Annotated in this window: 54 protein-coding genes (2 of these 54 cut by a window edge); 33 read left to right on the top strand and 21 right to left on the bottom strand. The window is 69.8% G+C overall.

The window, feature by feature from the left end; translation table 11 throughout:
* Positions 1-188, top strand: the 3' portion of a protein-coding gene (locus ITJ66_RS02125) for a zinc-binding alcohol dehydrogenase family protein (protein WP_194643128.1). 928 nt of this gene lie to the left of the window's left edge; the window shows 188 of its 1,116 coding nt (coding positions 929-1,116); its start codon lies beyond the left edge, outside the window; the stop codon is at positions 186-188.
* A 25-nt stretch (positions 189-213) separates the two neighbouring features.
* Here ITJ66_RS02125 and ITJ66_RS02120 read toward each other — a convergent pair whose 3' ends face one another.
* The gene (locus tag ITJ66_RS02120; protein WP_137242743.1) at positions 214-798 is read right to left on the bottom strand and encodes an NADPH-dependent FMN reductase; all 585 of its coding nucleotides are present in this window, start codon (positions 796-798) and stop codon (positions 214-216) included.
* A 174-nt stretch (positions 799-972) separates the two neighbouring features.
* Between ITJ66_RS02120 and ITJ66_RS02115 the strand changes: the two genes are divergently transcribed.
* The 3 genes from ITJ66_RS02115 (at position 973) to ITJ66_RS20080 (ending at position 2,805) form a co-directional block, all read left to right on the top strand.
* The gene (locus ITJ66_RS02115; protein WP_370582541.1) at positions 973-1,320 is read left to right on the top strand and encodes a type II toxin-antitoxin system RelE/ParE family toxin; all 348 of its coding nucleotides are present in this window, start codon (positions 973-975) and stop codon (positions 1,318-1,320) included.
* 5 nt (positions 1,321-1,325) lie between these two features.
* Positions 1,326-1,631 (top strand): helix-turn-helix domain-containing protein, encoded by a 306-nt coding sequence (locus ITJ66_RS02110; protein ID WP_071261530.1) that lies wholly within the window; start codon positions 1,326-1,328, stop codon positions 1,629-1,631.
* A gap of 85 nt (positions 1,632-1,716) precedes the next feature.
* On the top strand, positions 1,717-2,805 hold the full coding sequence (locus tag ITJ66_RS20080) for a GrpB family protein (RefSeq protein WP_370582540.1): 1,089 nt from the start codon (positions 1,717-1,719) through the stop codon (positions 2,803-2,805).
* Between the two features lie 51 nt (positions 2,806-2,856).
* Here ITJ66_RS20080 and ITJ66_RS02100 read toward each other — a convergent pair whose 3' ends face one another.
* On the bottom strand, positions 2,857-4,131 hold the full coding sequence (locus ITJ66_RS02100; protein WP_191940086.1) for a threonine/serine exporter ThrE family protein: 1,275 nt from the start codon (positions 4,129-4,131) through the stop codon (positions 2,857-2,859).
* 50 nt (positions 4,132-4,181) lie between these two features.
* Positions 4,182-4,388, bottom strand: coding sequence for a hypothetical protein (locus tag ITJ66_RS02095; RefSeq protein ID WP_191940085.1), 207 nt, complete (start codon positions 4,386-4,388; stop codon positions 4,182-4,184).
* Positions 4,389-4,531: 143 nt separating this feature from the next.
* Between ITJ66_RS02095 and ITJ66_RS02090 the strand changes: the two genes are divergently transcribed.
* Both ITJ66_RS02090 and ITJ66_RS02085 read left to right on the top strand, forming a co-directional pair.
* On the top strand, positions 4,532-4,744 hold the full coding sequence (locus ITJ66_RS02090) for a DUF2945 domain-containing protein (RefSeq protein ID WP_191940084.1): 213 nt from the start codon (positions 4,532-4,534) through the stop codon (positions 4,742-4,744).
* Between the two features lie 69 nt (positions 4,745-4,813).
* On the top strand, positions 4,814-5,722 hold the full coding sequence (locus tag ITJ66_RS02085) for a cation diffusion facilitator family transporter (protein ID WP_194643126.1): 909 nt from the start codon (positions 4,814-4,816) through the stop codon (positions 5,720-5,722).
* Positions 5,723-5,791: 69 nt separating this feature from the next.
* Here the strand turns inward: ITJ66_RS02085 and ITJ66_RS02080 are convergent, their stop codons facing one another.
* Both ITJ66_RS02080 and ITJ66_RS02075 read right to left on the bottom strand, forming a co-directional pair.
* Positions 5,792-5,995, bottom strand: a complete 204-nt coding sequence (locus ITJ66_RS02080) for a hypothetical protein (RefSeq protein WP_124768057.1) — start codon at positions 5,993-5,995, stop codon at positions 5,792-5,794.
* A 160-nt stretch (positions 5,996-6,155) separates the two neighbouring features.
* Positions 6,156-6,710: a GNAT family N-acetyltransferase gene (locus tag ITJ66_RS02075; RefSeq protein WP_194643125.1), complete on the bottom strand. Its 555-nt coding sequence runs from the start codon at positions 6,708-6,710 to the stop codon at positions 6,156-6,158.
* A 53-nt stretch (positions 6,711-6,763) separates the two neighbouring features.
* Between ITJ66_RS02075 and ITJ66_RS02070 the strand changes: the two genes are divergently transcribed.
* From ITJ66_RS02070 to ITJ66_RS02030, 9 genes are all read left to right on the top strand, one after another.
* Positions 6,764-7,051, top strand: coding sequence for a hypothetical protein (locus ITJ66_RS02070; RefSeq protein ID WP_191940082.1), 288 nt, complete (start codon positions 6,764-6,766; stop codon positions 7,049-7,051).
* A 62-nt stretch (positions 7,052-7,113) separates the two neighbouring features.
* Positions 7,114-7,842: an alpha/beta fold hydrolase gene (locus ITJ66_RS02065; protein WP_194643124.1), complete on the top strand. Its 729-nt coding sequence runs from the start codon at positions 7,114-7,116 to the stop codon at positions 7,840-7,842.
* Positions 7,843-8,278: 436 nt separating this feature from the next.
* Positions 8,279-9,631: a cytosine permease gene (locus tag ITJ66_RS02060; protein ID WP_085511293.1), complete on the top strand. Its 1,353-nt coding sequence runs from the start codon at positions 8,279-8,281 to the stop codon at positions 9,629-9,631.
* Between the two features lie 81 nt (positions 9,632-9,712).
* Positions 9,713-11,266: a hydantoinase/oxoprolinase N-terminal domain-containing protein gene (locus ITJ66_RS02055; RefSeq protein WP_086472672.1), complete on the top strand. Its 1,554-nt coding sequence runs from the start codon at positions 9,713-9,715 to the stop codon at positions 11,264-11,266.
* Complete coding sequence (locus tag ITJ66_RS02050) at positions 11,263-12,357, top strand: DUF917 domain-containing protein (RefSeq protein WP_194643123.1); 1,095 nt, start codon at positions 11,263-11,265, stop codon at positions 12,355-12,357. The genes ITJ66_RS02055 and ITJ66_RS02050 overlap by 4 nt, the downstream gene beginning before the upstream one ends.
* Positions 12,354-13,514 carry a DUF917 domain-containing protein gene (locus ITJ66_RS02045; RefSeq protein WP_194643122.1) on the top strand — a complete coding sequence of 387 codons (1,161 nt, stop codon included), beginning with the start codon at positions 12,354-12,356 and terminating at the stop codon, positions 13,512-13,514. The genes ITJ66_RS02050 and ITJ66_RS02045 overlap by 4 nt, the downstream gene beginning before the upstream one ends.
* Before the next feature lie 39 nt (positions 13,515-13,553).
* Positions 13,554-14,597, top strand: a complete 1,044-nt coding sequence (locus ITJ66_RS02040; protein ID WP_194643120.1) for a YhcG family protein — start codon at positions 13,554-13,556, stop codon at positions 14,595-14,597.
* Between the two features lie 9 nt (positions 14,598-14,606).
* Positions 14,607-15,662: a DUF917 domain-containing protein gene (locus ITJ66_RS02035; RefSeq protein WP_194643118.1), complete on the top strand. Its 1,056-nt coding sequence runs from the start codon at positions 14,607-14,609 to the stop codon at positions 15,660-15,662.
* Positions 15,659-17,167, top strand: coding sequence for a CdaR family transcriptional regulator (locus ITJ66_RS02030; protein WP_137242756.1), 1,509 nt, complete (start codon positions 15,659-15,661; stop codon positions 17,165-17,167). The genes ITJ66_RS02035 and ITJ66_RS02030 overlap by 4 nt, the downstream gene beginning before the upstream one ends.
* A gap of 477 nt (positions 17,168-17,644) precedes the next feature.
* On the opposite strand, the gene pdxY is transcribed toward ITJ66_RS02030, so the two are convergent.
* Complete coding sequence (gene pdxY / locus ITJ66_RS02025; RefSeq protein WP_079704522.1) at positions 17,645-18,493, bottom strand: pyridoxal kinase PdxY; 849 nt, start codon at positions 18,491-18,493, stop codon at positions 17,645-17,647.
* A 170-nt stretch (positions 18,494-18,663) separates the two neighbouring features.
* On the opposite strand from pdxY, the gene ITJ66_RS02020 reads away from it, so the two are divergent.
* A complete protein-coding gene (locus tag ITJ66_RS02020) occupies positions 18,664-19,689 on the top strand; it encodes a diacylglycerol kinase family protein (RefSeq protein WP_191940074.1) in 1,026 nt (341 codons plus the stop codon).
* Here ITJ66_RS02020 and ITJ66_RS02015 read toward each other — a convergent pair.
* The 3 genes from ITJ66_RS02015 to ITJ66_RS02005 form a co-directional block, all read right to left on the bottom strand.
* Positions 19,643-20,962, bottom strand: coding sequence for a TetR/AcrR family transcriptional regulator (locus tag ITJ66_RS02015; protein WP_194643116.1), 1,320 nt, complete (start codon positions 20,960-20,962; stop codon positions 19,643-19,645). The genes ITJ66_RS02020 and ITJ66_RS02015 overlap by 47 nt on opposite strands.
* Positions 20,959-22,653: a cytosine permease gene (locus ITJ66_RS02010; RefSeq protein ID WP_194643115.1), complete on the bottom strand. Its 1,695-nt coding sequence runs from the start codon at positions 22,651-22,653 to the stop codon at positions 20,959-20,961. Before ITJ66_RS02010 ends, ITJ66_RS02015 begins: the two co-directional genes overlap by 4 nt.
* 100 nt (positions 22,654-22,753) lie before the next feature.
* Positions 22,754-24,463, bottom strand: a complete 1,710-nt coding sequence (locus tag ITJ66_RS02005; protein WP_194643113.1) for a cytosine permease — start codon at positions 24,461-24,463, stop codon at positions 22,754-22,756.
* A gap of 204 nt (positions 24,464-24,667) precedes the next feature.
* Between ITJ66_RS02005 and ITJ66_RS02000 the strand changes: the two genes are divergently transcribed.
* From ITJ66_RS02000 to ITJ66_RS01970, 7 genes are read left to right on the top strand one after another with little or no spacing between them, the layout of a single operon-like run.
* Positions 24,668-24,970 carry an urease subunit gamma gene (locus tag ITJ66_RS02000; RefSeq protein WP_194643111.1) on the top strand — a complete coding sequence of 101 codons (303 nt, stop codon included), beginning with the start codon at positions 24,668-24,670 and terminating at the stop codon, positions 24,968-24,970.
* 11 nt (positions 24,971-24,981) lie between these two features.
* Positions 24,982-25,338, top strand: a complete 357-nt coding sequence (gene ureB, locus ITJ66_RS01995; RefSeq protein WP_191940069.1) for an urease subunit beta — start codon at positions 24,982-24,984, stop codon at positions 25,336-25,338.
* Complete coding sequence (locus tag ITJ66_RS01990; protein WP_194643109.1) at positions 25,319-27,022, top strand: urease subunit alpha; 1,704 nt, start codon at positions 25,319-25,321, stop codon at positions 27,020-27,022. The genes ureB and ITJ66_RS01990 overlap by 20 nt, the downstream gene beginning before the upstream one ends.
* Positions 27,023-27,031: 9 nt before the next feature.
* Positions 27,032-27,766 (top strand): urease accessory protein UreF, encoded by a 735-nt coding sequence (locus ITJ66_RS01985; protein ID WP_194643107.1) that lies wholly within the window; start codon positions 27,032-27,034, stop codon positions 27,764-27,766.
* Entirely contained in the window at positions 27,759-28,574 is an 816-nt protein-coding gene (gene ureG, locus ITJ66_RS01980) for an urease accessory protein UreG (protein ID WP_370582539.1), read from the top strand. The genes ITJ66_RS01985 and ureG overlap by 8 nt, the downstream gene beginning before the upstream one ends.
* Positions 28,575-28,623: 49 nt before the next feature.
* Positions 28,624-29,358, top strand: a complete 735-nt coding sequence (locus tag ITJ66_RS01975; RefSeq protein ID WP_191940066.1) for an urease accessory protein UreD — start codon at positions 28,624-28,626, stop codon at positions 29,356-29,358.
* An 8-nt stretch (positions 29,359-29,366) separates the two neighbouring features.
* Complete coding sequence (locus tag ITJ66_RS01970) at positions 29,367-30,422, top strand: HoxN/HupN/NixA family nickel/cobalt transporter (protein ID WP_191940065.1); 1,056 nt, start codon at positions 29,367-29,369, stop codon at positions 30,420-30,422.
* A gap of 24 nt (positions 30,423-30,446) precedes the next feature.
* Here the strand turns inward: ITJ66_RS01970 and ITJ66_RS01965 are convergent, their stop codons facing one another.
* The gene (locus tag ITJ66_RS01965; RefSeq protein WP_194643105.1) at positions 30,447-31,781 is read right to left on the bottom strand and encodes an MFS transporter; all 1,335 of its coding nucleotides are present in this window, start codon (positions 31,779-31,781) and stop codon (positions 30,447-30,449) included.
* A gap of 10 nt (positions 31,782-31,791) precedes the next feature.
* Positions 31,792-32,070, bottom strand: a complete 279-nt coding sequence (locus ITJ66_RS01960) for a hypothetical protein (RefSeq protein ID WP_138945899.1) — start codon at positions 32,068-32,070, stop codon at positions 31,792-31,794.
* Between the two features lie 134 nt (positions 32,071-32,204).
* On the opposite strand from ITJ66_RS01960, the gene ITJ66_RS01955 reads away from it, so the two are divergent.
* Positions 32,205-32,720 (top strand): GNAT family N-acetyltransferase, encoded by a 516-nt coding sequence (locus ITJ66_RS01955; RefSeq protein WP_192018979.1) that lies wholly within the window; start codon positions 32,205-32,207, stop codon positions 32,718-32,720.
* A 241-nt stretch (positions 32,721-32,961) separates the two neighbouring features.
* Here the strand turns inward: ITJ66_RS01955 and ITJ66_RS01950 are convergent, their stop codons facing one another.
* The 8 genes from ITJ66_RS01950 to ITJ66_RS01915 form a co-directional block, all read right to left on the bottom strand.
* The gene (locus tag ITJ66_RS01950) at positions 32,962-34,899 is read right to left on the bottom strand and encodes a hypothetical protein (protein ID WP_194643103.1); all 1,938 of its coding nucleotides are present in this window, start codon (positions 34,897-34,899) and stop codon (positions 32,962-32,964) included.
* 10 nt (positions 34,900-34,909) lie between these two features.
* Positions 34,910-35,662 carry an SDR family NAD(P)-dependent oxidoreductase gene (locus ITJ66_RS01945; protein WP_064295403.1) on the bottom strand — a complete coding sequence of 251 codons (753 nt, stop codon included), beginning with the start codon at positions 35,660-35,662 and terminating at the stop codon, positions 34,910-34,912.
* Positions 35,663-35,883: 221 nt separating this feature from the next.
* Positions 35,884-36,756, bottom strand: a complete 873-nt coding sequence (locus ITJ66_RS01940; protein WP_085511306.1) for a phosphogluconate dehydrogenase C-terminal domain-containing protein — start codon at positions 36,754-36,756, stop codon at positions 35,884-35,886.
* Complete coding sequence (locus ITJ66_RS01935; RefSeq protein ID WP_194643102.1) at positions 36,753-37,550, bottom strand: sugar phosphate isomerase/epimerase; 798 nt, start codon at positions 37,548-37,550, stop codon at positions 36,753-36,755. Before ITJ66_RS01935 ends, ITJ66_RS01940 begins: the two co-directional genes overlap by 4 nt.
* Positions 37,547-38,377 (bottom strand): triose-phosphate isomerase family protein, encoded by an 831-nt coding sequence (locus tag ITJ66_RS01930; RefSeq protein WP_194643100.1) that lies wholly within the window; start codon positions 38,375-38,377, stop codon positions 37,547-37,549. Before ITJ66_RS01930 ends, ITJ66_RS01935 begins: the two co-directional genes overlap by 4 nt.
* Entirely contained in the window at positions 38,377-38,847 is a 471-nt protein-coding gene (locus ITJ66_RS01925; protein WP_064295405.1) for a ribose-5-phosphate isomerase, read from the bottom strand. The genes ITJ66_RS01930 and ITJ66_RS01925 overlap by 1 nt, the downstream gene beginning before the upstream one ends.
* Positions 38,844-40,622, bottom strand: a complete 1,779-nt coding sequence (locus ITJ66_RS01920; protein WP_194643097.1) for a dihydroxyacetone kinase family protein — start codon at positions 40,620-40,622, stop codon at positions 38,844-38,846. Before ITJ66_RS01920 ends, ITJ66_RS01925 begins: the two co-directional genes overlap by 4 nt.
* Positions 40,619-41,998, bottom strand: coding sequence for an MFS transporter (locus ITJ66_RS01915; RefSeq protein WP_240043985.1), 1,380 nt, complete (start codon positions 41,996-41,998; stop codon positions 40,619-40,621). The genes ITJ66_RS01920 and ITJ66_RS01915 overlap by 4 nt, the downstream gene beginning before the upstream one ends.
* A gap of 206 nt (positions 41,999-42,204) precedes the next feature.
* Here ITJ66_RS01915 and ITJ66_RS01910 point away from each other — a divergent pair, with 206 nt between their 5' ends.
* Positions 42,205-42,942, top strand: coding sequence for a FadR/GntR family transcriptional regulator (locus tag ITJ66_RS01910; protein WP_064295407.1), 738 nt, complete (start codon positions 42,205-42,207; stop codon positions 42,940-42,942).
* 247 nt (positions 42,943-43,189) lie between these two features.
* Here ITJ66_RS01910 and ITJ66_RS01905 read toward each other — a convergent pair whose 3' ends face one another.
* Positions 43,190-43,789, bottom strand: a complete 600-nt coding sequence (locus tag ITJ66_RS01905) for an NAD(P)H-dependent oxidoreductase (protein ID WP_194643095.1) — start codon at positions 43,787-43,789, stop codon at positions 43,190-43,192.
* Between the two features lie 39 nt (positions 43,790-43,828).
* Between ITJ66_RS01905 and ITJ66_RS01900 the strand changes: the two genes are divergently transcribed.
* Complete coding sequence (locus tag ITJ66_RS01900; protein WP_191940056.1) at positions 43,829-44,242, top strand: hypothetical protein; 414 nt, start codon at positions 43,829-43,831, stop codon at positions 44,240-44,242.
* A 36-nt stretch (positions 44,243-44,278) separates the two neighbouring features.
* Positions 44,279-45,409: a VanZ family protein gene (locus ITJ66_RS01895; RefSeq protein WP_192018973.1), complete on the top strand. Its 1,131-nt coding sequence runs from the start codon at positions 44,279-44,281 to the stop codon at positions 45,407-45,409.
* Positions 45,410-45,505: 96 nt separating this feature from the next.
* Here the strand turns inward: ITJ66_RS01895 and ITJ66_RS01890 are convergent, their stop codons facing one another.
* On the bottom strand, positions 45,506-46,066 hold the full coding sequence (locus ITJ66_RS01890; RefSeq protein ID WP_228501437.1) for a TetR/AcrR family transcriptional regulator: 561 nt from the start codon (positions 46,064-46,066) through the stop codon (positions 45,506-45,508).
* A gap of 247 nt (positions 46,067-46,313) precedes the next feature.
* Here ITJ66_RS01890 and ITJ66_RS01885 point away from each other — a divergent pair, with 247 nt between their 5' ends.
* From ITJ66_RS01885 to ITJ66_RS01860, 6 genes are all read left to right on the top strand, one after another.
* A complete protein-coding gene (locus ITJ66_RS01885) occupies positions 46,314-47,834 on the top strand; it encodes an ABC transporter substrate-binding protein (protein WP_194643093.1) in 1,521 nt (506 codons plus the stop codon).
* 159 nt (positions 47,835-47,993) lie between these two features.
* Positions 47,994-48,935, top strand: coding sequence for an ABC transporter permease (locus tag ITJ66_RS01880; RefSeq protein WP_085511322.1), 942 nt, complete (start codon positions 47,994-47,996; stop codon positions 48,933-48,935).
* Positions 48,932-50,791, top strand: coding sequence for a dipeptide/oligopeptide/nickel ABC transporter permease/ATP-binding protein (locus tag ITJ66_RS01875; RefSeq protein WP_137242779.1), 1,860 nt, complete (start codon positions 48,932-48,934; stop codon positions 50,789-50,791). Before ITJ66_RS01880 ends, ITJ66_RS01875 begins: the two co-directional genes overlap by 4 nt.
* Positions 50,788-51,639, top strand: coding sequence for an ATP-binding cassette domain-containing protein (locus ITJ66_RS01870; RefSeq protein ID WP_064295413.1), 852 nt, complete (start codon positions 50,788-50,790; stop codon positions 51,637-51,639). The genes ITJ66_RS01875 and ITJ66_RS01870 overlap by 4 nt, the downstream gene beginning before the upstream one ends.
* A gap of 248 nt (positions 51,640-51,887) precedes the next feature.
* Positions 51,888-54,365 (top strand): beta-glucosidase, encoded by a 2,478-nt coding sequence (locus ITJ66_RS01865; RefSeq protein WP_194643091.1) that lies wholly within the window; start codon positions 51,888-51,890, stop codon positions 54,363-54,365.
* Positions 54,362-55,035 carry the start of a family 78 glycoside hydrolase catalytic domain gene (locus ITJ66_RS01860; protein ID WP_194643089.1) on the top strand. It continues 2,155 nt past the right edge of the window, so only the first 674 of its 2,829 coding nucleotides appear in the window; the start codon lies at positions 54,362-54,364; its stop codon lies off the right edge, out of view. The genes ITJ66_RS01865 and ITJ66_RS01860 overlap by 4 nt, the downstream gene beginning before the upstream one ends.

Here is a 55,035-nt window from a genome sequence, read left to right as displayed (position 1 = left end):
GCTCGCTCATGACCAACGAGGTCGGGCCGATGCTGTGGGAGGACTACCTGCCGGGCGCGCTCGCCGGCGGACGACACGTCTGCGCGCCAGCCCCCGAGTTGGTCGGCGAAGGCCTCGAAGCGATCCAGCCGGCCCTCGACCGACTCCACGGCGGCGTCTCAGCCCGCAAGCTCGTCGTGCGGTTGTGAGGCGCGGGACCGTGACGCTCCGCCCTCACACCTCCCAGACCGAGCGGTAGCTCCGCTCGGCGAGGAGCCCCGACAGCTCCGCGTGCACGGTCATCGTCTTGGCGAGACGTTCGGCGCGGTCTGCCCTCAGTACCTCGGGACGTTCCCAGTCCCGCTCCGACAGGTAGGCCGTGTACGGGTTGATGACGCACTTGAAGTCCAGCATGAGCGACTGCCCGAGCGTGGCGGTGGCCATGTAGCTGTGCGGCAGGCCGGCGGCGCAGACGAAGGTCACGACCTTGTCGAACCAGGCGGCGACCCTGCCGTCCTCACCGGTTGCGCCGGTCGCCTCGATGAGCGACTTCACCGTTGCGGCCGGTGCCCAGTTGTAGACCGGGAAGGCGAGGACGACGCCGTCCGCAGCAGTGATCAACGCATGCAGCCGACGGAACGCAGGGCTCTCGAAGACCCGGTCGTTGTCGAACGGCGGCAGTTCCATCTCGGCCAGATCGATGACGGAGGAGTCATGACCTTGCTCGCGCAGCAGCTCGCTGCTCGCCGAAGCGAGGGTCCGGCTCCGACTCGCCGGATCAAGGCTGCAGGAGATCACGGGCAGGTTCAAGGCGGCCATCCCTCTACGCTAACCCGCCTGCCCATGCTCCGACCGCGGCGGGTGTGCGAGGGTGGAGCAGGCTCTCGCCGCAGTCACTCAGTGAAGCCGACCGCCGTCTGGTCCGTCACGCCGCCAGGCGCGGCATGCATTGCACGCAGACCTCGCAGGGTCTAGACTCAACCCTTGTGGAGCGTGGACCTCGAACCGATCCAACATTGGTTGACGTCTCTCGACTCGGATTCCTACGAGCAGGTCATCGGCGCGATCGAGCTGCTCGAGGAGCGCGGCCCTCAACTGGGTCGTCCGATCGTAGACACGGTGAAGGCCTCCAGACACAAGAACATGAAAGAGCTGCGGCCAGGCTCGTCAGGGCGATCCGAACTGAGGATACTGTTCGCCTTCGATCCCAGTCGGCAGGCGATTCTGCTGGTGGCCGGCGACAAAGCCGGCAACTGGAAGTCCTGGTACACGAAGAACATTCCTGTCGCAGACGACTTGTTCGACGCCCACGTACAACGAATGAAGTCCCAAGGAGAGTGAGCATCATGGCTCTGACACGTGAGCAGCTTCTCGCGGAGCGCCCTGTCGACCGCGAACGCGTGGATGCCCACAAAACCCGGATGCTTGGTGAAATCCGAGCGCATCAGCTGCGGGAGCTGCGTGAAGCAATGGGTCTGACGCAGATTCAGCTTGCCGAGCGCATCGGTGTCGGACAGCGCCAGGTCTCCAAGATCGAGCATGGAGACCTCGACAACGCGAAGATCGGCACGATCCGGAAGTACCTCGAGGCCGTCGGCGGCGGCTTGGTCATCGAGTACGTCTCTGGCGACCAGCGCGTCCAGGTCGCCTAACGGAGGAGGCCCCAGCGCTTCGCCTCCCAATCGCCGTAACCGGCGACACCCCACGGTGGGCCCGGCGGGTCTGCAAGGGTGGAGCATGCTCTCGACGCAGTCCCTCAGTGAAGCCGACCGCCGTCTCGTCGCCTCGTGGGCCGCCAATTGCGCCGAACGGGTACTGCCGCTGTTCGAAGCCGAGGCCCCGGACGACGATCGTCCACGCGACGCGATCGCCCGTGCGCGGGCGTTCGCAGCCGGTGACCTCGACACCGCCGGGGAGATCCGCCGACGCTTCGTCGCCAACCGAGCGTCGCAGGTGGTGTCCTCACCCGCAGCCAAAGCCGCCGCGTGGTCGGCCGGGCAGGCAGCAGGTGTCGCGCACATGGGAGCCCACGCGCTCGGCGCCGCCGCCTACGCGGCGAAAGCCGCCGAGCTGCATCAGGCCGGAGCCGGCGCGGCCGAGATCACCTGGCAGCTCGACCACCTGAGCGACGCGGTCCGGTCGGCACTCCGCCTCCTGCCGGCACTCGGCACCGATCCGTCAGGGCCGCTCGGCAGCGGACTGCTGGCATCGGGAGCGCTCGGCGACAACATCCGCGCCATCCAGAGCGGCTTGCGCCGACGTCCCCGCCGCCCGGACGTCACGACGCTCGAGCTGGTCGGAGGCCCCGAGCCGGTCCGGATCGAGCTGCACGACGCCGACCCGGAGTGGCCCGAACGGTACCGGGAGCACCGGCAGCGGATCATCGACGCCCTCGGAACGAGCGCGGGCGGGTCCAGTGCCGCCGCGATCGAGCACATCGGCTCGACCTCGGTGCCCGGACTCGCGGCGAAGCCGATCGTCGACATCGTGGTCGCCGTGGAGGACATCACGGCGGAGGAGGACTACCTCGACCCCCTGCTCACCGCCGGCTACGTGCTGCGCGTCCGTGAGCCCCGCCATCGGATGGTGCGGACGCCGGAGCGCGACGTCCACGTGCACCTCTACGAGCAGGGCGCACCGGAGATCGACGAGTACCTCCTCCTCCGCGACCACCTGCGTTCCGACGCCGACGACCGCGCGCTGTACGAGCGCACCAAGCGGGAGCTGCTCGGGAGGTCCTGGGACGACATGAACGACTACGCCGACGCGAAGACCGAGGTCATCCTCGCGATCAAGGCGCGGGCGCGGGCAGCACTGAACCGCTGAGTCGCCTGAATCTGCACGAATTCGGCGCGGTTTCGGACCATTCCGGGCGACTCAGGGACGGGCGGTCGCACGCACCGGCGGGATGACGACCCCCGTCAGGACCGCCGCCGTCTTGACGCCGACGCAGAGGCTGATGAAGACCGTCAGCGCCGCCGTGACCGCTGAGCCTTCGAGCGTCGCGAGCGACACCAGTCCCACGGTGCCCGGCACGAGCATGAGCAGGGCCGGCTGGAACGTGACATTGGACGGCACCGCCGCCGAATACCGCTCGACGATGCGAGCGACCACGAACACGAGCCCGGCGGTGAGCCCCGTCGCGACCGCGTTCCCCACGAGCGGGGCGAACAGGACGATGCCCGCATAGGTCAGCGCCATCACGCAGATCGTCAGCAGCGTCAGGGAGCGGCCCGAGCCGAACGCGATCCCGATCCCGGCCGCGAGCATCACGACGCCGATCCAGGTGAACCACAGCGGCGGGACCGACTCCCACCCGACGAGATCCGAGCTCCCGCGGACCACCTGACCGACGAGCGCCGTCGAGTCGGGGTCGATCGACAGGCCGGTGAGCAGCGCCCCGGCCGAGATGCCGGCCGCCATGAAGGCGAGCACGATGAGTCCGTACATCAGGCGTGCCGAGCCCGTCACGATGTCCGTCGCGGTCAACTCCAGCAGGGCGTTGGTGATGAGCGCGCCGGGCACGAGGATCGCGATCGGCGCGCAGACGGCGAACAACGGCACGGGGCCGAGATCCATCGCCGATGCGAGCGTCCCGACGAGCGTCGTCGAGACGAACGCCGTCACGAACGGGGCGATCGCGACCGCTCCCCGCCACCGCGCCAGCAGGGTGATGACGAGGCCGACGAAGGCACCGACGAGCATGGATGCGACGATCGCCCACCATGGGCAGCGGAACAGCAGTGCGAGCCCTCCCGCGAGCAGCAGGTTCCCGACCACCCAGTGCATCGACGCATGCGGGCGCGGCGTCTCCCGGATCGACTGGATACGGGCCGGCAGATCACCGACCGGCCAGTGTCCGAGCTCGAGTTCGCGCATGAGCCGGTTCGCCCGCGCCGCGCCCCGGAACGACAGCTCGCCGTGCGTGTTGCCGGCCGCGAGCACCGCGCCGGTGCGCACGTCGTTCACGATGATGAGCTGCGGCAGCACCGAGAAGGCCAGGCCCTCGTCGCCCGATGCGACCGTGGCGCGCTCCAGGGAGTCGCGGACGTCGGTGACGGAGGTGCCGGCATCGAGGAGCAGGCAGCCGAGCGCACTGTAGGCGTGCGCAGCGGTTCTGCGGTGCTCATCGGTCGCGGCGTCATCACTCATCCCGCCAACGGTACGCGAGATTCGAGGGGTGCCCGCGGCTGCCGTGCGCCTCAGCGGCGGTTGCGGAGGGCGACGGCTCCTGCCACACCGAAGTACAGGCCGGCGAGGATCGGGACGATGACGATCCACCAGAAATGGAAGCCGAAGTCGCCGTGGGCGTTCGCGATGGCGACCGGGATGAGCGCCACCCCGAGTACGACTCCCACGATGCCGATGCCGAGCGCGAGTCGGGGTCTTCCCGGAGTGAACGAGGCCATGGGGACACGCTATGCCCGCGGAGCCCCTGGACCTCGGGGGATATCCCCTGCGCTCGCGCGGCGCAAGCGCTTGTCCGGCCGCCGACACGCTGGCATCGTCGCTGTCACGTCGCGCGCGCGGCGTTGAGCGCCGAGGAGGCAGCATGGCAGACGTACGAGTGGGTGACCGCGTGTCGTGGGGCACCTCGCAGGGGCGGACGCAGGGGAAGGTCGTCGAGCGGAAGACCGCGGACTTCCAGTTCGACGACCAGCACTTCACGGCGTCGAAGGACGAGCCCGCGTTCATCGTGGAGTCCGAGAAGACCGGCGCGAAGGCCGCACATAAGGGCTCCGCGCTACGCGTCCTGAAATCCTGAGGCCCGGACCGCGGTCGTCCGGATGTCCGGGCGTACGCGGCGCACTCCGGCTGGGCGTAGCGTTGGCGCATGACCGTCGTGATCGCCTTCCTGGCCAACGTCATCGTCGCCATCGCCAAGTCCATCGTCGCCGCGCTCACCGGGTCGGCGTCGATGCTGGCTGAGGCCGCGCACTCGTGGGCCGACGCGGGGAACGAGATCTTCCTCCTCATCGCCGACAAACGGGCCGACAAGCAACGCGACGCCGCACATCCGCTCGGCTACGGCCGTGACGCGTACATCTTCTCGCTGTTCGCCGCCTTCGGGATCTTCACCGTCGGTGCGGTCGTCTCGATCCAGCACGGTATCCAGAGCCTCACCGCACCGGAGGCGATGGAGAACTACGCCCTCAGCTACCTCGTGTTGGGCGTCGCCTTCCTCCTGGAGGGGTTCTCCTTCACCCAGTCGATCCTCGAGGGTCGGCGCACGGCGAAGAAGTACGGCCGCGGCTTCTTCGACTACATCGTTAACGGCTCCAACACGACGCTCCGCTCGGTGTTCTTCGAGGACTCCGCAGCACTGCTCGGCCTCATCATCGCCGGGGCCGGCATCGGCCTCCACCAGGTGACCGGCGACCCGGTGTGTGATGCGATCGGCTCGATCGCGATCGGCGTCCTGCTCGGCGGGGTCGCGCTGCTGCTCATCAACCGCAACCGGCGCTATCTCCTCGGGGCCTCGCCGAGCCCCGCCTACCGCGCGCAGACGATCACCGCGCTCCTGACGCACCCGGAGATCGAGCGGGTCACGGCGCTGTACCTCGAGTTCAGCGGGCCGGAACGCCTCTTCCTCGTCGCGTCGGTCGACCTCGTCGGCGACGACCGCGAGAACGACGTCGCGCGTCAGCTCCGCCGACTCGAAGGCGACCTCGAGCAGGACGACCTCATCGGCAAGGCCGTGCTCACGCTCTCGGTGAGCGACGAGCCGTCGATCACCGTCTGAGCCTTGACCTGCCCAAAACTGCTCGAAATTCTTGGATTTCCGTGCAGTGTCGGGCGACTCAGTGCCGGCTCACGCCATGCAGGGAGCCCACTCCTGGTTGGACAGTTCCCGCTGCTCGTTCTCGGTCTGGAGGAGCCAACCGGTCTTCGTCGCGCCTCGGTACTGTCCGCTCACGAGGTCGGCACACCAGGAGCGACCGTCGAAGGCCCACCGGACGAAACTCGCCTCGCTCCCCTTGCGCAGGAGCGGGCGTTCGCGTTCTACCTGACTCATGTGTTCCATCTCGACCGTGGCTGACATATCTTCCAACCGTATCGAGGAACGTCTCCGGTGAACAGACTGCTTGCGTTTCGCGGCCGGTTGACCGAAAATACCCGGTCGCGCCCGGAAGCGGCGTCCTTCGAGACGCTCGGAGATCGGGTGCAGCGGTGGTTCAGCCCACGAACACGCGGAGCGCCTCGTCGCTGAGCGCCCGGTCGGCGAACACGAGGCGCACGGCATCGGGATCCGGGTTGCCCGCGTCGGGGCCACGCCAGACGACCTCCAACCCCGCGCGTTCGGCAGCCCGTCGTGATCCCTCGTTGTGCTCCAGGAGGAACGCCACCACGGGCAGATCCGGTGCCGACGCCGATGCCGCGGCTCGCGCGGCCGCGATGAGCTCCTGCGCATATCCGCGCCCCCAGTCCGCGGGCGCCAGACGGTAGTAGAGGTTCCAGGCGAGCCCACCACGCAGGCTCGGGCCGCCGATGCCGACCAATGCACCCGTCGCGGTGTCGCGCGCCACCCACACGTCGAGACCGTTCGCCTCCCAGCCGGCCTGGTACCGCTCGATCAGGTCACGGGTCTCGGCGAGCGCCACGTGTCGGGCGGACGGCAGGTGCGTCCAGACCGCGGGGTCGGCATGGAGCTCGTGGAGCTCCGGCAGATCGCGCTCGGTGGGACGCGTGAGCGTCAGTCGTTCCGTCAGGGTCGGCGGCGCGTCGGTCATGCCTTCCATTCTGCTCTCTGGTCGGCGGCTGCCCCACTCGATACCCTGAGCCCATGGCTGCGAAGAACGAACCGATCTCGGCGCGCGCGTGCGCGATCCTCAGTATCGCCATCGCCGCGTTCTCCATCTACCTCGTCGCCGCGACGGCGAGAGACGGCGGGTCATGGACGTTCTCGGTGCTCGCCTGCTTCGTGCCGCTGCTGTTCGCCGCCCAGGGCATCAGGATGAGTCGCCAACCCGGCGCCCCCTGGCCCACCTTCAGCCTCATCGGATCGATCGTCGGCGCAGCACTCGGACTCGTGTCCTTCGCCGCGTTCGCCTGGTTGCTCGTGCGCTCCTGAGTACAGCGACGCAGCGCGGCGTCGCCGCGTAGAGTCGTCACCAGCGCCGACGGAGGAGGGCCATGCGACTGCACGTCGAGGAACGCGGGCACGGACCGGTCCGGATCGCCCTCATCCACGGGTTCCTGGCCGACGGAGCCGCCTGGACCGACGTCGTCGCAGCGTCCGACCCGGAGCGGTACACGTTCCTGCTCGTCGACCTGCGCGGTCACGGCTCCAGCCCACGCGCCGATCGGACCCGGGGCGAGCGCTACGACATCGCCTCACTCGCGGCCGACCTCGTCGACACGCTGCCGACCGGCCTCGACGCGATCGTGGGCCACTCCCTCGGCGGGCGGCTCCTCATCGACATCGTGGGGCCGCTCCACCCGGCGCACGCGATCTACCTCGATCCCGGGTTCGGGCTGAAACTCCCCGGTCGCGGTCTCGGAGCCCGCCTGTTCTGGGCGATCCCAGGACTGCCGCGGCTCTTGGCCTGGCTGTACGACCGCACGGACCCCGCGACGGGGCCCGCGAACGTCGCGCTCGCCGAGGCCGCGCATGCCGCGTGGGACCGGTCGATGATCGCGGAGGTGCTGCAGGACGTCGCAGCGAACCCGGTCACGCCGTCGGCACCGATCGTCCCCTCGACGCTGGTGCTGTCGGACGACGCGAAGCTCGTCCTTCCGAGAGCCGACGTCGAGCGCTACGAACGGTTCGGCTGGACCGTCACGCGGTTCCCGGGGATCCGCCACGACATGGCGGCGCTCGACGGGGCACGGACCTTCGAGGTGATCCAGGCCTCGCTCTGAGCCGGCCCAGGGACCGAAACCAACCAAGCCGCCTTCCTCGGACACTGAGCTTGTCGAAGTGCACACGGAGGACACCCCCTTCGACAGGCTCAGGGACCAGGTGGGTCACTCAGCGACCGAAACCAACCAAGCCGCCTTCCTCGGTCACTGAGCTTGTCGAAGTGCACACGGAGGACACCCCCTTCGACAGGCTCAGGGACCGGGTGGGTCGCTCAGGGACCGGGTGGGTCGCTCAGGGACCGGGTGGGTCGCCCAGGGACCAGGTGGGTCGCCCAGGGACCAGGTGGGTCACTCAGCGACCTGGTGAGACGGGGTGCCTGTGCAGAGTGCTGATATCGCGCGCGGATTCCTGCATCATGCACATTCTGCTGCGGGCGGGCCGTCGGTAACGTTGCCGCCACCCGCACCGCTCCCTCCCCCACTTCTGGAGACCAGCATGGCTCGCATGGCACACGCAGACGACTTCGCCCTGTCCCGCGTCCGTCCCGACGCACAGAAGCCCTGGTTCGGCATCGCCGTCCAACGCTTCGGACAGGTGTCGGCCCTGTCCCAGTTCCTCCTCGGCGCCACCCTCGGCTACAGCATGACCTTCGGCGAGGCGTTCCTCGCCCTGCTCCTCGGCTCGATCATCCTCGAGGTGATCATGTGCATCGTCGGCATCATCGGCCAGAAGGAGGGCCTCAACACCGCGCTCCTCGCCCGCTGGACCGGCTTCGGCGAGATCGGCGCGTCCCTGGTCGGACTCGCGATCGGCATCAGCCTCATCGGCTGGTTCGGCATCCAGAGCGCGATCTCCGCCGAGTCGCTCGACGCCCTCCTGCCCGGCTTCATGCCGGTGTGGGCCTGGAGCCTCATCTTCGGCCTCGCCGTCACCGCCATCGTCGCCTACGGGTTCAAGGGCATGCAGTGGCTCGCGAACATCACCGTCCCGCTGTTCCTCATCCTCGTCGGCTGGTCGATCATCAGCGAACTCACCCAGCACGACTTCATGGAACTCGTCACCGGCCCGGCACCCGGCCCCACCATGAGCGTCTGGGCCGGCACCGGCATCGTCGCGGGCGGCCTCATCGTCGGCGCCATCATCACCGCCGACATGACCCGCTTCAACCGGTCCCGCGCCGACGTCATCAAGCAGACCGTCGTCGGCGTCTCGCTCGGTGAGTTCGTCATCGGCCTCTCCGGGGTCCTGCTCGCCCACGCCGCAGCCTCGGGCAACGTCGTCGCGATCGTCACGTCGTCGGTCGGCCTCATCGGCCTCATCATCGTCATCACAGGGACGCTCAAGATCAACGACTGGAACCTGTACTCGTCGACGCTCGGGCTGGTCAACTTCATCTCGACCGCGTTCGGCAAGAACCTCAACCGCGTGACCACCACCATCGTGCTCGGTGTGGTCGGCTCCATCCTCGCGGCGGTCGGCATCCTCGGTCAGTTCTCCGGATTCCTCATCATCCTCGGCGTCGCTTTCCCGCCCATCGCCGGCATCATGGTCGCCGAGTACTTCATCGTGAAGCGCTGGCGCGGTGAGCTCGACGAGACGCGCGCCTCGGGCCGCCTGCCCACGACCGCCCCGCGCATCGTCCCGGCGACCATCATCATCTGGGCCGTGTCCGCGATCACCGGCTACTTCGTCACCTGGGGCATCCCCGCCGTCCTGTCGCTCATCCTCTCGATGGTGCTGTACATCGCCGCCGGCAAGCTCGGCCTGGTCCGCGGTGTCGGCGTCGCCCACACCTCGCAGATCGAGGCGGACGTGACGACGGACAGCCCCGCCACCGCCTCGAGCTGACCCGCGGGACGCCCGTTCCATCCCGTCAGACCGTTCCAACGCACACCGCTCCACCGCACCAACAGAAAGCGAACCCCTCATATGCACATCGGTATCGATGTCGGCGGCACCAACACCGACGCCGTGCTCATGGACGGCACCACCACCCTGGCGGCCGTCAAGCACGCGACCACCCCGGACGTGACCGACGGGATCGTCCAGGCGATCGGCGAACTGCGGAGCGGACACCACTTCGACGGTGAGCAGATCACCGCGGTGATGATCGGCACGACGCACTTCATCAACGCCCTCGTGCAGGCCAAGCGGCTCGCACCCACCGCGGCGCTGCGGCTCGGGCTCCCGGCGACCCGCGCACTGCCGCCGCTCGTCGACTGGCCGGCGGAGCTCGTCGAGGCGATCAGCGCACGCAGCTACCTCGCGCACGGCGGCTACGAGTTCGACGGACGCCCCATCTCGCCGATCGACCCCGACGAGCTGCGGGCACACGCCGAGGACATGCGCGCGAACGGCATCCGCTCGGTCGCGATCTCCTCCGTCTTCAGCCCCGTCAACCACGACCTCGAGGTCGAGGCGGCGCGGATCGTCGGCGAGGTCCTCGGCCCGGACGTCGCCATCTCGCTCTCGCACGAGATCGGGCGCATCGGCCTTCTGGAGCGCGAGAACGCGACGATCATCAACGCAGCCCTGCGCGAGCTCGCGTCGGAGATCGTCGACGGCCTGACCGCCGCCGTCCGGAAGCAGGGCATCGAGGCGCCCATCTTCCTCAGCCAGAACGACGGCACGCTCATGGACGAGGACTACGTGCGCCTCTACCCCGTCGCGACGTTCGCCTCCGGCCCCACCAACTCGATGCGCGGGGCGGCACTCACGAGCGGACTCGCGACGTGCGCGGTCGTCGACATCGGCGGCACCACGGCGGACATCGGCCTGCTCATCAACGGCTTCCCCCGCGAGACGGCGAACGAGGTCAAGGTCGCCGGCATCCGTACCAACTTCCGCATGCCCGACGTCCTGTCCATCGGCATCGGCGGCGGCAGCATCGTCGACGAGGAGACCGCCGAGGTCGGCCCGGCGTCCGTCGGGTACAAGCTCATGACCGAGGCCCTCGTCTTCGGCGGCAGCACCCTCACGGCGACGGACATCGCCGTGGCCGCCGGTCGCGCGTCGATCGGTGACGCCTCGAAGGTCGCCCACCTCGACCCGGTCTTCGTGGAGCGCGTCCTCGAGCGGATCGGCGAACGCATCGCCGAGGCCGTCGACCGCATGCGCACCTCCCCAGAGCCGATCCCCGTGGTCGCGGTCGGCGGCGGGTCGATCCTGCTCTCAGACGAACTCCCCATCTTCGGCGCCGTCCACCGGCCCGACAACTATGCCGTGGCGAATGCCATCGGTGCTTCCATCGCGCAGGTCGGGGGCGAGATCGACAAGGTCTACGCCATCGAACCCGGCCGGCGTGAGGAGGCGATCGCCGAGGTCCGTGCCGAGGCGATCGACAAGGCGATCGCGGCCGGCGCCTCCCCCGCGTCGGTCGCGATCGTCGATTTCGACGAGGTCCCGATCCCCTATCTCCCCGGGAACGCCACGCGCATCCGGGTGAAGGCCGTCGGCGACCTCGACATGGGAGGCCTCCGATGAGCTGGACCATCTCGGCCGAGCTCATCCCCGGCCTCGCCCGCGGTGCGGCCGTCCTCGGGACCGGCGGTGGCGGTGACCCGTACATCGGCGCACTGCTCGCCGCGCAGGCGCTCCGCGAGCACGGCGACGTCACCGTCGTCACCCTCGACGAGGTCCCCGACGACGCGCTCGTCCTCACCGTCGCGATGATGGGCGCCCCGACCGTCATGGTCGAGAAGCTGCCGAGCCTCACCGAGGTCGTCGCACCGGTCCACGCCCTCAGTGCCTCCCTCGGTCGCCCGGTCACGCACATCGCGTGCGCCGAGGTCGGCGGTGTGAACTCGACCATCCCGATCGCCGCAGCCGCAGCGCTCGGACTCCCCCTCATCGACGCCGACGGGATGGGGCGGGCCTTCCCCGAGCTGCAGATGGTGCTCCCGACCCTGTACGGCATCGACGCCTCCCCGCTCGCGTTCAGCGACGAGAAGGGCAACACCGGCGTCCTCACGACCGTCGACAACAGCTGGACGGAACGCATCGCCCGCGTCGCCTGTGTCGAGATGGGCTGCTCGGTCATGATCTCCGGCTTCCCGATGTCCGGCGCGCAGGCCCGCGAGGCGCTCGTCGCCGACTCGCTGTCGCTGTGCCGCGAGATCGGCGACGGCATCGAAGCGGCCCGAGCCGAGAAGGCCGATCCCGTGGAGCGGACCGTGCAGCTGCTCGGCGGTCGCGAGCTGTTCTCCGGCAAGGTCATCGACGTCGAGCGCGCGACCACCACCGGGTTCGCCCGAGGTCGCGCTCGGATCGACGGCGTCGACGCGAGCCTGGAGCTGTCGTTCCAGAACGAGCACCTCATGGCGGCGCTCGACGGTGTCACCCTCGTGACGACGCCCGACCTCATCATGGTGCTCGAGCACGACTCGGGCGAGCCCATCACCACCGAGGGGCTCCGCTACGGACAGCGCGTCCGCGTGATCTCGGCGCCGAGCGACGACCGCTGGCACAGTCCTGAGGCGCTGGCTATGGTCGGGCCGGGGTACTTCGGGTACGAGGTGCCGTCCCACCGCTTCGACGGCACGGCCGAGACGCCTGCGCCGGAGGTCGCCGCATGAGCTGGACGCTGACCGCGGACGACCTGCCCGACCTCGCCCGAGGCGCCACCCTCCTCGGGACCGGCGGCGGAGGCGACCCCTACATCGGCATGATGCTCGTGAAGCAGGTGCTCGGCGACCGCTCCATCACGATCCTCGACCCCGACGACCTCGCCGACGACCTCTTCGTCATCCCCACCGCGCAGATGGGCGCTCCGACGGTCATGGTCGAGAAGATCCCGGCCGGGTTCGAACCGACACTCGCCCTGCGGACGCTCGAGGAGCACCTCGGGCGCACCGCCGACGCGACCATGCCGATCGAGTGCGGTGGCATCAACTCGATGATCCCGCTCATCGTGGCCGCCGAGACCGGGCTGCCGGTCGTCGACGCCGACGGCATGGGCCGGGCCTTCCCGGAGCTCTCCATGGAGACCTTCGCGGTGTACGGCGTGCATGGGTCGCCGCTCGCCATCGCCGGGGAACGCGGCGAGCGCGTGATCATCGACACCGGCGACGACGACCGACAGATGGAGTGGTTGGCGCGCGGCATCGCGATCCGTCTCGGCGGCGTCGCCCACATCGCCGAGTACGCGATGAGCGGGGCGGACGTGCGTCGCACCGCGGTGCCGCGGACGATCTCGATGGCGCTGGACCTCGGCCGGGCGATCCGGGTCGCGCGCGAGGAGCACCGTTCACCGTTCGCCGCCATCGCCGACACGCTCTCCACGACGCTCTACTCCCACGTGCGGGAGCTGTTCGTCGGGAAGGTGGCCGACGTGGAGCGTCGCACCACCGAGGGCTTCGCCAAGGGCACGGCCGTCATCTGGTCGGCCGACCCGTCGAGCTCCGAACGCCTCGAGATCTCGTTCCAGAACGAGAACCTCATCGCCCGGTGGAACGGCGAGGTCGTCGCGATCGTGCCGGACCTCATCTGCATCGTCGACCACGAGACCGCCGAGCCGATCACGACCGAAGGCCTCCGCTACGGGCAGCGCGTCCGGGTGCTCGGCATCTCGACGCCTGCCCTCATGCGCACCCCGGACGCACTGCGCGCCTTCGGACCGACCGCGTTCGGGCTGACGGAGCCGTTCGTCCCGGTGGAGGGCGAGGCAGTGGCTGCGGAAGCCGCGGATGCGTTCGCGTTGGCTACGGAGGGCGTTGCCGGAAACCACGGTTGATCGACAGCTCTGCCAACCTGCCGCATCTAACATATAAGAATGGTCGACGAGCTGACTCCTGAGACGTATGCGGCCGCGTTCGAGGACGTGAAACGACACGTCCACTCCGCACGCCTGCGCCTGCAGAGACAGACGAACACCGAGCTGTTGCAGCTCTGGTGGCATATCGGTAACACGCTTCGAGCACGACAGGCTGAAGAGGCTTGGGGCTCGAACGTGCTGTCGAGGCTTGCCGCTGACCTGCGCGCCGAGTTCCCTTCGATGAAGGGTTTCTCTCCGGCGAATATGCGCTACATGCGTCGCTTTTCTGACGCATGGCCTGACCCATCGGCAATTCGCCAACGGCCCGTTGGCGAATTGCCCTGGGGCCATGTGATCGAGCTCCTCGACAAGCTCGACGACCAGACGCTCCGCGACTGGTACGCGGCTAAAGACGTGCACCACGGGTGGAGCCGATCCGTATTGGCACACCAGATCACGACGCGGCTGCATGAGCGGGAGTCAGCAGCCCCTACGAACTTCTCGAGAACCCTCCAGCGGCCCGATGCTGACCAGGCACAGGAGATCACGAAGGATCCGTACGCGCTGCAATTCCTCGCCGTCGACAGCGACATCTCCGAGCGGAACCTCGAGGAGCAGATGGTGAACCGCATCTTGGAGACGATGCGCGAGCTCGGCCCAGGGTTCGCATTCGTCGGCCGCCAGGTGCACTTCGAGATCGAAGGCGACGACTTCTACGTCGATCTGTTGTTCTTCCACGTCGAGCAGCTGCGCTATGTCGTCATCGAGCTCAAGACCACGAAGTTCGACCCACGCGACGCCGGCCAGATCGGGTTCTACGTCTCGGTCGTCGAAGATCGGCTGCGCATTCCAGGCAAACACCAACCGACCGTCGGAATTCTCCTGGTCGCCAGCAAGAACGACACCGTCGTCCGGTATGCGCTGGCATCCGCAACGAATCCCGTCGCGGTCAGCAGATATGAGCTCACTGAAGACGCTCAACGTGCTCTTCCAGACGAGAGCATCATCACCCGGGCGTTCACCGACGAGCTCGTTCGCGACACCAGGGACTCCCGAGCCTAGGCTGAGGGCATGCCGACCCTCCTCGAGCACGATCGCCTCTCCGCCCTGGCGACGGGGTTCGCGATCCTGGGCTCGGGAGGTGGCGGCGCGACGACGATGCTCGAGCTGGCGCTCCGCGACGAGCGCGCCTGGCCGTTCGACCTCCACAGCGTCGACGACCTCGACCCGGAGACCCCGTGTCTCGCCGTCGGCTTCGTCGGTTCCACGATGCTGCTCAGTGAGCGCCTGCCCGGCACGGATCCGTTCGGGCGGCTGATCGGGGCCGCGGAGCGCTGGCTCGGACACCGCATCCCGGCCATCTGCTCGCTGGAGGGTGGTGGGGTCAACGGACTCACCCCCTTCGCATTCGCCGCGGGGCGGACCATCGTCGACGCGGATCTGACCGGACGCGCCGTCCCCTCGCTCGACCAGATGTCGATCCTCGTGGACGAGGTGCCGGGCATCGTCGTCACGTGCGACACCGGTGCCGGCGGGGTCGCCCTCGTCGAGACCGAGCGGGCCCTCGACATCGAACGCGTCGTCCGCGCGGCGATCGTGCAGGCCGGCGGTAGCGGCGGCATGGTGTTCGCGGGCTTCACCGTCGGCGACCTCCGCGCGCACGCCATCGTCGGGAACGCCGCTCGGGCACTCGAGCTGGGCGGAGCGTTCCTCGCGCGGATCGACGGCCCGTTGACCGCCCTGGCCGAGTCGCTGGGTGGACGGCTCCTCGCGGAGGGACGGGTCAGCAGCATCGAGCCGGACTCCCGGGACCCGCACGTGCTCACCTTCGGGATCGACGGGAGCAGTGGCGCGCTGCACCGTCTCGTCGCCCGCTCCGAGACGCTCGCGTTCATGACCGACGGACGACTCGAAGCCGCCGCGCCGGACCTCATCGTCGTGGTCGACGCGGTCTCCCGGGACATCCTCGAGGTCACCGCGATCTCGATGGCGAGACACGTCGCCGTCATCCGGGTCGACGGTCCGGACTGGTGGTCCGGCTCCCCGGAGCGACTCCGCCACGTGCTCCCGTCCGCCTACGGCCTGGACGAGCTCGACGAGGTCCGAACCGACGAGGTCCCGGCATGAGCGATCGCCTGCAGTTGGGTGCGCTCCTCGTCCACCCCGACAACGGCGGCGTGCGGCTCATCGCCGGCCCGGCCGACGCCAACTGGGCCGGCGTCGTGGTCGAGACGAACGAGGCGGCCCTCCCCGAGGACGGCGCCGGACGACTGGCCGTGGTGACCGGAGCCCCACCCACGAGGCCGTGGCAGCAGGACGCACTCGTCCGTCGCACCCGGGATCGTGGCTTCCTCGCCCTGGCGATCCCGGAGGCCGACGGCTTCGGCGCGGGGACGCGCGCGCTCGCCGACCGACTCGGCTTCTCGCTCCTGCACGTCGACCGACCGATGCTGCTCGCGAAGGCGTGCTGGCAGCTCGTCGAGGCCCGCGACTCCCTGACCCTCGGGTACGTCCGCAAGGTCGCGCAGTCCATCGAGTACCACGCCGAGGGCCTGGCCGACCTCCTCCGCCACCTCTCGACGAGCATCGGCCACGGGATCGCCCTCATCGACAGTGAGGGCGTCCTGCTCGAGGCCGGCGGGCGGTTGCCGTCCGAGGTGCACGCGGCGATCGACTTCGGCCCCTGGGTCGACCTGACGAAGGCCGGGCGCGGCGCGGCGGCATCGGTCCGGGTGGACAGCCCGAGTCGGGAGGGCCTCCGGGTCGCGTTCTTCGGGGACGGACTCGACGACCGACAGCTGAGTGCGCTCGCGGTCGCCGCCGAAGTCGCCATGCCCGCCGTCGCGGCGCGGATCCTCATCGACGAGGTCGCCGAGGTCAGTGACGCGTCCGTGTCGTCCGGCGTCCTGCGGGACTTCGTGGACCTCCGAGGCCGCCCCGATCCGGACGTCGAACGCCGGATGCTCGAGCGGGGCTGGCGGACGACCGGCTACCACCTCGCGTTCCGCATCGTCGGCCGGAGCCGGGTCGACGCCCTACAACTCCTCCGCTTCGTCACCGGTGCGCTCGGTCGGATCGCCGTGGACTCCCACGCGACGACGAGCGGCCGCGGTGTGAGCGGTTGGCTGACCTTCGCCGAACCGCCGGAGCCACCGCAGGTCGAGCGGTACATCGCCGCTCTCCGCGACCTGCACGTCGAGGCGCGGCGCTCGTTCAACGTCGCGACGGCCGTCGGGTCGCTGGCGAGCGGATCGGCGGGCCTGACGTCGTCACTCGGGGAGGCGTCCGACGCGGTGCGCATCGCCGCGAACCGGTCCACGACGGGCTGGTTCGTGCGGGTCGACGGCCTCGGCCTGGAACAGCTCCTGCTCGCCTGGACCGGCAACGACACCTTCGTCCCGGCGGCGCGGTCGCTCCTCGCACCGTTGCAGACCGGCAACGGTGAACTGCTGACGACGCTGTCCGCCTACCTCGACCACGAGTCCGCGGTCGCGCCGACGGCCGCCGCACTCGGACTGCACCGCAACACCGTCGCGACGCGGATCACCCGCGCGCAGGAGCTCCTCGGCGTCGACATGGCGGACCCGGAGGTGCGCCTCGCGCTCCACCTCGCCTGCCGCGCCGTGCGGTGAGGAAGCGCTGAGGCACCCTGGTCACTGAGCTTGTCGAAGTGCGCCCTTCGACAAGCTGAGGGACCGAAAACCGTTCGAGACACCTTCCCCGGTCACTGAGCCGCCCCCGGTCACTGAGCCTGTCGAAGTGCACACGGACAACCCCGCCCTTCGACAAGCTCAGGGACCGGAAAGGGAGCTCAGGGACCGAAACCCGTTCGAGACACCTTCCCCGGTCACTGAGCCTGTCGAAGTGCACACGGACAACCCCGCCCTTCGACAAGCTCAGGGACCGGAAAGGAAACTCAGGGACCGAAAACCGTTCGAGACACCTTCCCCGGTCACTGAGCCTGTCGAAGTGCACACGGACAACCCCGCCCTTCGACAAGCTCAGGGACCGGAAAGGAAACTCAGGGACCGGAAAGGGAGCTCAGGGACCGGAAAGGAAACTCAGGGACCGGAAAGGGAGCTCAGGGACCGGAAGGGGACCTCAGCGGCTCAGACCGCCGTCGCGGTGAACTGCATCCGCGGGTTCGCGTAGAACTCCTGCGCCTCGACGAGCTGCAGCTCCCGCTGGCCCGAGCGGTACGTGAGCTCGACGAGGTCGAACACACTCGACGCCGTGCGCTCCAGGGCGAGCTTCGCGTCGCGGGTCTCGCCGTAGTGTGCGGCGAACAGGGCGGCCGTGACGTCGCCGGAACCGTTCGCCTTGAACGGCAGCAACGGCGTCTGGACGATCCACCGACCGGCGTCGTCCACGACGAGCATCTCGATCGTCTCGGGGTCGCGGTCGGGACGCTCGACGCTCGTCACCAGGACGACCGACGGGCCCATCGCGCGCGCCAGTTCGACCGACGCCAACGTGGACTCGAGCGAAGCGGGCTCGGTGCCCGTGAGGAAGCCCAGCTCGAACTGGTTCGGCGTGATGATGTCGGCGTTCGGCACGACGCGGTCGCGCAGCAGGTCGGGGATCTCCGGGGCGACGAAGCACCCGGACTTCGCGTTGCCCATGACCGGATCGCACGCGTACAGCGCGTCGGGGTTCGCCGCCTTGACCCGCTGCACCGCGTCCACGATGACGTCTCCGATGCCGACGCCGCCCTGGTAGCCCGAGAGCACGACGTCGATCTGCGGGAACGCACCGCGCTCCTCGACACCGGTGATGACCTCGCCGACCTGCTCGGGCGAGATGAGCGGCCCGCGCCACGCGCCGTACCCGGTGTGGTTCGAGAAGTTCACCGTGTTGACCGGGATCACCTCGACGCCGATGCGCTGGAGGGGGAACACGGCCGCGGAGTTGCCGACGTGCCCGTAGGCCACGGCTGACTGGATGGAGAGGATCTTCACGATGTCGCAATCACGATGGGGAGGCCGCCGCGGACACTGCGTTCGTGGCGGGCATGGACGGTGCCTGCAAGGACTCAACGATACTCTTCCGCCGCCTACAGAACCCACGTGCCGCGTCAACCCGTGAGCGGGATCCCCCTCGTCCGCGTCTCCGCTCCTATGCTGATCGGATGACGACTCCTGAGAGCACGACCACGCCGAGCGACACCACGGCGACCAAGACCGCCGCCGTCATCTACAACCCCGTGAAGGTCGACCTCGACGCACTCCGGGAGTCGGTCGACCGCTCCGCCGCCGACGCGGGCTGGGGCGAGTCGCTCTGGTTCGAGACGAGCATCGACGACGTCGGCCAGGGCGTCACCGCCGAGGCGATCGCCGCGAAGGTCGACCTCGTCATCGCGGCCGGCGGCGACGGCACGGTCCGCGCTGTCTCAGAGGCCTTGCGGGGCAGCGGGATCCCCCTCGCGCTCCTCCCCTCCGGCACCGGCAACCTGCTCGCCCGCAACCTGAGTCTCACCCTGAACGACCTCCCGGGCTCCGTCGTCACGGCGTTCACCGGCGACGACAAGCCCATCGACCTCGGCGTCATCGATATCGAGCGTGCCGACCACTCCCGCGACCGCCACGTGTTCGTCGTCATGGCCGGCATGGGGATCGACGCGAAGATGATCAAGAACACCGACGACGACCTCAAGGCGAAGGCCGGTTGGGCCGCCTACGTCGACGCGATCGTGAAGTCGCTGCGCGACCCCGACGAACTGCACCTGCGGTTCCGCATCGACGACGAGCCGCAGACCCGCGCGACCGTCCACACCGTCATCATCGGCAACTGCGGTTCGCTGCCGGCCAACATCCTGCTGCTGCCGGACGCGGTCGTCGACGACGGCCTGTTCGACCTCATGTTCATGCGCCCCGGCGGGATCCTCGGGTGGATCCGCATCTGGGCGAAGGTCGCCTGGGTGAACGGCGTCCTCCGTCGCACGAAGGCGGGCAAGGCCCTCGCCGGCAAGCAGAAGGACGACGGCGACCTCCGGTACGGCACCGCGAAGCGCTTCGTCGCCCGCATGTCGAAGCCGGAGGAGATCGAACTCGACGGCGACGGCTTCGGCAAGGCCGTCGCGATCAACGCCTGGATCGAGCCGGGTGCCCTCACCGTCCGCGTTCCGGCTGCGGCGGAGGCGCCGACCGGCCGGTGACGCCCGTCTCGGTGCCGATCGCGCGGCGCGCCTGATGCAGGGCGTTGTCGCGGAGCGGGTCGAGCGCTGATTCGAGCGCCCAGGCCGCGGCGTCGGCGATCGCGGAGACGTCGCGACCGTGCCACCGGGCGAGGGTCGCCCAGGCCGCCGGGCTGTCGAGGTGCGTCAGCCGGGCGATGACGACGGCACGCACACCCGACTCCAGCCCGACGGCTTCCGCGTCGACCAGGGACGCGATGCGCCGCGCCTGCGCCGGGAGACCGCCGTGCGAGGTGCGCGTCGAGGCCTCCGCGGCGAGGTGCGCGAGCTCGTGGCGTTCACCGAAACGGAGCATCGACTCGCGGATGACGATCGGCAGCTCGAACACGGACGACGAGTGGGACGGGGCGAAGACCTCATCGGCGAGATGACGGGCGAGGCTCGTCACCAGGTCGAACCTCGTCGGGAAGTACCGCGCGATCGTGCGCTCACCGAGCCCGGACCTCCTGGCGATGAGCTTGTACGAGACGTCGTCGGAGCCGAGCTCTTCGATGAGCTCGATGAAGGTCGTGAGGATCAGCTCCGTGGTGCGCGGATTCCGCTCGTCGTGGCGATCGCCGAGAGGGTCCATCGGCTCGGGGACGGCGTCGGTCATGGTGAGCTCGACCGTCGAGGCGGTTCCGGGCACGACCCCGCCGTCCGCATCCACGACGGTGGCACCGAGACGCAGCGAAGCGAGGGTGGTGTCGAGGACGGCGTCGAACACCGCGGCGCTGCTCGCGCCGTCGAAGTCGAACGCCGAGCGCATGCGCGCCCAGTGCGTCGGTCCCGCGGCCAGCAGGAGCGACGCCACCCCGCGGCGCCGGTCCACCGAGGACAGGCCAGGGGCGACCCGCAGGAACAGGCGGTCGAGTTCCGTGGCGAGCGCCGTCGTCCCGTTGCGCGCGTCCTGGGCACCCACCGGCGCCATCGTCTCGGCGCGGGCGAGCAGAGCGGCTTGCCCCGGTGCTTCGTCGTAGGCACGGAACGCCGACCGGACCGCGGCGCGCAGCCCGGCGATGCTGTGGAACCTCGGCGGCTCGAAGCCGTGTTGCGAGATCCACGCGGCGAGGCGCTCCAGCAGGTGCTCTCGCGTGGGGAACTGTCGGAAGACCGTGCGCTCGGACACGCCGGCCTGTGCACCGAGCTGGCCGTAGCCGATGTCGTCGAACGGGTGTTCGCGAAGGAGGTCTGCGGCGGCCTGCAGGATCGCTTCGGCGGAGCTCGATCCGATCGACGGCTCGACGGCCGTCACGCCCGGCTCCTGCGTCGCGGTGGGTCCGCCGGCAGGACGTACCGGCCTGAACGGTCGAGGGCGAGCGCGAGCGACGAGATGTACTGGACGCCACCATCGGGCGCGCGCTCCGCCGAACGCAGCATGTCTGGCCGCTCGAAGAGGTACCCGGTGACGTGGCAGCGGAGCCGCTCGACCGATGCGGTGCCGTCGCGGTCGTAGCGTGGGATGTCGATGCCGTCGTCACTCCGACGCAGGGCGAACCGGCCGCGCGTGAGGATCGCCATGAGCGGTGTGACGACGACCGCGACACCGATCGCGACGAGCACCGAGTACGGTGCCACGGCATGCCCGAGCGCACCGAAGTACACCGCCATCGACAGGGCGGTCGCGAGGAGGAACGACACCATTCCTACAGGATTCCACGAGTAGAGCATTCCGCGGCGGAATTCGGGCGTCGCCGGCGAGAGCCGGAGGAGACGTCGGTTGACGGTGAGGTCCACCGCGACGGTGACGAGCCACGCCAGTGAGAAGTGCGCCGAGAATCCGAGCACCGTCGTCAACAGCGTGAAGACGTCGAACTGCATGAGCAGGAGCGCGATGCCGACGTTCACGACGACGAACGCCGCCCGACCCGGGTACCGCCGGAACAGGCGCGTGGTCACGTTCGTGAGCGCGAGCGAGCCGGAGTACGCGTTCGTGACGTTGATCTTGATCTGGGCCAGGATCACGAGCAGCAGGGCGAGCACGACGGCTACCCAGCGCGGCATGATCGTCTCGTACACGCCGAGGAACTGCCTGATCGGTTCGGTCGCCAACGAGCCGAGGGTCGGATCCACCACGGAGACGAGGTAGACCGCGAGGAAGACGCCGATGAGCTGCTTCACGCCGCTGAAGATCACCCAGCCGGGGCCGGCGAGCACGAAGGAGGTGCGCCAGCCCCGCTTCGTCGCAGCGGTTCGGGGCGGCATCAGCCGGAGATAGTCGATCTGCTCCGCCAGCTGCGGGATGAGGGCGAAACAGACGCTCGCGCTCAGGACGACGGACGCCGGGTCGAGGAGCGACCCTCCGGACGGACCACCGTCGCTCCCGGGGAACTCGAGGAAGGTGGAGACCGCTCCGGGGTCGGCGAGGACGAGGATCCCGACCGGGAGCAGCGCGAGGCCCAACCACAGCGGGGTCGTCCACCGCTGCACGCGCTCGAGTGCGCGCATGCCGTAGATCACGATCGGGATGACGACGATCGTCGCGATGAGGTACCCGATCGGGAGCGGGATCCCGATCCCCACGGACAGCCCCTGCGCCATGATGGCGCCCTCGAGGGCGAAGAAGATGATCGTGAACGACGCGAACACCGCGTTCGTGATCACCGAGCCCGCGTACCCGAAACCGGCGCCCCTGGTGATGAGGTCGAGGTCGAGGTTGAACCGCGCGGCGTGACGGGCGATCGGGTACCCGATGATGAAGATGAGCACCGAGGCGAGCAGGATCCCGACGATCGCGTTGAGCGCGCCGTGCGCGAGGCCGATCCCGGCGCCGATGGAGAAGTCGGCGAGGAACGCGATGCTCCCGAGCGCGGTGGCCCCGACCGCGCCCGCTGACCATCGGCGGAAGCTGCGGGGCACGTAGCGGAGCGCGTAGTCCTCGAGTCCGTCCTCCGTCGCGAAGCGGGCCGGGCCGGTCTGGGCGCGTGGCGGTCTCGACGTCGTCATGTCGCCTCCACCCTCGTCGTCAGCGAGCCGTCCGGAACGGTCCTGCCACCGGACGCGCCGCTGCCAGGACCGAACGCGTCGATCCTGGCAGAGGCACGTTTCAGACTGATTTCGGCTGCGCCGGCAGGACGTACCGACCGGTCCGATCGGTGGCGAGCGCGAGCGACGAGATGTACTGCGGCTCGCCGCCGGGGCCGTCCTCGGCCGAGCGCACCATGTCGGGACGCTCGAACGAGAGGCCGGTCACGTGACACCGCAGCAGCTCTCCGGACGGGTTGCCGTCGGCGTCGAACATCGGCAGGTCGATGCCGTCGTCCGTGCGTCGCAGGTAGAACCGCCCCTTGGTGATGATCGCCATGAGCGGCGTCGCGATGCAGGCGATCATGACGGCGAAGATCGGCGAGTACGGCTGCACGGCCGGCCCGAAGGCACCGAAGAACACCGCGATCGACACCCCGGCGGACAGGGCGAGGGACACCACACCGACCGGGTTCCAGGCGTACAGCATGCCTCGGCGGAACTCCGGCCGCTTCGGCGAGAGCTTCAGCACGTACTTGTTGATCGCGATGTCGGTCGCGACCGTCACGATCCACGCCATCGCGCAGTTCGCGTAGAACCCGAGGATGGTGTTCAGGAAGTCGAACATGTTCAGCTCCATGAGCAGCAGCGCGATCGCGAGGTTCACGATCACGAACACCATCCGCCCCGGGTAGGTCTTCGTGACCCGGGTGAACGAGTTCGTCCAGGCGAGGGATCCGGAGTAGGCGTTCGTCACGTTGATCTTCACCTGCGAGATGACGACGAGGACGACCGCGAGCGTCAGGGCGAGCCAGCCGGGCATCATCTGCTCGTACACGCCGAGGAACTGGTGGACGGGCTCGTTCGCCGTCGCGGCCGCGGCCGGGTCGAGCGTGGCGATGAGGTACACGGTGATGAAGAGACCGATGGCCTGCTTGAGCGCGCCGAACACGACCCAGCCGGGGCCGGCGATGATGACGGCACGCCACCAGGACACGCGGTTCTCGCGGGTCTTCGGCGGCATGAAGCGCAGGTAGTCGATCTGCTCCGCGATCTGCGCGATGAGTGACAGGCAGACACCGGCGGCGAGCATGACCGACGCGAGGCTGAGTCCGCCGTCACCGTTCTCGCCCCGGTAGGCGAAGAAGTCGCCCACCGAGTCGGGGTGCGTTGCGATCAGGTAGCCGAAGGGGATGACCATGAGGACGAGCCAGAGCGGTGTCGTCCACACCTGCACCTTCGACAGCACCTTCATGCCGTAGATGACGAGGGGGATGACGATGAGCGTCGAGAGCGCGTACCCGATCTGTCTCGGGATGCCGAGGCCGAGTTCCAGGCCCTGCGCCATGATCGAGCCCTCGAGCGCGAAGAAGATGAAGGTGAAGGTCGCGAAGATCACGTTGGTGATGATGGAGCCGGAGTAGCCGAAGCCCGAGCCGCGGGTGATGAGGTCGAGGTCGATGTTGTACCGCGCGGCGTAGTACGCCAGCGGGAGGCCCGTGACGAAGATGACGAGGGCGGCGACGGCGATCCCGAGCAGCGCGTTGGTGGTGCCGTGCGCCATGCCGATGTTGGCGCCGATCGAGAAGTCGGCGAGGTAGGCGATGCCGCCGAGGGCGCTCGTCGCGACGACACCCGCTCCCCACTTGCGGTAGCTGCGCGGCGCGAACCGGAGGGTGTAGTCCTCCAGGCTCTCCTTCGTGGCCGAGATCGCGGCGCCCTGGGCGGCCACGTCTGGCTGGTTCGGATCGGTCGGTTCGGACGGTGGTGCGACATCGAGGCGGCTGGACATGGGTCTCCGATCGGCGGTGCGGCGGATGGGGAGTGGTGGTTGGAACGCTTGGAGCCATCGTGTGGGTGTGGCATTGCTCTGACATTTCGCAGATGTCACAGTCTCGTTAACTCCTCGCGCGGAAACCCCGGGAAATCAACGATGTGGAGTCGTTGCGACACGATCACCCTCGTCGAAGCCGCACCTCGGTGGCAGAATCCTGACATGCATCTGACCCCCGGTGACACCGAGAAACTCCTGCTGGCCGTCGCCGGCATGGTGGCGAGAGACCGCCTCGAACGAGGCGTGCGCCTCAACCATCCCGAGGCCGTCGCCCTGCTCAGCACCTGGGTGATCGAGCGGGCGCGTGAGGGTGTCGAGGTCGCCACACTGATGGACGACGGCCGCCGCGTCCTCACCCGTGATCAGGTGATGGACGGCGTCGCCGACATGATCGCCGACGTCCAGATCGAGGCGATGTTCCCCGACGGGCGCAAGCTCGTCACCCTCCACCATCCGATCGACTGACGGGAGCAGACATGGCAGGCACGACACGCAGCGGCCCGGGGGCGATCCGGGTCCGGCCCGGTGAGATCGAGTTGAACGCCGACCGGCGCGACGACGAACGCATCACCCTCGTCATCGTGAACACCGGCGACCGGCCGGTCCAGATCGGTTCGCATCTGCATCTGCCCGATGCGAACGCGGCGTTGGACTTCGATCGTGAGGCCGCCAGGGGCTTCCGACTCGACATCCCGTCCGGGACCTCGCAGCGCTTCGAACCCGGAGCGTCGAGAAGCCTCGACGCCGTCGCACTCCGCGGGCTGCGTCTCGTGCCCGGCATCCGCATCGCCCGCACCGACCGAGGGGAACTCGATGGTCCGCATCGACCGTGAACGTTACGCCGCCGTCTACGGCCCGACCACCGGCGACCAGGTACGCCTGGGCGACACCGACCTCTGGATCGAGATCGAACGGGACCTGACCGTCGGCGGCGAGGAGGCTGTCTTCGGCGGCGGCAAGTCCATCCGGGAGTCGATGGCGCAGTCGACGAGGACCCGCGCGGACGGAGCTCTCGACACCGTCATCACGAACGCGATCGTGCTCGACTGGTGGGGTGTCGTCCGCGCCGACGTCGGCATCCGTGACGGACGGATCGTCGCGCTCGGCCGCTCCGGGAACCCCGACATCGCCGACGGCGTCCACCCCGACCTCGTCATCGGTCCGTCGACCGACGTCATCTCCGGCGAGGGCCGCATCCTCACCGCCGGCGCCATCGACTCCCACGTCCACCTCATCTCCCCGTCGCAGATCCACGAGGCCCTCGCCACCGGTGTGACCACCGTCGTCGGCGGTGGCACGGGCCCGTCCGAGGGGTCGAAGGCCACCACGGTCACCCCGGGTGCCTGGCATCTCACGACCATGCATCGTGCACTGGACCACCTGCCCGTCAACGTCCTCCTCCTCGGCAAGGGGAACACCGTCTCCGCCGGAGCCTTCGCCGAGCAGGCCCTCGCCGGGGCGGCCGGCTACAAGGTGCACGAGGACTGGGGTGCCACGCCGGCGGCCATCGACGCGAGCCTGCGCGCCGCCGACGAGTTCGGGCTGCAGGTCGCACTCCACTCCGACTCGCTGAACGAGGCGGGCTTCGTCGAGTCGACGGTCGGCGCGATCGACGGCCGCGGCATCCACGCCTTCCACGTCGAGGGAGCCGGAGGCGGACACGCGCCGGACATCCTGACGATCGCGTCACTCCCCCACATCATCCCCGGGTCCACCAACCCGACCCTCCCCCACACGGTGAACACCGTCGCCGAGCACCTCGACATGCTCATGGTGTGCCACCACCTGAATCCCTCGGTGCCCGAGGACCTCGCGTTCGCCGAATCCCGCATCCGGGCCTCCACGATCGCCGCCGAGGACATCCTGCACGACCTCGGGGCCCTGTCGGTCGTCGCCTCCGACGCGCAGGCGATGGGCCGGATCGGCGAGGTCGTGACCCGCACCTGGCAGGTCGCCCACGTCATGAAGGCCCGCCGGGGGCCGCTCGGCGAATCCCTCCCGGCCGACAACGAGCGCGCCAGACGCTACGTCGCGAAGTACACCGTGAACCCGGCGATCGCGCACGGCATCGACCACGAGGTCGGCTCCGTCGAGCCGGGCCGGATGGCCGACCTCGTGCTGTGGGACCCCCGGTTCTTCGGCGTCCGTCCCGCGGTCGTCATGAAAGGTGGCGGCCTCGTCTGGGGAGCGCTCGGCGACCCGAACGCGTCGATCCCGACACCGCAGCCCGTGCTCATGCGCCCGGCGTTCCTGGATGTGATCGGTGCCGACCTCTCGACGACCTTCGTCTCGCCCGCGGCCCTCGACGATGGGCTCGCCGAACGGCTGGGGCTCCGGAGACGCCTCGCCGCCGTCCGACCCACGAGGCACGTCCGGAAGCACGACCTCAAGAACAACGACGCGCTCCCGCGGATCGACATCGACGCGGACACGTTCGGTATCTCGATCGACGGCGAACCGGTCGTGCCGGCGCCCGCCTCCAGCCTCCCGCTCGCCCAGCTCTACACGATGTTCTGAGTGCACGGCATGATCCACGACCGCAGCGCGCACTCGTCGACGACCTCGACGCTCCTCGCGCCGGCCTCGACGACGGTCGCGATGCTGCTCGCGGACGCGCGCCTCCCCTCGGGCGGGCACGCGCACTCCGCCGGCCTGGAACCCGCCTTCGCCGGCGGGCTCCGCGCGGCGCAGCTCGCCGCCTTCCTCGACGGTCGCGCGCTCACGACGACCCTCGTCGACGCCGGGACCGCAGTCGTCGCTCGTCACGCACTGCTGACGGCAGGGCAGGACGAGCAGGCCGTGGTGCTCCGATCGATCGAACGGGCCTGGGCCGCCCGCACGCCGAGCCCCGCCATGCGTGAGGCGGCGCGGGTGCTCGGCCGTGGTCTGCTCCGCCTGGCCGCGATCGTGTGGCCGGAGTCGACCGTCATCGCGATGCACCGCTCCGCCGGACGAGCCGTCTCCCGCCCCGTCGTGCTCGGCATGATCGCGGCCGCCGGAGGACTGACCGCCGTCGACCTCGTCCGGGTCAGCGTCTACGACGACGCGCAGACCGCTGCTGCCGCCATGTTGAAGCTGCAGCCCGGCGACCCGGCCGACGCGACCGTCGCCGTCCTGCGCGCCTGCGCCGCCGTGGACCACCTCGTCGTCGACATCGCAGCCATCACCACCCCGGAGGCGATCCCCGCCTCCGGCTCACCACAATCGGAGGGCTGGGCCGAGGCCCACGCCCTCCTCGACCGGAGGTTGTTCCGTGCCTGAACCCACCACGCCCATCCTGTCCACCTCGACCGCCGGACGCGCACTGCGACTCGGGGTCGCCGGGCCCGTCGGCACCGGGAAGTCCTCGCTCATCGCGACCGTTTGCCGGGCGCTCGCCCAGGAACTCCGACTCGGCGTCATCACCAACGACATCTACACCGACGAGGACGCCCGGTTCCTCCGTTCCGCCGGCGTCCTCGAGCCCGAGCGCATCCGCGCGGTCGAGACCGGTGCCTGCCCGCACACGGCGATCCGCGACGACGTCACCGCCAACCTGCTCGCAGCCGAAGACCTCGAACGCGACTTCACGCCGCTCGACGTCGTCATCATCGAGTCCGGCGGCGACAACCTCACGGCCACCTTCTCTCCGGCCCTCGTCGACGCGCAGCTGTTCGTGCTCGACGTCGCAGGTGGCGGCGACGTCGCGCGGAAGGGTGGCCCCGGCATCACCGGCGCAGACCTGCTCATCGTGAACAAGACCGACCTCGCGCCCTACGTCGGCGTGGACGTCGAACTGATGGTCGCCGATGCGACGGCGGCCCGCGAGGGGCGCCCGGTCCTCGCACTGTCCCGCACCGACGAGGCCTCCGTCGCGACCCTGCGCGCCTGGGTGCTGTCGATGCTGTCGGCGCACCGCGCCGGCACGCACGTGCCGCAGGACCCCGGCCCGATGGCCCCGCACTTCCACGCCGACGAGGACGGCGGCGGACACACCCACAGCCACGCGCACGACGACGCCCACACCCACACCCACACCGCCCACGCCCACGCCCACGACGACGCCACGGTCGGCGCGCACCAGCACTGACCATCCGGGCACCGGGCACTGACACGCAGCGAGGATGGCGACGACGACCATGAGCAGCACACGGATCGAGGTCTCGAGCGGCGTCGAACGCGCACGCGTGGTCCTCGGAGCGGGAGCCGTCGTGCCGCGTCTCGTCGAACGCGGGCCGTCCTCCGCCCGCATCGCCCTCGTCGCGGGTGGTGCGCTCCTCCTCGGCGGCGACGAGGTGTCGATCGAGGTCGACGTCGGCGACGGCTGCACGCTCGACCTCGAGGAGATCGGCGGCACCGTGGCGTACCGGGCCGACGGACGACCCTCCACGTGGACGGTCACGGTGCGCGTCGGTCGCGACGCCTCCCTCGCGTGGGCCGGGCTGCCGTTCGTCGTGAGCGACGGTGCCGCCGTCGTACGGCGGATGGACGTCCGGCTCACCGGTGGCGGTGTCGCCCTGCTCCGGGAGACCCTCGTGCTCGGTCGTTCCGGCGAGCGCGGCGGATGGATCGACACGACCCTCGCCGCGGGCGACGACGACGGGCCGATCCTCCACGAACGACTCGTCGTCGAGGGCGGAGCTCCGATGGTCGGTGTCCTCGGGGAGCACCGCGTCCTCGACACCGTCAGCGCACTCGGGTTCCGGCCGCCGCCCATCGGCCCCGCCGGCACCGTGCTCGACCTCGACGAACCCGGCGCCGTGAGCCGCTTCCTCGGTGCCGACACCCACGCGAGCCCGCTCGACCAGACCTGGTCGGTCTGGCGAGACGCGCTCAGCCCTGTTCCCCGACCCACTCCCGTCGTCGTCCCCTGAGAGGTCCCATGTCTTCGTCGTCCGTCCAACCCACGTTCGCTCCAGCACCGGTACCCGGCGCGCGGCGCTCCCTCCTCGTCGTCATCGTCGCCGTCGGTGCGCTGCTCCTCCTCGGTTGGGGCGTGTTCGCGTTCGTCGTCCTGCCCGGTCGGTTCGTCCTCGGTTCGGAGGGGGTCTTCGGTGTCGGTCTCGCCGTGACCGCCTTCCTGCTCGGCGTCCGGCACGCGTTCGACCCCGACCACGTCGCCGCGATCGACAACACGACCCGCAAGCTCGTGGCCGACGGTCGCGACTCCGTGGCCGTCGGCTTCTGGTTCGCGCTCGGCCACTCGACGGTCGTGGTCGGCACGGTGATCCTGCTGACCGTCGGCATCGGCGCACTGGCGTCGCAGATCACGAGCGAGTCGTCGCCGCTGTACGCGGTGACCGCGGTGTGGGGACCCGCGGTGGCCGGCGTGTTCCTCGTCCTCATCGGCGCCCTCAACATCGCCCCGCTCCGAGCGCTCCTGCGCGTCCGCGCATCCCGGGGCACCGCGGCCGAACGGGTGACGGATGCGGATGCCGCACTCGCGCGTCGCGGATTCCTCGCCCGCGTCCTCGCGCCCATCAGTCGGCGGGTCGACCGGCCGTGGAAGATGTACCTCGTCGGGCTGCTGTTCGGACTCGGCTTCGACACGGCGAGCACGATCGCCCTCCTCGTCCTCGGTGCGAACGCGGCGACCACCGCGCCCTGGTACGCGGTGCTCGTGATCCCGTTGCTCTTCACCGCGGGCATGGTCACCTTCGACGCCGCGAACGGACTCGCGATGACGAGCGCCTATCGGTGGGCACACCGCCGGCCGGAGCGACGGATCGACTACAACATCGTCGTTACCGCCCTGTCCGTCGTCATCGCCTTCGCGATCGGACTCCTCAGCCTCTCGACGGCACTCTCCGAGCTCGTTCCGGGTGGTCTCCTGAGTACACTCGCCGCCATCGACCTCGGTGACCTCGGGTTCGCGATCGTGGCGCTCTTCATCCTCATCTGGGCCATCGCCTGGCTGGCGGGCCGCTCCCGTCCCTGATACCGGACGCGTGGCTACGACCGCTCAGCCACGTGGGGTGACCCGGCGGGCCCAGAGCAGCACGGGGATCAGCAGGAGGGCGAGCACGCCGCCCGCGATCGACAGCGCACCGTAACCGACCCCCGCCATCACGACGCCGGACATGACACCGGCTCCGGCACCGGCGAGCGCGATGAGGACGTCGAGCGTGCCCTGGGTGCGTGCCCGGTTGGCGGGCACGGTGTGGTCGACGACCAGCGCGGTGCCCGCGATGAGCCCGAAGTTCCAGCCGAGTCCGAGGAGGGCGAGCGCCAGGATGAGCAGGCCGAGCGAGTCCGCCGGCGCGAGTGCTCCCGTGACACCGGCGAGCAGGAGGGTCACGCCGGCGGCGATCGCCATCGGGGTGCGGCCGATCCGATCGACCAGGACGCCGGTCACGAGCGAGGGGAGGTACATCGCCGCGATGTGGATCCCGATCACGAGCCCGACCTCGCCGAGGCCGTGGTGGTGGGCGCGCATGTGCACCGGGGTCATGGTCATCACCGCCACCATGGCGACCTGCGTGACCACCATGACCGCGGCGCCGACGTAGGCGCCGACGCCGGGACGCGGGCGTGCGGCGGTCGTCGGCGATGCCTGCTTCGACCCCACCTGTTCCACGGCGGTCTGCTCCGCGGCGGTCCGCTCCACCTCCAGCTGCGCGAGCTCGGCGTCGAGACGGCGGGCGAGGAGAAACGGGTCGGGTCGGAGCAGCACGAGGAACGCCGTCCCTGCCGCGAGGTAGGCGACCGCGGCGAGGAGGAACGGCCCGGCGAGCGACGGCAGCCCGAGGCCGGTCGCGAACGATCCCAGCGGCTCGACGAGGTTGGGTCCGGCGACGGCGCCGAGCGTCGTCGACACCATCGCGACGCTGATCGCAGAACCACGTCGGGCCGGGGTCGCGAGATCGGTGCCGGCGTAGCGCGCCTGGAGGTTCGTGGCCGTGCCAGCGCCGTAGACGAAGAGCGACAGGAAGAGGAGCGGAACCAGGGCGGTGGCGGCGGCCACGACCACACCGATCGCGCCGATGCCGCCCGCCGCGAATCCGAGTCCGAGCCCGATGCGCCGGCCGAGCCGCTGGGTGACGCGCCCGACGAGGAACGCGGTGAGCGCGGAGCCGAGGGTCAGGAGCGCGGCTGCGACGCCCGCGAGACTCATGCTGCCGAGGACGTCCTGCACGAGGAGCGCCCCGACCGTCACCCCGGCGGCCAGACCGGCGCCGCCGAGGACCTGGCTGATGACGACGACTGTGAGCGTCCGCCGCTGCACGCGGGCGCGCTCCGCGGCGATGACAGCTCTGGCCTCGGTCTCCCGGGAATCGCTCTCGCCGCGCGCGCTCATGCTCCGACCGTCAGCGTCGCGTGGAGATGCGACCGTAGGCGTCGACCGTCACGATGAGCGACTCGACCTTGCGGTTCACGACGCGGATGATCACCACGATGAGCCAGAGCCCACCGGTGATGAGCGTCAGGATCAGGTTCCAGAACCAGCCGATGCGCTTCTGTCGCTGCAGCACGGCCTGCTGGCCCTGCACCGACGACACCGTCCAACCGCGCGCGGCGTAGCGGGCGACTTCGGCGTTCAGGACGGCGGTGAGCTGCTCCATCGGGAGCGGAGTGGAGGAGGACATGCCTCGAATCTACCCGTCACGGGCTCCGGGCCCCTGAGCCCCAGGGCTTCCCGCTTCCCGAGCCCAACACCGTCGGTCCCTGAGCCCAACCCGTCGGTCCCTGAGCTTGTCGAAGGGCGCTCTACGATCGATGTATGCGCATCCGTCTCGCCGAACCTGCCGACCTGCCTGGCGTCCTCGCCATCCACACCGACGCCGTCGCGAACGGTGTCGCGATCTGGACCGAGGTCACACCCGACCTCGCCGAGCGCGAGGCATGGCTCGCCCGCCACCAGGAGCCGGGCCGGGTCGCGCTCGTCGCCATCGCCGACGGCCCCGACGACGCGCTCCCGGAGGGTGAGGTCCTCGCCTACGGCAGCTACGGCCCGTACGCCGCGAAGGACGGGTACCGCCACACCGTCGAGAACTCCGTGTACGTGCACCCGGACGCACAGGGGCGCGGCCTCGGCAAGGCGCTCATGGTCGAGCTGCTGGAACGCGCCACGGCCGACGGCCACCACGTCATGCTCGCCCTCATCGAGGCCGAGAACACCGCATCGATCGCCCTGCACACGAAGCTCGGGTTCGAGCAGGTCGGCCTGCTGCCGGAAGTCGGGACGAAGTTCGGCCGCTGGCTCGACCTCGCCATCCTGCGCCGCACGCTCGCCTGAGCCCTCCCGCCGGTTCACAACTCCTGCTCGCGTCGGTCGCACGTTCGCAGATCGACTCAGCCCCGGCGTGCCGCTGCGCTCCCGCGACGAACTGCAGGAGTTGTGAACCCGCAGGAAGCTCGGCGAGGCGTCCTGCCGGCTGAGGAGCTCGGACCGGATGCTCTGCGCACAACTCCTGCTGGTCGGTCAGAACACCGCCCAGGAGCATCCCGGACCCGGGTACGCGCCCGGGATGCAGGAGTTACGAGCCGGAGACGGGACCCGAGACGACCACCCGGGCGACCGCACCCGCACCGAGGTCCACGGTGTGCGGCTCGGACGCGCCGGTCAGGATGACCCGGACCGGTGTCTCGCCGAGGTTGCCGAGGATCACGACGGTCTCGCCGGCGCCATCGACGGCGGCGATCGCGGTCACACCTGCCGGCGTGACGGGCGACCCGTCTCCGAGCGACACCCCGCCGATCCCGACCGCGACGCGCTGCTGTCCGCTGAGCTCGGCGATCCACCCGAGCGCCCGTCCCGCAGCCGTGAGCGTCCCGTCGGCCGCGACGAGCCCACGCGGTCCGGTCGCCTCGAAGTACGACAGCGATTCGACACCGGAGACGGCCAGGGCCGCGACACTGCCGACGACCCAGGCCCCGAGCGCCTCCGCCGCCTGCCGGTCGTCTGTCGCGCCGGGCACGTGCTCCGCGCCGAAGCCCGCGCGGAGTTCCGGGTCGCGGGAGTCACCGGCGCTCGCCCGCGTGGTGGCGACCGCGTTGTAGCGGGCGCCGAGCGTGACCGGCCCGACGTGCAGCGGGCGGCCGTCAGCGATCCTGACAGCGTCCGCCACGACGACGGCCTGCATGCCGAGCGACTCGACGAGCTGGTGCCCGCCACGGTCGTGCATGAACGGCGTGATGCTGAAGGCCACCGGGCCCGCCCAGCGCTCGAGACGCGCGTGGTTGCGGTTGAGCTCCGTGAAGTGCGCGCGCGTGCCGCCGACGAGCTCGGGGTGCGGCGTCGGGCCCTCGGCCCACAGGGTTCGCAGGACGTCGCCGAGCGCGGTCAGCAGCGTGACCTCGGAGAGGTGGGTACGGCGATGGAACGCCCCGATGCGCACGACGGGCACGGCCGCGTCGCGGAGCCGTCGTAGCACCGGCTCGGCCTCCTCGCCCGTCCCGAGCACCAGTCGGAGATCGAGGGGCCCGGCGCCGGCCTGGCGTACGGCGCGGTCGAGGATGGCCGGCCAGTCCGGGTTCGTCGGGTCGATCTCCACGAGGATCCCGGAGATCGGGTCCGAGATCTCGCCGCCCGCACGGCCTCCATCGAGGTCGCTCGACACCGACGTCGAGATCGTGGGGACGACGCTGCCGAGTAGCGCTCCGATCCGCGCTTCGACTGGCTCAGGGACCAGGCCCTGCCGTTCCGCCGCGAGCTCCGTCTCGGGCACGACGGTCACCGCGAGGGGCGTCGCCAACGGCGAGTCGGCATGCTCGGCAGCGTCGACCCGCGCACAGCTGACCTCGACGGACTGCTCCACGACGTCACCGACCGCCAGCGCGACGGGGAACGGTAACGAGAGCGGCGTCGAGTAGGTCTTGAACGAGGCGTCGGTCCAGTTGCGCTGGTCCTCCATCTCGAAGACGTCACCGCTGAAGCGGGCCGTGGTCGCGATGCGGTCGCCGGTCCAGGCGAGGGACTCGATGCGGATCGCCGGCTGATGCGGAGCGACGTGCTCCGGGAGGCGCGTGGTCGTCGTGGACCCCTCCGGGTGGCCGACGACGAGCTCGGTGCCTGCGAGGGCCGGTGACTGCAGCACGATGAGACCGATGCGCGCGCGCCGGAACGCGGCGGTCACCTCGGCCCGGACGGCGACCCGCAGTGTCGACGCACCGAGGTCGACCGACAGGGACCATGCGACGGTCTCGCCGTCGTCGCCGACCCGGCCGCGCAGGTGCAAGCCGCTCGTCGTGTGGTCGACCGCGTCGACGATGACGGGCAACGTCTTCCAGTCCTGGTCGCGGACGACGAAGCGGATGCTCCGCAGCACGAGCTCGCCGTCGAAGGCGATGTCATCCAGCTCCGAGCCGCGGAGCGAGGCCGACCAGGGCCCCCGGCCGACGGCGAGGGCGTCGCGCTCGCGGTCGAGCAGCAGGTCGGATGCGACGCGGAAGGTGGTTCCCGAACGCGAGGTCATGATCGTCGGCTCAGAGGCTCGTCATGCCGCCGTCGACCCGGAAGGTCGCGCCGGTGGCGAAGCTCGACTCGTCGCTGGCGAGGTACACCATGATGCCCTCGACGTCCGAGGCCTGGCCGGGACGACCGAGCGGGATGCGCCCGACGATCGCGGCGCGGGACTCGGGGTCACCGGAGATCGCGGTGACGAGCGGGGTCTCCGTGTAGCCGGGGACGACGGTGTTCACGCGGATCCCCTGATCGGCGTAGGCCGCGGCGACGGTCCGGCCGAGGCCGTGGATCCCGGCCTTCGTGGAGCTGTACGCCGTGAAGTCGGCGCCCTCGCCGTTGAGACCGGTCGGGCTGCCCGTGAGGATGATCGAGCCGCCCCGGCCGAGCATGGCGCGGACGGCGTGCTTCGTCGTGAGGAAGGTGCCGGTGAGGTTGATGTCGACCGTGCGCTGCCAGACCTCGAGGTCGAGGTCGGCGATCTTCGCGTCCTGGCCGAAGAGCTGTACGCCGGCGTTCGCGACGACGACGTCCGGGGTCTTGCCGGCTGCGTCCATGACCGCGAAGGCGGCCTCGACACTCGCTTCGTCGGCGATGTCGAGTCGGACGGCGATGGCGGTCGGGAAGGGAGCCGCCGCATCGCGGGCGGCCTGGATGTCGCGGTCGGAGAAGACGACGGCGGCGTCCTCTCGCGCGAACCGTTCGGCGACCGAACGTCCGATCCCCGATCCGGCACCCGTCACGAGCGCGGTCTTTCCTGCAAGTCGTCCAGTCATCGTCGCCTGTCTCTCGTGCGGTGTTGCGGGGGTGGTGTCGCGGGTGTCGCAGTGGCTGTCGCGGGTGGTGCATCGGATCGTCTGCAGCCTATCCGGCACAACCGGTTGACCGCATGTGACGTTCGCAATTCAGGACGGCCGCGGCGCGCCGACCCGGATCGGGGGTGGAACGGGCCGACGCGCCGGGCACGTCCTGAATTGCGAACAGTCGGGGAAGTGGGTTACCGCTCGATCTTGTCGAGGTGGAGCATGGCGGCGAGGTTCTTGTCGAGCTCGTCGTCCTGGAAGACCTTCTTCCAATCGTCCTTGATGATCGCGCTGCGGCCGTAGTCCATGGCGATGAGGCACGCGTCGGAGAACGGGTTGTCGCCCTTGAGCGAGTTCGCGAGGGCGACCTGCGTGTGGCCGAGGAGGATCGCACGAGCGGCCGGCTCCGGCACGCCCATGGTGTTGACGGCCTCGTCGAGCGACTCCTTGAGGAGCGCACCGATCATGCAGGCGATCGTCTCCACGAGGGTCGGCTCGAGCTGCGCGAGCTGCTTGACCGTGACCCAGTGGACCTCGCCGACGGGCGCGAAGATCGCCCGGACGACGGCCTCGACCTGCGCCTGCTTCTCAGCGTCGTCGGACTCGATCGCCGCGATGGCGTCCTGGAGGGCGGCGATGCCACCGAAGGTGTCCGCGTACTCCTCGGGCGTGTGGCGCTCGACGAAGACGGAGGGGTGGCAGGGGTGCGTGACGGCCTGGATGACGTCGTCGCGACGCGTCAGCAGACCCGCGTACGCTGCGGCCGGGTCGAGCGTGAGGAGCACGGCGCCCGACTTCATGAGCGGGACGACGCCGGCGGACACGGCCTTCAGGGCGAGGTCCGGGACGGCGAGGATGACGACGTCGGCGTCGGTGACGGCCGCGTCGGTCTCGGTGAGCTCGCGACCGGCCTCGGTCACGCGCTCCTGGCCGGCGGGCGAGACCTCGCTGTAGAAGACGTTGTGGCTGGTCTTCACGAGGTTGTTGGAGACGCGCATGCCCATCTTGCCGCCCGCGCCGATGACGGCGATGGTGAGCTGGTCCGCGACGGTGGTGGTGTCGGTCATGATCTTCCTTCTCTCAGGTACTGCAGGTTGTGTGCGGTCCACGTGCGCTCGAGCTCGATCGTCTCCGTGATGGAGTCGCCGAGCGGGAGCCAGTGTTCGATGATCTGGTTGACGCCGCGCTCGTCCGGTCGGACGACGGCGGTGAGGGCTGGGTAGTCGAGCAAGCCGGTGCCGAGCGGGGCACCCTCGAGGGTGAAGCCGACCCAGCCACCCCGCCGGGTGAACGCGAAGTCCTTGACGTGGATGTTGCGGACGTACGGAGCGGTGCGCTCGATGACGTCACTCGGGTGCTCGAGCCGGGCAACGGTGTTGGCGGGGTCGAGGCAGATGCCGAGGTTCGGGTGGTCGACGGCGGTCACGAGGTCGACGAGCTCCTGCGACGACAGCTGCTCGTAGGTCTCGAGTGCGATCGTCACGCCGGCCGCCTCGAACGCCGGGAGCACCGCGCGGAGTCGATCGACGGCCTCGGCGTGGGACGGCCGGTCGTCGCCGGAGGTGGCCATGCTGCGCAGGAGCTTCGCGCCCAGCAGGGTGGCGATGCGGAGGAAGCGTTCGAGGTGCACGACCGCGATCCCCTTCGTCCCGAGTTCGAGGGTGACCCCGAGCTCACGCGCGACCTCGGCGATCCGACGCAGCTCATCGTCGGACATCGACTCGATGCGGGCGTCATCGCAGATCTGGAAGAGCTCGACGCCGGCGTCGGCCGTGCGCTCGATCATGCCGATGACGCTCAAGCGCTCGGGTGCGAGCTCGGAGCCCTCCCAGAAGAAGGTGTAGGTGCCGAAGCCGATCATGCTGTCCTCGGTCCCTGAGCCTGTCGAAGGGTGCCATCCTGAGCCTGTCGAAGGGCCTCGTCGAGGACGGCCTCGAGCGCCGCGACGTCGTGGGCGAAGCGTCCGAGGAACACGCCGTCGACGTCGTCACCGAGGGCGGTCAGCAGACCGGGACCCGCACTGCCGCCGTAGATCACGGAGCTGCCGACCCGGTCGGGACGCTCGGCGATCGATTGCTTCAGGATCGCGCCGACGGCTCGCACGTACTCGGCAGACGCGGGTTCAGCCGCACCGATCGCCCACACGGGCTCGTACGCGACGATCACCGGTCCCGCCACGGCATCGGCGAGGGCGGAGTCCAGCTGGCGCACGCACTCCGTCGCAGCCGCCTCGGGCGTCGTGCGCTCGACCTCGCCGATGCAGAGCACGGGCGAGATGCCATTGCGGAGGGCGGCTGCGGTCTTCTCGGCGACGACCTCGTCGGTCTCGCCGAAGAGCGAACGGCGCTCCGCGTGGCCGACCTCGACCACGGCGACGCCGACCTCGGCGAGCTCGGGACCGCCGACCTCACCGGTGAACGCGCCACGGTCAGCGCTCGCGAGGTCCTGTGCTCCGACCAGCACGCCCGTCCCGGCGAGGGCCGCCACCGACGGCGCGACCGCGAGGTAGCCGGGGATGACGAACAGTCGCACGCGACCATCGACCACGGCCTCGTGCCGACGGGCCACGGCGCCCACCTGCTCGATCCACTCGAGGGTCTGCGCGTGGCCGAAGTACATCTTCAGGCTCACACCGACCACGCGGGGCGCGGTCGACGTGGGCACGGCCGACGGGGACGGGGTGGTCATCAGCAGGAGCCCGTCGCCTCGTACTCACCGATGACGGCGACCTTCTCGGCGCTCGCGCTGGTCTCGTCGAAGCGGTAGGTGAGCCACTCGCGGACGAGGCGGCGGGCGAGCTCGATGCCGATGACGCGCTGGCCCATCGTCAGGACCTGCGCGTTGTTGCTGAGGACACCGCGCTCGACGGAGAAGCTGTCGTGTGCCGTGACGGCGCGGATACCGGCGACCTTGTTGGCGGCGATCGCGACGCCCAGACCGGTGCCGCAGAAGAGGAGCGCGCGGTCGGCCTGGCCGGACGCGACGAGCTCCGCGGCGGCGATCGCGACCCGCGGGTAGGCGGTGTGGCCATCGGCGTCCACGCCCACGTCGACGAGCGAGGCGACGCCGTCGTGCTGCTCGAGGTCGCGCTTGACGATCTCCTTGTAGTCGAACCCGGCGTCATCCGAGCCGATGACGATGCGCAGCTGATCGGTCATGCGTGTACTCCTTCGTTGGTGGTGGTGGTGCTGTCTGGCGCGGTGGTGCTGGCGGCGCGCTCGAGGACGGGGACGATCGCCGTGACGATCAGGCCGAACGAGTAGGCACCGGCGTCGACGGTACCGAGACTCTTCTCGGCGTGCGGACGGGCGCGGCCCATCTTCGGCAGGAGGTCCGCGGTCTCGGCGGCAGCGGTGGAGGCAGCCGCAGCGGCGATCGTCCAGGCGGCGACGAGGTCGGAACCGTCGGCGACGGCTGCACTCAGGGTGGTGGTGAACGGCACGAGCGCGTCGACCATCGTCTTCTGTCCGACCTCGGCCTTGCCGAACGACATGATGCCGTCGACCGCGGCCTGCACGCCGGTCGCGACGTCGGTGCGGCCTGGTGCGACCTCGTCGCCGAGGGCGGTTCCGACCGAGCGGAGCGCGAGGCCCCACAGGGCGCCGGAGGTGCCGCCAGCGCGGTCCGCCCAGGCGTCGCCGGCCAGGTGCAGGACGGTGTGGGCACCGGCCCCGGCATCGGCGGCGGCGTGCGCGGCGGTGACGGCGGCACGAGCACCGCGCTGCATGCCGATGCCGTGGTCGCCGTCACCCGCGACGGCGTCGATCCGTCCGAGCTCCTCGACGTTCGTGTCGATGACCTGGACGAGCGCGTCGAGGGCCTCGACCACGACCGCGGCGGCGGCCCGGGACGCGTCGGTGGACTCGGGGATCTCGGCAGCCGTCTCGGCGACGAGCTCCGAGGGGTCGAGCTGCTCGGCCGCTGCGACGACGCCCTTGCGGTAGGCGGGGGTGTCGGCACCGGCAGCCCAGAAGCCCTCGAGCTCCTCGTCCAACCAGAAGAGCGTGAGCGAGACGCCGGCCATGTCGAAGCTCGTGACGAGCTCGCCGACCTCGGGATCGACGATCTCCACCCCTGCGGCCTCGAGCTGCGCCGCGACCGCACGGTAGACGACGAACAGTTCCTCGTACTTCACGGAGCCGAGCCCGTTGAGGATGACGCCGACGCGAGCGCCCGTGGCTTCGGAGACACCCTCGGGCAGTTCCGCGAGCAGCGAGGAGACGAGCAGGGTGGCGAGTTCATCGGCCGTCGGCACGTCGGTCTCGTCGATGCCGGGCTCGCCGTGGATGCCCATGCCGACCGCCATGCGACCCTCGGGCACGGTGAACAGCGGCTCGGTCGCGCCCGGCAGGGTGCAGCCACTGAACGCGACGCCGAAGGATCGGGTGCGCTCGTTCGCGTGGGTGGCGACGCGGACGACCTCGTCGAGGTCGTAGCCCGCCTCGGCCGCGGCGGCAGCGGACTTGAAGACGGTGAGGTCGCCCGCGATACCGCGACGCTTGTGCTTCTCGGCGAGGGGCGCGCTCGAGATGTCGTCGGTGACGGCGACGCTGCGGGTGGGGATGCCCGCCGCGTTCAGCGCGTCCTGCGCCTGGGTGAAGTGGAGCACGTCGCCCGCGTAGTTGCCGTAGCTCAGGAGGACGCCGCCGCCACGCTGCGCCGCCTTCGCGACCGACTCGACCTGGTGGGCGGACGGCGACGCGAACAGGTTGCCCATCGCCGCGCCATGAGCGAGGCCCTGGCCGACGATGCCGCCGAACGCCGGGTAGTGGCCGGAGCCTCCGCCGATGACGAGCGCGACCGTGCCCTCGGGCGTCCGGGTGCTCCGGACGACGCCACCGGTCACGCGCCGGACCTGGTTGCGGTTCGCGGCGACGAAGCCGTCGATCATCTCGTCGGCGAAGTCCGCCGGATCGTTGACGAGGCGTGTCATCGGGTCTTACCCGTGAGGTCGTCGTGCGAGACGCGCAGCTCGCGAGAGCTCCGCTGCTTCGAGAGGATCACCATGAGCGTCGCGGAGATCATCATGAAGCCACCGACGATGAACATCGGGACGACGTACTGCGGGGTGTCGCCGACCTTGGTGAGGTCCGCGACGGCACCAGTGATGTACGGCGCCGAGAACCCGGCGAGGTTGCCGACCGTGTTGATGAGCGCGATGCCTGCAGCCGCTGCCGCACCGGTGAGGAACTGCGTGGGCAGCGTCCAGAAGTTCGGCAGCGCGGCGAAGATCGCCATGGCGGTGACCGCGATGATCGCGATGGTGAGGGCGGGCGAGTTGGCGAAGAGCGCGAGCGGGATGCTCACGGCGCCGACGATCGCGGGGATCACGATGTGCCAGGTCTTGAGACCACGACGCGTCGCGTCACGAGACCAGAAGTACAGGGCGATGGCGGCCGGCACGTACGGGATCGCCGTGATGAGGCCCTTCTGCATGACGTTGAACTCGACGCCGAAGCTGGCCTGGAAGCCCTCGATGATCGTGGGGAGGAAGAAGCCGAGCGCGTAGAGGCCGTAGATGAAGCCGAAGTAGATGAACGCGAGCATCCAGACACGACCGCTCGTGAACGCGTGCTTGAGGCTGACGTGGCCCTGCTTCTGCTCCGTGGTGGCCTTCTCGTGGGCCAGGGCCGCCGTGAGCCAGACCTGCTCCTCGGTGGTCAGCCACTTGGCGTCCGCGGGGCGGTCCTTCAGGTAGAACCAGGCGATGACACCGATGAGGATGGCCGGGAGACCGACGCCGAGGAACATGAACCGCCAGCCCTCGAGGCCGAAGAACACGCCGTGCTGGCCGATGAGCCATCCGGCGAGGGGTGCGCCGATGACGGTGGTGAGCGGCTGCGCCAGGTAGAAGAGGGCGAGGATCTTGCTGCGGTGCTTGGCCGGGACCCAGAGGCTCAGGAAGAGGATCGCGCCGGGGAAGAAGCCGGCTTCGGCCACACCGAGCACGAATCGGAGGATCGCGAGCTGCTCGAAGTTGGCGACCCAGGTGAACAGGACCGCGACGATGCCCCAGGTGACCATGATGCGGGCGAGCCAGCGGCGGGCACCGAACTTGTTGAGCGCGAGGTTGCTTGGCACCTCGAGCAGGATGTAGCCGATGAAGAACACGCCGGACGCGAAGCCGAACTGGGCGGCGGAGAGCGCGAGGTCCTCGTTCATGCCGTTGGGGGCGGCGAAGCCGATCGCGGTGCGGTCCAGGTAGTTGATGAAGAACATCAGCGCCACGAACGGCACGAGACGGATCGAGACCTTCCGGATGGCTGATCGCTCGACAGCCGGATTGGCCGCGGGGGCGGTGGTGTCCACTATGACTCCTCGGGTGGGCGGCATCGATGCCGCGGGCAGGGCGTGGTCCGGGCCGGACCGGAATGAACGATACATCAACCGGTTGACCAATTCAAGCATCGCTGGTCCCCCGAGCACCCCTCCCGGTCCCTGAAGCACCCCACCCGGTCCCTGAAGCACCCCTCCCGGTCCCTGAGCTTGTCGAAGGGCCGCGATACAGTGAACCCATGCCTGCGTTCCCGGATCGGCCGACCGACGACATCTCGTCCAGCCTCGGACCGGTCGCCGTGGGATCCGCCGTCTCCGCCGTCGCGAAGCGCCTGCTCGACCACTTCACCAGCGGCGAGATCGCCCCGGGGACCCGCCTCCCACCGGAACGTCAGCTCGCCGCGTCCCTCGGCATCGGGCGCTCAGCCGTCCGCGAGGCACTCGCGGCGCTCGAGATCCTCGGCGTCGTCGACGTCCGCCCGGGCAGCGGCACCTACCTCCGCGGCAGTGTCTCCGAGCTCCTCCCCGAGACGCTCAGCTGGGGCCTCATGCTCGGCGAACCACGGACCCGCGAACTCATCGAGGTGCGCGGGCAGCTCGAGGTCTTCGCCGCCGGCCTCGCCGCGACGCGCATGGACGACATGGCGCGCAACCGGCTCCGCAACCACCTCACCGCGATGAGCGAGGCGGGTGCCAACCGCACCAAGTTCATCGAAGCCGACCTCAAGTTCCACCTGGAGCTGGCCTCGGCCACCGGCAACCGCGTGCTGTCCGACCTCCTGCAGAGCATTCGCTCGCTGCTCCGCATCTGGGTGGAGCGCGGCATCCACGAGGACGTCGACGCACAGCGCGCCTTCGAGGAGCACGAGGCCGTCTACGAGGCGATCATGTCGGGCGACCCCGCCGCGGCCACGGCCGCGATGCAGCACCACATGGACACCGCGACCGAGCGCCTCAACCGCACCCTCACGGCGTAGCACTTCGACAGGCTCAGTGACCGGGGTTCGGCTCAGTGACCGGGGTTCGGCTCAGTGACCGGGGTTCGGCTCAGTGACCGGGGTTCGGTTCAGTGACCGGGGTTCGGTTCAGTGACCGGGGTTCGGCTCAGAGACTGGATCCCGTCCGGGGCCGCACTTCGACAAGCTCAGTGACCGGAGGGGGCTACTCAGTGACCGGGGTTCGGCTCAGTGACCGGGTCCGGTCCCTGAGCTTGTCGAAGGGCGCTCAGGCGCGGATCGCTCCGACGACCGCGTCCACCGCGGCCTCCACCGCCCGCGTCCGCGCATCGGCGTCCTCGCCCTCCGAGTCGTGGACGAAGGTCGTCACGCCGCGGCGAGCGCCGCAGAAGTCGACGATGCCGTGTTCGAGCTGCGTCCGCATCGCCTGCTCGTAGCCGTGGCGGTCGTACACCCCGGCGTCGTCACCAGCGATCGGCACGAGGTGCACGCGCAGGCGGTCGAGCTTCCGGACGATCCCGCCGTCCGCGTCGAGGCCGAACGCCCAGCCGTTGACGAACACGCGGTCGAACCAACCCTTGAGGAGTGCGGGCGCCGACCACCAGTACACCGGGAAGACGAGCACGAGGTCGGTGGCCCGGTCGAGCCGCTCCTGCTCGGCGGCCACGTCCGGGGTGAAGTCACCGCCGACGCGGTAGGTGTGACGGTCGGCGAGCGTGTACCGCGGGTCGAAGCCCTCCGCAGCCAGGTCCGCGACCTCGACGCTGGTCGAGTCCGAGGTCGATCGCAGCTCCTGGGCAAGCCGCTGGGCGAGGTGATGGGTGAGGGAGTCGGGGTCGGGATGGGTGGTCACGATGAGCGTCGGCACACTCCATCATCGCGGGTATCCACGTTCTACACTCGTCCCATGGGGAGGATCCGAGAGCGCTGGCGACCATCCGGGATCATCACCATCGCCGTGATCTCACTGCTCGGCCTCGGGGTGATCGCCGTCGCCGTCATCGCCATGATCACGGAACTCTGGGGGCAGCCGCTGTTCGACACGACCGGTGTCGCTCGCCCCAAACCGGTGTGGATGGCATGGATCGGCGCCGTCGTCGCCATCCTCGGAGGGGCCTCACTCTTCCTCACCGGCACCGGCTACCTCATCCGGGTCGCACGAGGGCTCGTACCGCGAGTACCTCCGACCCGCGAGGACAGGGACGTCCGGAGGCTCCGTCGCAAACGGGAGTATGACGCGCGCAAGCATGCTCGACGCACGGCACGTGACCGGGTCGCGCAGGCCCCTCCGCAGGATGACCGGGGTCCGTCCGCCGACTGATGCCGACGGCGCGGCGAGCGCCCTACAGTTGTCGGAATGAGCGGATGGACATGGCAGGCGTGGGTCGGACTCGTCGGCGGCACGCTGATCTTCTTCGCCGTCCTCGGCCCGATCCTGCTCGTGCAGCTCCGTCGCTACGGCCAGATGTCGCTCCCCCGGGTGATCGGCGCTGCGGCGGTCAGTGTCTACGCGGTGGCCCTCGTGGCGTACACGCTGCTGCCGCTGCCGGACGAGCGCGCGAACTGCAGCACGGCCCACGGAGCACTCGAGCTGATCCCGGGGCACTCGATCGGGGACATCGCACGGGAGACCGCCGGGCTCTCCGTCCTGAGCACCCTGACGAGCCACGCGTTCCTCCAGGTCGTCCTGAACGTGATCCTGTTCATCCCGTTCGGCGCCATCGCGCGGCGGTACTGGAACCGCGGGCTCGGTGTCTCCATCCTGCTCGGGGCGCTCGTCTCCCTCCTGATCGAGTCGACGCAGTACACGGGCATCTGGGGCTTGTACGAATGCGCCTACCGGGTGGCCGACGTTGACGACGTGATCACGAACACGGCCGGTGCCGCGATCGGAGCACTCATCGCTCCGATCGTCCTCGGGTGGATGCCGAGCGCGCGAGCCCTTCGTGCCACTCGCGACCGGGCGCGACCCATCACCGTCTGGCGACGCTGGTTCGGCATGGTGCTCGACGCGTTCGCCGTGAACCTCTCGATCACGGTGCTGTCGCTCGTGTTCGTCGTCCCACGCGTCCTGCTCACGGGAGCGACCGGGACCGCCAACGACCCGACGCTGCCCGAGGTGCTCAGCATCGGCGCGGGCACGGTCGTCCTCGTCATCGTCCTGCCGGCGCTCATCGGGAGCGGGGCGTCGCTCGGGCAGCGCCTCGTCTGGCTCGCTCCGCAGTGGTCGGACGGCCGTGGATCGGCGGCCCGCCGCCTCTACCGCGGGTCCGTCGTGGCCCTGCCGTACATCGCCACGACGACCGCCGCGCAGATACCCGACGCCACCAGCGGCCTCACCCAGACGATCGTCGGGATCATCGGGATCCTCAGCTTCATCATCGTCACCACGGCCGTCGTCTCCGTACCGTTCACCCGGCACCGCCGCGGCGTCTCGTACGTCTCCGTCGGCGCGGACCTGCGCGACGCCCGCACGACCACGCCGTAGCGCGACAGCAGGAGATCAACGCCGGAGCAGGACCCACTCGCTCGAAGGCGCCTGTCCCCAGGCGGATCTCCTGCTGCCGCGCCGGCCGCTCGGCGCCTAGAGCTCGGAGCCGAGGAGCCCCGACAGGAAGGCGTGGAGCTCGTCCGCCATGTCGACCGACTCCGGTGCGAGCAGCCACTGCACCTGCAGGCCGTCCATGAGCGCGAGGGTCATGAAGGCCGCGCTGGTGGTGGGGAAGTCGGCCCGCACCCGTCCTGCGGAGACGAGCAGCCCGAAGGTGCGCTCAAGCCGCCCGCGCGTGCCCTCGTAGCGCTCGACGAAGTAGTCGTGCGCCGGGTGGTCGGGCGACGTCGCCTCCGCCGAGAGCGTGCAGTAGAGCGCGACCACGCCGGGCACGGAAGCGTTGTAGCGGGCGAGTGCGACCAACCCCCGGAGCGTCTCGATCGGGTCATCGCCGTCCATCGGCACGAGCGTCGCCGAGAGGTCGTCGCGGTGGGAGAGCACGGCGGCGAGCAGCGCGCTCTTGTTCGGGAAGTGGTGCAGGAGTCCGGCCTCGCTCATCCCCACCTGCGCGGCCACCTCCCGAAGCGAACCCGCGCGGTATCCCCCGTTGGCGAAGACGGCGAGCGCGGCGTCGAGGATCGCGACGCGCTTCATACCGGTTTTCGCATATGCACCGCGGGGCTTCCCCTGCGGCTTGTTCCCGGTCTTGACCGATGTCATCGGACGACCTCCCCCTTCGGACGGCTTCACGATAGCGCGTTCCCCGTCGAACGCCGCGGCCTGGTCGTGATCCAACTGTGACATGGCCGAAAACAAAAAGCTAGTGACCACTCGGGTTTCATGCTAGCGTCCTCAATCACCAGCGATCCGATGAGGGATTGCTCACAGCGAATGGACAAAGATGTTCCGATGGAAGACGACCGCAGCCGTCGCGGTCACCGCTGCTGCACTCGTGCTCACCGGATGCTCCGGTAGCACCTCCGGCTCTGACAGCGGCTCCGGTGGCACCCTGATCCTGGGTGCGATCACTCCCCCCACCACGTTCGACCCGGCCGGCTCCGAGTGGGGCAACCGCTCGCCCTTCTACCAGGCCGTCTTCGACACCCTGCTCGTCGCCACCGCCGACGGCGAGATCGTCCCGTCGCTCGCGACCTCCTACGAGTACAACGACGACAACACCGTCCTGACGCTCAAGATCCGCGACGACGTCACCTTCACCGACAAGTCGAAGCTCACCGCCGACGTCGTCAAACAGAACCTCGAGCGCTTCAAGACCGGCACCTCCCCCGACGCCGGGTACTTCGCGGGCGTCGCCTCCGTCGAGGCACCCGACGACACCACCGTGGTCATCACCCTGAGCGCGCCGGACCCGGCCATGCTCAACTACCTCACCCGCGACCCCGGCCTGATCGCCAGTGCCGAGTCGTTCGACAGCCCCGACCTCGCCACCAACCCGGTCGGCTCCGGACCGTACGTGCTCGACACGGCCGCGACCGTCACCGGCACGAGCTACAGCTACACCGCGAACCCCGACTACTGGAACAAGGACTGGCAGCACTACGACAAGCTGACCATCAACGTCCTCCAGGATGCGACCGCCGGCCTCAACGCCGTCAAGTCGGGCGAGGTCAACGGCATCAAGCTCGCCAACAACGACAACCTCGCCGAGGTCGAGGGCGCCGGCTGGACCGTCAACGCCAACGAGCTCGACTTCCAGGGCATGCTCCTCCTCGACCGCGCCGGCACGATGAAACCGGCGATCGCCGACGTCCGCGTCCGCCAGGCCATCAACTACGCGTTCGACCGCCCTGCCTTGCTCAAGGCGCTGCAGAACGACAACGGCACGGTCACGGGTCAGGTCTTCCCGGAGAACTCCCCCGCCTACGACAAGTCGCTCGACGACCGCTACGGCTACGACCCCGAGAAGGCCAAGGAGCTGCTCGCCGAGGCGGGTTACGCCGACGGCCTGACGCTCTCGATGCCCTCTTCCACCGTGCTCGGCGCCACCACCTACACGCTGATCTCGCAGCAGCTGGCCGACGTCGGCATCACCGCCGAGTACACGGACCCGGGCAACAACTTCATCGCCGACCTCCTGGCCCCGAAGTTCCCCGTCTCCTTCATGGCGCTGGAGCAGAACCCGGACTGGCAGCTCATCCAGTTCATGATCGCCCCGAACGCCGTCTTCAACCCCTTCAAGTACGACGACCCGAAGGTCGACGAGTACATCAAGCAGATCCAGTACGGCGATGAGGCGACGCAGGGCAAGGTCGCCAAGGAACTCAACGCCTACATCGTCGAGCAGGCCTGGTTCGCCCCCTTCTACCGGGTGCAGGGCAGCTTCGCGACGGACGCCAACACGACCGTCAAGATGATCCCGACGAACGCGTACCCGTCCATCTACGACATCCAGCCGAAGTAGTCCGCTGATCCTGAGCCGGTCGAGGGGTTCGCCCGTCGACCGGCTCAGGGACCGGGACCGGCCGGCCGCACGTCGGTTCGACCCCGGCCCGCCCGAGTGCCCAGCGCTCGGGCGGGCCGGCCCCAACACCTCTCACTCACCCACTTCCTGGAGTGACCCATGCTCGGATTCATCCTCAGACGCCTGGTGTCCGGCGTCGTCCTCATCTTCGTGATCTCCGTGATCGCGTACTCCCTCCTCTACCTCGGCGGCGGCGACATCGCCCGCCGGATCCTCGGCCAGAGCGCCACCACCGAGACCGTCGCGAAGAAGGCCGCCGAACTCGGCCTCGACCGCCCGCTTCCGGTGCAGTACCTCGATTGGATCACCTCCGCCTTCCAGGGCGACCTCGGCCGCTCGTGGTTCACCGGCCAGCTCGTCTCCTCCGGCGTCACCGGCCGCCTCGCCGTCACCCTCTCGATCGTGCTCGGCGCGACCATCATCGCCGCGATCGTGTCCGTCATCCTCGGTGTCCTCGCCGCCCGTCGCGGTGGATGGATCGACAATGTCGTCCAGTTCATCTCCGTCATCGGCTTCGCGATCCCCAGCTTCCTCATCGCGCTCGTGCTCGTCATCACCTTCGCGATCAACCTGCGCTTGTTCAAAGCAACTGGATACATCCCGATCACCACGTCCTTCTCCGGCTGGGTCGCCTCGGTGACGCTGCCGATCATCGCCCTCGCGATCGGCGCCATCGCGACGGTCTCGCAGCAGGTGCGCGGTTCCGTCGTCGACGCGATGTCGAAGGACTACGTCCGGACGCTCCGCAGTCGCGGGCTCGGCACGGGCCGCGTCATCTACAAGCACGTGCTGCGGAACGCCGGCGGCCCGGCTCTCGCCGTCCTCGCCGTGCAGTTCATCGGCCTCCTCGGCGGCGCCGTCATCATCGAGCAGATCTTCGCCCTCCCGGGCATCGGTCAGCTCGCCGTGCAGGCCACGACCCAGGGCGACATCCCCATCGTCATGGGGGTCGTCATCGCGACGGCCATCATCGTCGTCGTCGTCAACCTGCTCATCGACCTCGCGCAGGCTGCGCTCAACCCGAAGGTGCGACTGTCATGACCGCCATCGAAACCCCGCTCACCGTCCCGACCCCGCAGGTCCGCGTCAACCTCCTGCGTCGGCTCCTCAAGCGCCCGATCGGCGCCGCGTCCCTCGTGTTCCTCGTGCTCATCGGGGTCGTCGCGATCCTCGGACCGCTCATCGCCCCGCAGGACCCGAACCTCGCGTCCCTGCAGCAGGTCTTGGCGCCTCCGAGCGCCGACCACCTCCTCGGAGCGGACAGCGCCGGGCGCGACGTGTTCTCCCGCCTGCTCGCCGCCACCCAGATCAGCGTCGCCGCAGCGCTCCTCGCCCTCGTCGTCGCCATCGTCATCGGGGTCGTCGCCGGGCTGATCGCCGGGTACTACCAGGGCTGGTTCGACTCCGTGTCGTCCTGGTTCACGGGCCTCATCATGGCGCTGCCCGGAATCGTCGTCCTGCTCGCCGCCCGCGCCGTCCTCGGCCCGTCGGTCTGGATCTCGATGGCGATCTTCGGCATCCTGCTCTCGCCCTCCTACTTCCGCCTCGTCTACGCGGCGGTCACGGCCGTCCGCTCGGAGCTCTACGTGGACGCCGCCCGGGTCTCGGGCCTCAGCGACCCGCGCATCATCGGCAAGCACATCCTCTCCGTCGTCCGCGCACCGATCATCATCCAGTCGGCGATCATCGCGGGCATCGCCATCGCGATCCAGTCCGGCCTCGAGTTCCTCGGTCTCGGCGACCTGTCGGTGCCGACCTGGGGTTCGATGCTCAACGACGGCTTCACGAACATCTACAAGGCACCGATTCTCATGGTCTGGCCGTCGCTCGCGATCGCGCTCACCTGCATCGCGCTCACCCTGCTCGCCAACGCGATGCGCGACGAGCTCGAGCGCACCGTGTCCGTCCGTCGGCGCCGTCGCAAGATCGTGACGACGTCGAAGACGGGCTCCAACACGATCGTCACGCAGTCGATCAGCACCTCCGGGATCAGCGAGGACGAGATCGTCGGCGTCCCGCCCATCCGCCACGACGACGACGCCCGCGCCTCCGCTCGCGCCGAGGAGCTCGTCCTCAGCGTCCGCGACCTCCGCGTCGGCTACGACCAGGAGGGCGGCCGGGTCACCGAGGTCGTCCACGGCGTCGACCTCGACATCCGCAAGGGCGAGGTCCACGGCCTCATCGGTGAATCCGGCTCGGGCAAGACCCAGACGGCGTGGGGCGTCCTCGGACTCCTGCCCCGCGGCGGCCGGGTCACCGACGGCACGATCCGCTACGAGGGCACCCGACTCGACACCCTCGGGGAGCGCGAGTACACGGCCATCCGCGGCAAGCGCATCGGCTACATCCCGCAGGAGCCGATGTCGAACCTCGACCCGGCGTTCACGATCGGCAGCCAGCTCGTCGAACCCCTGCGCGTCACCCTCGGCCTGAGCAAGAAGGAGGCGACGGACAAGGCACTCGCCCTGCTCGAGCGGGTCGGCATCCCGAACCCCAAGCGCACCTTCGCCGCGTTCCCGCACGAGGTCTCGGGCGGTATGGCGCAGCGTGTGCTCATCGCCGGCGCCGTCTCGACGGACCCGGACATCATCATCGCCGACGAGCCCACCACGGCCCTCGACGTGACCGTGCAGGCGGAGGTCCTCGACCTGTTGCGGGACCTCCAGGCGGAGCGCCACATGGCGATGCTCCTCGTGACGCACAACTTCGGGGTGGTCGCCGACCTCTGCGACCGCGTCTCGGTCATGCAGAACGGTCTCATCGTGGAGACCGGGCCGGTGCGCTCGATCTTCAACCACGCACAGCACCCGTATACGCAGTCGCTGCTCGGCGCGATCCTCGACGAGGGTCCCGCCCGACCGGCACTCGCGACGAACCTGACAGGAGAGACCCGATGACGTCGTCACTGCTCGAGGTGAAGGACCTCGAAGTCGAGTACCCGGGCAAGGGGTTCCGCGCCCAGTCGTTCAAGGCACTCAAGGGCGTGTCGATCGACATCAAGCCCGGTGAGACCGTCGGCCTCGTCGGCGAGTCCGGCTCCGGCAAGACCACACTCGGTCGCGCCGTGCTGGGCCTCGCCCCGGTCACCGGCGGCAGCATCCGCTACCGCGACCAGGAGATCGGGCACCTGAAGCGCAAGGAGCGCCGGGCGCTGAGCTCGGAGATCCAGGTCGTGTTCCAGGACCCGTACTCCTCGCTCAACCCCTCGCTCACGATCGAGCAGATCCTCACCGAGCCGCTCACCGTCCGCGGCGTTTCCGGCGCCGACGCCCGCAAGCGCGTCGGATCCCTGCTCGACCAGGTGCAGCTGCCGACCGGCGCGGCCTCACGGCTCCCCCGGGAGTTCTCGGGCGGCCAGCGGCAGCGCATCGCGATCGCCCGGGCGCTCGCCCTCGATCCGAAGCTCATCGTGTGCGACGAGCCCGTGTCGGCCCTCGACCTGTCGACGCAGGCGCGGGTCCTCGACCTCTTCATCGACATCCAGGAACAGACGGGCGTCGCCTACCTGTTCATCTCGCACGACCTCGCGGTCGTCCGGCACATCAGCCACCGCGTGGCGGTCATGTACCACGGCGAGATCGTCGAGTCCGGTGACGGCGACCAGGTGACGGCGCACCCGGCCCACCCCTACACGCAGCGCCTGTTCATGGCGGCACCGATCCCCGATCCGGACCGCCAGGAGGACCGCCGGGTGGAGCGACGCCGCCTCATCGACGAGCAGCGTGCGGCGGAGTCCGCCGCCTGACCGTCGCTTCGACCGCCCGGTCGGCCGGGGCCAGGAACCTGGCCGGCCGGGCGCACCACCCACACCATCCGGTCCCTGAGCTTGTCGAAGGGCCCACATCCGGTCCCCGAGACCCACATCGGTCCCTGAGACCCACAACCGGTCCCTGAGACCCACAACCGGTCCCTGAGACCCACATCCGGTCCCTGAGACCCACCATCCGGTCCCTGAGCTTGTCGAAGGGCCACCCCAGAACGGACTCACATCGCATGACCATCACCACCCCCCGGCACGCCGCCGCCACGAAGCCCGTCGACACCGCGGCGATCGGCGCCCTCGTCGCCCGGCTCGACCTCGAGGAGAAGGTCGCGCTCGTCTCCGGCGCCGACTTCTGGACCACGGTCCCGCTCGAGAAGATCGGCCTCCGCGCCATGGTCCTGTCCGACGGCCCGGCCGGCGTCCGCGGTCCGCTGTGGGACGAGCGCTCGCCGTCCATCAACCTCCCGTCAGCGACCGCGCTGGCCTCCTCGTGGGATCCGTCGCTCGCCTACCGATACGGCGCCGTCGCCGCGGCCGAGGCCCGCCGGAAGGGCGTCGACGTCGTCCTCGGCCCGACCATCAACCTCCACCGTTCCCCGCTCGGCGGGCGGCACTTCGAGGCGTTCAGCGAGGATCCGGAACTGACCGGATCGCTCGCGGCCGCCTACGTCAGCGGCCTGCAGGACAACGGCGTCGCCGCGACCCCGAAGCACTACGTCGCCAACGATTCCGAGACCGACCGCTTCACGGTCGACGTGCACGCGAGCGAGCGCGCCCTCCGCGAGCTCTACCTCGCGCCGTTCGAGCGCACGGTGACCGAGGCCGGCACCTGGGCGATCATGAGCGCCTACAACTCCGTCGACGGCGTCACGATGAGCGAGAACGACCTCCTGGAGACGCCGCTCAACTCGGAGTGGGGCTTCGACGGCGTCGTCGTCAGCGACTGGACCGGCGTCCGCAGCCTCGGCTCGGCACCGGCGTCGCAGGACCTCGCCATGCCCGGCCCCGCTCCCGCATGGAGCGCGGCCCTCGTCGAGGCCGTCCGCGACGGCCGCGTCGCCGAAGCCGACGTCGACCGCAAGGTCGCCCGACTCCTCGCCCTCGCGGTCCGTGTCGGTGCCCTCGGCGAGGAAGCGCTGGCGCCGGCCCCGGTCGACGGGGTCGCCTTCTCCCGCGAGGCCGAGACCGAGGGCGTCGTGCTGCTCGACAACGACGGCACGCTCCCCCTCGACGCCGCCGCGCTCACCCGCGTCGCCGTCATCGGGCACAACGCCCGCGACTCGCGCACCCAGGGCGGTGGCAGCGCGACGGTCCTCCCCGAGCACACCGTCAGCCCGCTGGAGGGACTCCGACTCGCGCTCCCCGAGGCGACGATCGACTACGCCGTCGGCGCGATCGTGCAGGAGGGCGTCGCCGAACTCCCGCTTGAGCGCCTCACCAATCCGCGCACGGGTGACCCCGGTCTCGTCGCCACGTTCCTCGACGCCGACGGTGTGGAACTCTTCACCGAGGACCGCCGGTCCACCGCGCTCGTCTGGTTCGGTGGCGACGCCCCGGTCACCACGGCGTCGCAGCTCGTGCTCACCACCACGTACACGCCGGAGGCCACCGAGCAGCTGCGACTCGGCTTCGCCACGGGGCTCCACGGCCGGCTCTTCGTCGACGGCGTCCTCCTCGTCGACGAGCAGCCCGTGGTCGTCGGGAACGACCTCGGCGCGGCGCTGCTCGCCCCGCCGTCGGCGACGGGGGCGTTCGCCGCCCAGGCCGACGTCGCCGTCGAACTCCGCGCGGAGTTCGACCTCTCCCCGAGCGAGAACGGTCTCGGCGCGATCAGCGTCACCGTCGGTCGCGCTCCCGACGACTCCGACCCCGACGCCCTCATCGCCCAGGCGGTCGAGGCGGCCCGCGCGGCCGATGTCGCCGTCGTGGTCGTCGGCACGAACTCGAAGGTCGAATCGGAGGGCTGGGACCGCAGCGATCTCACCCTCCCCGGCCGTCAGGACGAGCTCGTCCGGGCCGTCGCCGCTGTGAACCCGCGCACCGTCGTGATCGTCAACTCCGGTGCCCCGGTCCTGCTCCCCTGGAGCGACGAGGTCGCCGCCGTGCTCCTCGGTTGGTTCGGCGGGCAGGAGATGGGCAACGCCCTGACCGACGTGCTCCTCGGTGTCGCCGAACCCGGTGGTCGCCTCAGCACCACCTGGGCTGCAGCGCTCGACGACGTCCCGGTGCTCGACGTCACCCCGGTGGACGGCGTGCTCCGCTACGAGGAGGGCATCCACATCGGCTACCGCGCGTGGCTCCGCTCAGCTGCCACGCCCGCCTACTGGTTCGGCCACGGGCTCGGGTACACGAGCTGGTCCATCGACGATGGCGAGATCTCGGGTGGCGTCGCCTCCGACAGCGCCCGCGTCTCCGGGACCGCGACGAACACCGGCGACCGCGCCGGCAAGCACGTCGTACAGGTGTACGCGGAGCGACCGGACTCCTCGGTCGACCGCCCCGTGCGCTGGCTCGTCGGATCGGCCGTCGTCCGCGCGGGCGCCGGCGAATCGGTCGCCTGGGAGGTCGCGCTGCCGGCCCGGGTCTTCGCCCACTGGGCGGACGGCTGGCAGGTCGAGCCAGGCGACGTCACCCTCCGGATCGGATCGTCCGTCGTCGACCTCGTGCAGGAGCACGTCGTCACCATCGCGGCAGGGACCTCCCGATGACCACGCACGTCGCGCGGATCGGGCGGCTGCGGGCGGAGACCCGCGACGACAGCCCCGCGGTTGCAACACCGACGCCTCGGTTGAGCTGGACCGTCGAGACCTCGGCTTCAGACTGGGTGCAGGCCTGGGCCGAGCTCCGGGACGGCAGTGGTGCGACGGCGCGCGTCGAGGGCCGCGACTCCGTCCTCGTCTCCTGGCCGTTCACCCCGCTCGCCCCGGACGAGGTGCGCACCGTCGAGGTCCGTGCCGCGTCGACCGCGGGTGAGGAGACACCCTGGAGCGAGCCGACCGTCGTCGAGGCCGCGTTCCTCGCCGACGGAGCCTGGACCGCCCACTTCATCGGTCTCGCGGCGCCCGAGCGTCCGGCGCAGCCGATCCGTGTGCGCCGCACCTTCACGGTCGGCGGGCCCGTCCGTCGCGCCCGGCTGTTCTGGACCGCGCTCGGTGCCGCGGAACCGCAGCTCAACGGGGTTTCTGCCTCGGACGACGTCCTCTCCCCCGGCTGGACCGCCTACGGCGACCGCCTCGTGCACGAGACCGTCGACGTCACCGCGCTCGTCGAGCCAGGCGAGAACGTCCTCGCCGCGACCGTCGCCGGCGCCTGGTACACCGAGCGCTACGGGTTCTTCCAGTTCGCCGAGCGGATCTACGGCGACCAGCCACGCTTCGC

Source organism: Plantibacter sp. VKM Ac-2885, from assembly GCF_015351205.1.
Taxonomy (GTDB): Bacteria; Actinomycetota; Actinomycetes; order Actinomycetales; family Microbacteriaceae; genus Plantibacter; species Plantibacter auratus.
Note: the sequence above shows the minus strand (reverse complement) of the source record. Positions and strands in the feature narration are given on the sequence as shown.

What these genes read in the sequence shown, in the direction of transcription:
- ITJ66_RS02120 (WP_137242743.1), bottom strand. Translation starts at nt 798, where the DNA reads ATGGCCGCCTTGAACCTGCCCGTGATCTCCTGCAGCCTTGATCCGGCG.
- ITJ66_RS02110 (WP_071261530.1), top strand. Translation starts at nt 1,326, where the DNA reads ATGGCTCTGACACGTGAGCAGCTTCTCGCGGAGCGCCCTGTCGACCGC.
- ITJ66_RS20080 (WP_370582540.1), top strand. Translation starts at nt 1,717, where the DNA reads ATGCTCTCGACGCAGTCCCTCAGTGAAGCCGACCGCCGTCTCGTCGCC.
- ITJ66_RS02100 (WP_191940086.1), bottom strand. Translation starts at nt 4,131, where the DNA reads ATGAGTGATGACGCCGCGACCGATGAGCACCGCAGAACCGCTGCGCAC.
- ITJ66_RS02095 (WP_191940085.1), bottom strand. Translation starts at nt 4,388, where the DNA reads ATGGCCTCGTTCACTCCGGGAAGACCCCGACTCGCGCTCGGCATCGGC.
- ITJ66_RS02090 (WP_191940084.1), top strand. Translation starts at nt 4,532, where the DNA reads ATGGCAGACGTACGAGTGGGTGACCGCGTGTCGTGGGGCACCTCGCAG.
- ITJ66_RS02085 (WP_194643126.1), top strand. Translation starts at nt 4,814, where the DNA reads ATGACCGTCGTGATCGCCTTCCTGGCCAACGTCATCGTCGCCATCGCC.
- ITJ66_RS02080 (WP_124768057.1), bottom strand. Translation starts at nt 5,995, where the DNA reads ATGAGTCAGGTAGAACGCGAACGCCCGCTCCTGCGCAAGGGGAGCGAG.
- ITJ66_RS02075 (WP_194643125.1), bottom strand. Translation starts at nt 6,710, where the DNA reads ATGACCGACGCGCCGCCGACCCTGACGGAACGACTGACGCTCACGCGT.
- ITJ66_RS02070 (WP_191940082.1), top strand. Translation starts at nt 6,764, where the DNA reads ATGGCTGCGAAGAACGAACCGATCTCGGCGCGCGCGTGCGCGATCCTC.
- ITJ66_RS02065 (WP_194643124.1), top strand. Translation starts at nt 7,114, where the DNA reads ATGCGACTGCACGTCGAGGAACGCGGGCACGGACCGGTCCGGATCGCC.
- ITJ66_RS02060 (WP_085511293.1), top strand. Translation starts at nt 8,279, where the DNA reads ATGGCTCGCATGGCACACGCAGACGACTTCGCCCTGTCCCGCGTCCGT.
- ITJ66_RS02055 (WP_086472672.1), top strand. Translation starts at nt 9,713, where the DNA reads ATGCACATCGGTATCGATGTCGGCGGCACCAACACCGACGCCGTGCTC.
- ITJ66_RS02050 (WP_194643123.1), top strand. Translation starts at nt 11,263, where the DNA reads ATGAGCTGGACCATCTCGGCCGAGCTCATCCCCGGCCTCGCCCGCGGT.
- ITJ66_RS02045 (WP_194643122.1), top strand. Translation starts at nt 12,354, where the DNA reads ATGAGCTGGACGCTGACCGCGGACGACCTGCCCGACCTCGCCCGAGGC.
- ITJ66_RS02040 (WP_194643120.1), top strand. Translation starts at nt 13,554, where the DNA reads ATGGTCGACGAGCTGACTCCTGAGACGTATGCGGCCGCGTTCGAGGAC.
- ITJ66_RS02035 (WP_194643118.1), top strand. Translation starts at nt 14,607, where the DNA reads ATGCCGACCCTCCTCGAGCACGATCGCCTCTCCGCCCTGGCGACGGGG.
- ITJ66_RS02030 (WP_137242756.1), top strand. Translation starts at nt 15,659, where the DNA reads ATGAGCGATCGCCTGCAGTTGGGTGCGCTCCTCGTCCACCCCGACAAC.
- ITJ66_RS02020 (WP_191940074.1), top strand. Translation starts at nt 18,664, where the DNA reads ATGACGACTCCTGAGAGCACGACCACGCCGAGCGACACCACGGCGACC.
- ITJ66_RS02010 (WP_194643115.1), bottom strand. Translation starts at nt 22,653, where the DNA reads ATGACGACGTCGAGACCGCCACGCGCCCAGACCGGCCCGGCCCGCTTC.
- ITJ66_RS02005 (WP_194643113.1), bottom strand. Translation starts at nt 24,463, where the DNA reads ATGTCCAGCCGCCTCGATGTCGCACCACCGTCCGAACCGACCGATCCG.
- ITJ66_RS02000 (WP_194643111.1), top strand. Translation starts at nt 24,668, where the DNA reads ATGCATCTGACCCCCGGTGACACCGAGAAACTCCTGCTGGCCGTCGCC.
- ureB (WP_191940069.1), top strand. Translation starts at nt 24,982, where the DNA reads ATGGCAGGCACGACACGCAGCGGCCCGGGGGCGATCCGGGTCCGGCCC.
- ITJ66_RS01990 (WP_194643109.1), top strand. Translation starts at nt 25,319, where the DNA reads ATGGTCCGCATCGACCGTGAACGTTACGCCGCCGTCTACGGCCCGACC.
- ITJ66_RS01985 (WP_194643107.1), top strand. Translation starts at nt 27,032, where the DNA reads ATGATCCACGACCGCAGCGCGCACTCGTCGACGACCTCGACGCTCCTC.
- ITJ66_RS01975 (WP_191940066.1), top strand. Translation starts at nt 28,624, where the DNA reads ATGAGCAGCACACGGATCGAGGTCTCGAGCGGCGTCGAACGCGCACGC.
- ITJ66_RS01970 (WP_191940065.1), top strand. Translation starts at nt 29,367, where the DNA reads ATGTCTTCGTCGTCCGTCCAACCCACGTTCGCTCCAGCACCGGTACCC.
- ITJ66_RS01965 (WP_194643105.1), bottom strand. Translation starts at nt 31,781, where the DNA reads ATGAGCGCGCGCGGCGAGAGCGATTCCCGGGAGACCGAGGCCAGAGCT.
- ITJ66_RS01960 (WP_138945899.1), bottom strand. Translation starts at nt 32,070, where the DNA reads ATGTCCTCCTCCACTCCGCTCCCGATGGAGCAGCTCACCGCCGTCCTG.
- ITJ66_RS01955 (WP_192018979.1), top strand. Translation starts at nt 32,205, where the DNA reads ATGCGCATCCGTCTCGCCGAACCTGCCGACCTGCCTGGCGTCCTCGCC.
- ITJ66_RS01950 (WP_194643103.1), bottom strand. Translation starts at nt 34,899, where the DNA reads ATGACCTCGCGTTCGGGAACCACCTTCCGCGTCGCATCCGACCTGCTG.
- ITJ66_RS01945 (WP_064295403.1), bottom strand. Translation starts at nt 35,662, where the DNA reads ATGACTGGACGACTTGCAGGAAAGACCGCGCTCGTGACGGGTGCCGGA.
- ITJ66_RS01940 (WP_085511306.1), bottom strand. Translation starts at nt 36,756, where the DNA reads ATGACCGACACCACCACCGTCGCGGACCAGCTCACCATCGCCGTCATC.
- ITJ66_RS01935 (WP_194643102.1), bottom strand. Translation starts at nt 37,550, where the DNA reads ATGATCGGCTTCGGCACCTACACCTTCTTCTGGGAGGGCTCCGAGCTC.
- ITJ66_RS01930 (WP_194643100.1), bottom strand. Translation starts at nt 38,377, where the DNA reads ATGACCACCCCGTCCCCGTCGGCCGTGCCCACGTCGACCGCGCCCCGC.
- ITJ66_RS01925 (WP_064295405.1), bottom strand. Translation starts at nt 38,847, where the DNA reads ATGACCGATCAGCTGCGCATCGTCATCGGCTCGGATGACGCCGGGTTC.
- ITJ66_RS01920 (WP_194643097.1), bottom strand. Translation starts at nt 40,622, where the DNA reads ATGACACGCCTCGTCAACGATCCGGCGGACTTCGCCGACGAGATGATC.
- ITJ66_RS01910 (WP_064295407.1), top strand. Translation starts at nt 42,205, where the DNA reads ATGCCTGCGTTCCCGGATCGGCCGACCGACGACATCTCGTCCAGCCTC.
- ITJ66_RS01900 (WP_191940056.1), top strand. Translation starts at nt 43,829, where the DNA reads ATGGGGAGGATCCGAGAGCGCTGGCGACCATCCGGGATCATCACCATC.
- ITJ66_RS01895 (WP_192018973.1), top strand. Translation starts at nt 44,279, where the DNA reads ATGAGCGGATGGACATGGCAGGCGTGGGTCGGACTCGTCGGCGGCACG.
- ITJ66_RS01890 (WP_228501437.1), bottom strand. Translation starts at nt 46,066, where the DNA reads ATGAAGCGCGTCGCGATCCTCGACGCCGCGCTCGCCGTCTTCGCCAAC.
- ITJ66_RS01885 (WP_194643093.1), top strand. Translation starts at nt 46,314, where the DNA reads ATGTTCCGATGGAAGACGACCGCAGCCGTCGCGGTCACCGCTGCTGCA.
- ITJ66_RS01880 (WP_085511322.1), top strand. Translation starts at nt 47,994, where the DNA reads ATGCTCGGATTCATCCTCAGACGCCTGGTGTCCGGCGTCGTCCTCATC.
- ITJ66_RS01875 (WP_137242779.1), top strand. Translation starts at nt 48,932, where the DNA reads ATGACCGCCATCGAAACCCCGCTCACCGTCCCGACCCCGCAGGTCCGC.
- ITJ66_RS01870 (WP_064295413.1), top strand. Translation starts at nt 50,788, where the DNA reads ATGACGTCGTCACTGCTCGAGGTGAAGGACCTCGAAGTCGAGTACCCG.
- ITJ66_RS01865 (WP_194643091.1), top strand. Translation starts at nt 51,888, where the DNA reads ATGACCATCACCACCCCCCGGCACGCCGCCGCCACGAAGCCCGTCGAC.